This window comes from Patescibacteria group bacterium (assembly GCA_041661505.1).
Lineage (GTDB): Bacteria > Patescibacteriota > Patescibacteriia > Patescibacteriales > JBAZCA01 > JBAZCA01.
This window is the reverse complement of record JBAZUF010000002.1, coordinates 170,897-219,933: the sequence shown is the minus strand read 5'-3', so window position 1 is coordinate 219,933 and position 49,037 is coordinate 170,897. Positions and strand designations below refer to the sequence as shown.

54 protein-coding genes, 1 tRNA gene and 1 rRNA gene (1 of these 56 cut by a window edge) are annotated in these 49,037 nt (G+C 43.7%); 11 read left to right on the top strand and 45 right to left on the bottom strand.

All coding sequences use genetic code 11. From position 1 onward, the window contains the following. Positions 1-2,060, bottom strand: a 23S ribosomal RNA gene (locus tag WC715_03525); the annotation flags it as partial. Positions 2,061-2,519: 459 nt separating this feature from the next. Then, complete coding sequence (locus WC715_03520; protein ID MFA6171489.1) at positions 2,520-3,536, bottom strand: PilT/PilU family type 4a pilus ATPase; 1,017 nt, start codon at positions 3,534-3,536, stop codon at positions 2,520-2,522. 86 nt (positions 3,537-3,622) lie between these two features. Here WC715_03520 and WC715_03515 point away from each other — a divergent pair, with 86 nt between their 5' ends. After that, positions 3,623-4,078 (top strand): prepilin-type N-terminal cleavage/methylation domain-containing protein, encoded by a 456-nt coding sequence (locus WC715_03515; protein MFA6171488.1) that lies wholly within the window; start codon positions 3,623-3,625, stop codon positions 4,076-4,078. Between the two features lie 99 nt (positions 4,079-4,177). Here the strand turns inward: WC715_03515 and rnc are convergent, their stop codons facing one another. From rnc to WC715_03460, 11 genes are all read right to left on the bottom strand, one after another. Continuing rightward, positions 4,178-4,927, bottom strand: a complete 750-nt coding sequence (rnc, locus tag WC715_03510) for a ribonuclease III (protein MFA6171487.1) — start codon at positions 4,925-4,927, stop codon at positions 4,178-4,180. A 21-nt stretch (positions 4,928-4,948) separates the two neighbouring features. After that, on the bottom strand, positions 4,949-5,371 hold the full coding sequence (gene nusB / locus WC715_03505; protein MFA6171486.1) for a transcription antitermination factor NusB: 423 nt from the start codon (positions 5,369-5,371) through the stop codon (positions 4,949-4,951). Positions 5,372-5,437: 66 nt separating this feature from the next. Beyond that, positions 5,438-5,635 carry a 50S ribosomal protein L32 gene (gene rpmF / locus WC715_03500; GenBank protein MFA6171485.1) on the bottom strand — a complete coding sequence of 66 codons (198 nt, stop codon included), beginning with the start codon at positions 5,633-5,635 and terminating at the stop codon, positions 5,438-5,440. A gap of 144 nt (positions 5,636-5,779) precedes the next feature. After that, positions 5,780-6,841 (bottom strand): tRNA preQ1(34) S-adenosylmethionine ribosyltransferase-isomerase QueA, encoded by a 1,062-nt coding sequence (queA, locus tag WC715_03495; GenBank protein MFA6171484.1) that lies wholly within the window; start codon positions 6,839-6,841, stop codon positions 5,780-5,782. 32 nt (positions 6,842-6,873) lie between these two features. After that, complete coding sequence (gene ruvB, locus WC715_03490; protein ID MFA6171483.1) at positions 6,874-7,899, bottom strand: Holliday junction branch migration DNA helicase RuvB; 1,026 nt, start codon at positions 7,897-7,899, stop codon at positions 6,874-6,876. A 19-nt stretch (positions 7,900-7,918) separates the two neighbouring features. Next, the gene (locus WC715_03485; protein ID MFA6171482.1) at positions 7,919-8,743 is read right to left on the bottom strand and encodes a 3'-5' exonuclease; all 825 of its coding nucleotides are present in this window, start codon (positions 8,741-8,743) and stop codon (positions 7,919-7,921) included. Between the two features lie 53 nt (positions 8,744-8,796). Continuing rightward, positions 8,797-9,279 carry a hypothetical protein gene (locus tag WC715_03480; GenBank protein ID MFA6171481.1) on the bottom strand — a complete coding sequence of 161 codons (483 nt, stop codon included), beginning with the start codon at positions 9,277-9,279 and terminating at the stop codon, positions 8,797-8,799. 4 nt (positions 9,280-9,283) lie between these two features. Further along, positions 9,284-9,586 carry an MscL family protein gene (locus WC715_03475; protein MFA6171480.1) on the bottom strand — a complete coding sequence of 101 codons (303 nt, stop codon included), beginning with the start codon at positions 9,584-9,586 and terminating at the stop codon, positions 9,284-9,286. 21 nt (positions 9,587-9,607) lie between these two features. Continuing rightward, complete coding sequence (locus WC715_03470) at positions 9,608-10,252, bottom strand: DUF1648 domain-containing protein (protein ID MFA6171479.1); 645 nt, start codon at positions 10,250-10,252, stop codon at positions 9,608-9,610. Positions 10,253-10,272: 20 nt separating this feature from the next. Beyond that, a complete protein-coding gene (locus WC715_03465) occupies positions 10,273-11,403 on the bottom strand; it encodes a Gmad2 immunoglobulin-like domain-containing protein (protein MFA6171478.1) in 1,131 nt (376 codons plus the stop codon). 23 nt (positions 11,404-11,426) lie between these two features. After that, positions 11,427-11,783, bottom strand: a complete 357-nt coding sequence (locus tag WC715_03460; protein MFA6171477.1) for a phage holin family protein — start codon at positions 11,781-11,783, stop codon at positions 11,427-11,429. A gap of 237 nt (positions 11,784-12,020) precedes the next feature. On the opposite strand from WC715_03460, the gene WC715_03455 reads away from it, so the two are divergent. Then, positions 12,021-12,269, top strand: coding sequence for a hypothetical protein (locus tag WC715_03455; protein MFA6171476.1), 249 nt, complete (start codon positions 12,021-12,023; stop codon positions 12,267-12,269). A 47-nt stretch (positions 12,270-12,316) separates the two neighbouring features. Here WC715_03455 and WC715_03450 read toward each other — a convergent pair whose 3' ends face one another. The 5 genes from WC715_03450 to WC715_03430 all read right to left on the bottom strand — a co-directional run bounded on the left by WC715_03450 (position 12,317) and on the right by WC715_03430 (position 16,893). Beyond that, entirely contained in the window at positions 12,317-13,765 is a 1,449-nt protein-coding gene (locus WC715_03450) for a glycosyltransferase family 39 protein (protein ID MFA6171475.1), read from the bottom strand. A 6-nt stretch (positions 13,766-13,771) separates the two neighbouring features. Beyond that, the gene (locus WC715_03445; protein ID MFA6171474.1) at positions 13,772-14,779 is read right to left on the bottom strand and encodes a cation diffusion facilitator family transporter; all 1,008 of its coding nucleotides are present in this window, start codon (positions 14,777-14,779) and stop codon (positions 13,772-13,774) included. A gap of 13 nt (positions 14,780-14,792) precedes the next feature. Then, the gene (locus WC715_03440; protein ID MFA6171473.1) at positions 14,793-15,632 is read right to left on the bottom strand and encodes a hypothetical protein; all 840 of its coding nucleotides are present in this window, start codon (positions 15,630-15,632) and stop codon (positions 14,793-14,795) included. Positions 15,633-15,764: 132 nt separating this feature from the next. Then, positions 15,765-16,469 (bottom strand): DNA alkylation repair protein, encoded by a 705-nt coding sequence (locus tag WC715_03435; protein MFA6171472.1) that lies wholly within the window; start codon positions 16,467-16,469, stop codon positions 15,765-15,767. Between the two features lie 34 nt (positions 16,470-16,503). Further along, positions 16,504-16,893: a secondary thiamine-phosphate synthase enzyme YjbQ gene (locus tag WC715_03430; protein ID MFA6171471.1), complete on the bottom strand. Its 390-nt coding sequence runs from the start codon at positions 16,891-16,893 to the stop codon at positions 16,504-16,506. 419 nt (positions 16,894-17,312) lie between these two features. On the opposite strand from WC715_03430, the gene WC715_03425 reads away from it, so the two are divergent. After that, a complete protein-coding gene (locus WC715_03425) occupies positions 17,313-18,059 on the top strand; it encodes a site-specific DNA-methyltransferase (GenBank protein MFA6171470.1) in 747 nt (248 codons plus the stop codon). Here WC715_03425 and WC715_03420 read toward each other — a convergent pair. The 11 genes from WC715_03420 to WC715_03370 form a co-directional block, all read right to left on the bottom strand. Then, the gene (locus tag WC715_03420; GenBank protein MFA6171469.1) at positions 18,056-18,973 is read right to left on the bottom strand and encodes a hypothetical protein; all 918 of its coding nucleotides are present in this window, start codon (positions 18,971-18,973) and stop codon (positions 18,056-18,058) included. The genes WC715_03425 and WC715_03420 overlap by 4 nt on opposite strands. An 18-nt stretch (positions 18,974-18,991) precedes the next feature. Beyond that, the gene (locus WC715_03415) at positions 18,992-19,477 is read right to left on the bottom strand and encodes a hydrolase (protein ID MFA6171468.1); all 486 of its coding nucleotides are present in this window, start codon (positions 19,475-19,477) and stop codon (positions 18,992-18,994) included. Positions 19,478-19,529: 52 nt separating this feature from the next. Beyond that, on the bottom strand, positions 19,530-20,087 hold the full coding sequence (locus WC715_03410) for a hypothetical protein (protein MFA6171467.1): 558 nt from the start codon (positions 20,085-20,087) through the stop codon (positions 19,530-19,532). Between the two features lie 70 nt (positions 20,088-20,157). Next, positions 20,158-20,901, bottom strand: coding sequence for a hypothetical protein (locus tag WC715_03405; GenBank protein MFA6171466.1), 744 nt, complete (start codon positions 20,899-20,901; stop codon positions 20,158-20,160). Positions 20,902-20,925: 24 nt separating this feature from the next. After that, positions 20,926-21,012: transfer RNA gene (locus tag WC715_03400), tRNA-Ser, on the bottom strand. Positions 21,013-21,099: 87 nt separating this feature from the next. Beyond that, positions 21,100-21,807: a pseudouridine synthase gene (locus WC715_03395; protein ID MFA6171465.1), complete on the bottom strand. Its 708-nt coding sequence runs from the start codon at positions 21,805-21,807 to the stop codon at positions 21,100-21,102. Continuing rightward, entirely contained in the window at positions 21,808-22,128 is a 321-nt protein-coding gene (locus WC715_03390) for a hypothetical protein (GenBank protein ID MFA6171464.1), read from the bottom strand. After that, positions 22,125-23,546, bottom strand: a complete 1,422-nt coding sequence (locus tag WC715_03385; protein MFA6171463.1) for an O-antigen ligase family protein — start codon at positions 23,544-23,546, stop codon at positions 22,125-22,127. The genes WC715_03390 and WC715_03385 overlap by 4 nt, the downstream gene beginning before the upstream one ends. A gap of 10 nt (positions 23,547-23,556) precedes the next feature. Beyond that, positions 23,557-24,522 (bottom strand): EamA family transporter, encoded by a 966-nt coding sequence (locus WC715_03380; protein MFA6171462.1) that lies wholly within the window; start codon positions 24,520-24,522, stop codon positions 23,557-23,559. 36 nt (positions 24,523-24,558) lie between these two features. Next, positions 24,559-25,599 carry an agmatine deiminase family protein gene (locus WC715_03375; GenBank protein MFA6171461.1) on the bottom strand — a complete coding sequence of 347 codons (1,041 nt, stop codon included), beginning with the start codon at positions 25,597-25,599 and terminating at the stop codon, positions 24,559-24,561. A gap of 1 nt (position 25,600) precedes the next feature. After that, complete coding sequence (locus WC715_03370; protein MFA6171460.1) at positions 25,601-26,458, bottom strand: carbon-nitrogen hydrolase; 858 nt, start codon at positions 26,456-26,458, stop codon at positions 25,601-25,603. 203 nt (positions 26,459-26,661) lie between these two features. On the opposite strand from WC715_03370, the gene WC715_03365 reads away from it, so the two are divergent. Beyond that, positions 26,662-27,912 (top strand): saccharopine dehydrogenase family protein, encoded by a 1,251-nt coding sequence (locus tag WC715_03365; protein MFA6171459.1) that lies wholly within the window; start codon positions 26,662-26,664, stop codon positions 27,910-27,912. 1 nt (position 27,913) lies between these two features. Then, on the top strand, positions 27,914-29,089 hold the full coding sequence (gene nspC / locus WC715_03360; GenBank protein ID MFA6171458.1) for a carboxynorspermidine decarboxylase: 1,176 nt from the start codon (positions 27,914-27,916) through the stop codon (positions 29,087-29,089). A 66-nt stretch (positions 29,090-29,155) separates the two neighbouring features. On the opposite strand, the gene WC715_03355 is transcribed toward nspC, so the two are convergent. The 11 genes from WC715_03355 to WC715_03305 form a co-directional block, all read right to left on the bottom strand. Next, positions 29,156-30,382, bottom strand: a complete 1,227-nt coding sequence (locus WC715_03355; GenBank protein ID MFA6171457.1) for a family 1 glycosylhydrolase — start codon at positions 30,380-30,382, stop codon at positions 29,156-29,158. A 164-nt stretch (positions 30,383-30,546) separates the two neighbouring features. Beyond that, entirely contained in the window at positions 30,547-31,965 is a 1,419-nt protein-coding gene (locus WC715_03350) for a hypothetical protein (protein ID MFA6171456.1), read from the bottom strand. 214 nt (positions 31,966-32,179) lie between these two features. Then, positions 32,180-32,542 (bottom strand): YraN family protein, encoded by a 363-nt coding sequence (locus WC715_03345; protein ID MFA6171455.1) that lies wholly within the window; start codon positions 32,540-32,542, stop codon positions 32,180-32,182. Between the two features lie 11 nt (positions 32,543-32,553). Continuing rightward, the gene (locus WC715_03340) at positions 32,554-32,943 is read right to left on the bottom strand and encodes a hypothetical protein (GenBank protein MFA6171454.1); all 390 of its coding nucleotides are present in this window, start codon (positions 32,941-32,943) and stop codon (positions 32,554-32,556) included. A 106-nt stretch (positions 32,944-33,049) separates the two neighbouring features. Continuing rightward, positions 33,050-33,598, bottom strand: coding sequence for a methyltransferase domain-containing protein (locus WC715_03335; protein ID MFA6171453.1), 549 nt, complete (start codon positions 33,596-33,598; stop codon positions 33,050-33,052). A gap of 73 nt (positions 33,599-33,671) precedes the next feature. Then, the gene (locus WC715_03330; protein ID MFA6171452.1) at positions 33,672-34,298 is read right to left on the bottom strand and encodes a ribonuclease HII; all 627 of its coding nucleotides are present in this window, start codon (positions 34,296-34,298) and stop codon (positions 33,672-33,674) included. 1 nt (position 34,299) lies between these two features. Next, positions 34,300-35,208 (bottom strand): zinc dependent phospholipase C family protein, encoded by a 909-nt coding sequence (locus tag WC715_03325; protein MFA6171451.1) that lies wholly within the window; start codon positions 35,206-35,208, stop codon positions 34,300-34,302. Positions 35,209-35,246: 38 nt separating this feature from the next. Next, the gene (trmD, locus tag WC715_03320; GenBank protein ID MFA6171450.1) at positions 35,247-35,918 is read right to left on the bottom strand and encodes a tRNA (guanosine(37)-N1)-methyltransferase TrmD; all 672 of its coding nucleotides are present in this window, start codon (positions 35,916-35,918) and stop codon (positions 35,247-35,249) included. Positions 35,919-36,000: 82 nt separating this feature from the next. After that, positions 36,001-36,318: a KH domain-containing protein gene (locus WC715_03315; protein ID MFA6171449.1), complete on the bottom strand. Its 318-nt coding sequence runs from the start codon at positions 36,316-36,318 to the stop codon at positions 36,001-36,003. 188 nt (positions 36,319-36,506) lie between these two features. Then, positions 36,507-36,935: a 30S ribosomal protein S16 gene (rpsP, locus tag WC715_03310; protein MFA6171448.1), complete on the bottom strand. Its 429-nt coding sequence runs from the start codon at positions 36,933-36,935 to the stop codon at positions 36,507-36,509. 23 nt (positions 36,936-36,958) lie between these two features. After that, on the bottom strand, positions 36,959-38,182 hold the full coding sequence (locus WC715_03305; protein ID MFA6171447.1) for a hypothetical protein: 1,224 nt from the start codon (positions 38,180-38,182) through the stop codon (positions 36,959-36,961). 113 nt (positions 38,183-38,295) lie between these two features. Between WC715_03305 and WC715_03300 the strand changes: the two genes are divergently transcribed. From WC715_03300 to efp, 6 genes are all read left to right on the top strand, one after another. Continuing rightward, positions 38,296-41,415 carry a hypothetical protein gene (locus WC715_03300; protein MFA6171446.1) on the top strand — a complete coding sequence of 1,040 codons (3,120 nt, stop codon included), beginning with the start codon at positions 38,296-38,298 and terminating at the stop codon, positions 41,413-41,415. A gap of 28 nt (positions 41,416-41,443) precedes the next feature. Further along, positions 41,444-42,175, top strand: coding sequence for a thrombospondin type 3 repeat-containing protein (locus tag WC715_03295; GenBank protein MFA6171445.1), 732 nt, complete (start codon positions 41,444-41,446; stop codon positions 42,173-42,175). 256 nt (positions 42,176-42,431) lie between these two features. Continuing rightward, entirely contained in the window at positions 42,432-42,920 is a 489-nt protein-coding gene (gene rpsF / locus WC715_03290; protein MFA6171444.1) for a 30S ribosomal protein S6, read from the top strand. 110 nt (positions 42,921-43,030) lie between these two features. After that, positions 43,031-43,510 carry a single-stranded DNA-binding protein gene (locus tag WC715_03285; GenBank protein ID MFA6171443.1) on the top strand — a complete coding sequence of 160 codons (480 nt, stop codon included), beginning with the start codon at positions 43,031-43,033 and terminating at the stop codon, positions 43,508-43,510. Between the two features lie 61 nt (positions 43,511-43,571). Further along, complete coding sequence (rpsR, locus tag WC715_03280) at positions 43,572-43,793, top strand: 30S ribosomal protein S18 (protein MFA6171442.1); 222 nt, start codon at positions 43,572-43,574, stop codon at positions 43,791-43,793. Between the two features lie 63 nt (positions 43,794-43,856). Further along, the gene (efp, locus tag WC715_03275) at positions 43,857-44,414 is read left to right on the top strand and encodes an elongation factor P (protein ID MFA6171441.1); all 558 of its coding nucleotides are present in this window, start codon (positions 43,857-43,859) and stop codon (positions 44,412-44,414) included. 95 nt (positions 44,415-44,509) lie between these two features. On the opposite strand, the gene recA is transcribed toward efp, so the two are convergent. The 5 genes from recA to WC715_03250 all read right to left on the bottom strand — a co-directional run. Continuing rightward, positions 44,510-45,499 carry a recombinase RecA gene (gene recA, locus WC715_03270; GenBank protein MFA6171440.1) on the bottom strand — a complete coding sequence of 330 codons (990 nt, stop codon included), beginning with the start codon at positions 45,497-45,499 and terminating at the stop codon, positions 44,510-44,512. A 206-nt stretch (positions 45,500-45,705) separates the two neighbouring features. Further along, entirely contained in the window at positions 45,706-46,371 is a 666-nt protein-coding gene (locus WC715_03265; protein ID MFA6171439.1) for a helix-turn-helix domain-containing protein, read from the bottom strand. A gap of 45 nt (positions 46,372-46,416) precedes the next feature. Beyond that, positions 46,417-46,857: a pilin gene (locus WC715_03260; GenBank protein MFA6171438.1), complete on the bottom strand. Its 441-nt coding sequence runs from the start codon at positions 46,855-46,857 to the stop codon at positions 46,417-46,419. A gap of 55 nt (positions 46,858-46,912) precedes the next feature. After that, positions 46,913-48,322 (bottom strand): extracellular solute-binding protein, encoded by a 1,410-nt coding sequence (locus WC715_03255; protein ID MFA6171437.1) that lies wholly within the window; start codon positions 48,320-48,322, stop codon positions 46,913-46,915. Positions 48,323-48,366: 44 nt separating this feature from the next. Next, positions 48,367-49,037: the final stretch of a YifB family Mg chelatase-like AAA ATPase gene (locus tag WC715_03250; protein MFA6171436.1), read on the bottom strand. It continues 853 nt past the right edge of the window; the window shows 671 of its 1,524 coding nt (coding positions 854-1,524); its start codon lies beyond the right edge, outside the window — the gene reads right to left on this strand; it ends in the stop codon at positions 48,367-48,369.

Below are 49,037 nucleotides of genomic sequence, written 5' to 3'. Positions count from 1 at the left end.
CCCGCTAATGCGGGGCAGGCCTTATCCCGAAGTTACGGCCGCTGTTTTGCCGAGTTCCTTAACGAAGTTTCTCTCGTACACCTGAGGCTTCTCGCCTCGCTCACCTGTGTCGGTTTGCGGTACGGTTAGTTTATCGTTAGCCCTAGAAGTTTTTCTGGGCAATTCCTTCGCCTAAATTGGTTCCATCAGAGACTTCACCTTTTTACTGCCTCTTGAGATTATGATCCGGATTTGCCTGGATCATCTCTTGAAGCCCTAAACGTCTAAACCAGTAAGACGCTTAAACTACGGAGTTGCGTCCCTCCATCGGAACGATAAACTAGTGCTGGAATATTAACCAGCTCATCCATCGGCTACGCACGCACTACACGTGCCTCGTCTTAGGACCGACTAACCCTGGGTCGATTTGCGTTGCCCAGGAAACCTTAAGCTTACGGTGGGCAGGGTTTTCACCTGCCTTTTTGCTACTCATGCCAACATTCTCTCTTCCTAACGCTCCACCGGATCTCGCGATCCAGCTTCGCTGCGTTAGGAATGCTCCTCTACCACGCTCGTGTCTCGCTATCGCTCATCACTCGCTTCAATTTTCAATGATCAATTATCAATTAATTGAAAATTGTACATTGATAATTGTTAATTAGAGTGTCGAACGTTAGTGAGACACGAACGTCCGCATCTTCGGTAATATGCTTTAGCCCCGATAAATTTTCGGCGCAAGACGACTAGACTAGTGAGCTATTACGCTATCTTTAAAGGATGGCTGCTTCTAAGCCAACCTCCTAGCTGTCGGAGTCATGACACCACCTTTTACACTTAGCATATATTTAGGGACCTTAGATTGCGGTCTGGGCTGTTTCCCTTTTGACAATGGACCTTAGCGCCCACTGTCTGACTTCTGGAGTACTGCTACGGGTATTCGGAGTTTGGTTGAAAGCGGTACCTTGCGGCCCGATCTCATTCAGTGCTCTACCCCCCGTAGGTATTATCCAGAGCTAGCCCTAAAGCTATTTCGAGGAGAACCAGCTATCTCTGGGTTCGATTGCAATTTCTGCGCTAACCACAACTCATCCGAGAGTGTTGCACGGCTCACCGGTTCGGTCCTCCATTCGTCTTTCGACGAACTTCAACCTGGCCATGGTTAGGTCACCCAGTTTCGGGTCTTGTGCATACGACTATTGCACATTTTATGGTAGAGCCTCCCAAAAGAAGCTCTACGTAAAAACATGCTTGCGGGCGTTAACCCTCGCTTTCACTCAACATACACCCCATTCGGGGATTATGTACGCCGCATACACAAACTCGTTGGCTCATTCTTCAATAGGCACGCCGTCACCCACGCATTGCTGCGGGGCTCCGACTCATTGTAAGTATATGGTTTCAGGTACTATTTCACCGCCCTCACCGGGCTGCTTTTCACCTTTCCCTCACGGTACTTGTTCACTATCGATCGCAAAAAGTATTTAGTCTTGGGTCATAGTCGACCCGGCTTCCTACGGGATTTCTCGTGTCCCGCAGTACTTAAGATTAATACTGTGAAGAGGTTAATGTTTTTGCTCACCGGGCTATCACCGTCTTTGGCCGAGCTTTCCAGCTCGCTTAAGCTAACAATTACCTTTTATGACTTCACCCTCTCTTGTCCAGAAGAGAAGTAATAGTAATCTTGCAACACCAAATTAACATGTGGCTCTGGCGCCTTCTGTTTAAACCTGCACAAGTGCAGTTCTAAACTCGGTTAATAAGGTTTAGACTTCTCCCCGTTCGCTCGCCACTACTAGGGGAATCTTATTAGTTAATCAGTGACTAGAATAATCACTAATTAACTAACATTTATTCGTTTCTTTTCCTCCGGGTACTTAGATGTTTCAGTTCCCCGGGTACTCCTCCTTAAGCCTATGAATTCAGCTAAAGGATTTCCCGTCTTCAACGGGAAGGGTTGCCCCATTCGGAAATCTTCGGGTCAAAGGTTGCTTGCCACCTCACCGAAGCTTATCGCAGGCTGCTACGTCCTTCATCGTCTTTTTGCGTCAAGGCATTCACCATATACTCTTACGAGATTTTCCCACGCTTTTGTTTCTAGAGCCAAATTGCTGAAAGGCTCTAAAGCGTGAATTTTGACGAAAATATTTCTATTTTATTGGTTCTTCTTTTATTCAATTGTCAAAGTTCACAATTTCAATTCGTTCAGCCGGATTGGACTTTTCCCTATCACTCCTGGCTTTTAGCCTGCCAGATCGGCAGACTACAAGTCATGAGTCATAGTATTTTTTCTAAAGAGAGCTTTGGGACTAAAAAACCGCCTACCGGCGGCCAATAAACACCAAAAAAGGACAAGTTTATTAACCGCTTTTGAATTTAAGTCTAATGTAAAATCTACCCATAAATTAAGAGTTTTAATTGTGTTTTCAATTATACCTTATTTAAAAACCTTGTCAAGGGGGTTCGCTCATCCAGTTTTTCATTAGAATTCACGAGCCAGCCAGCACTGCCGGCCGCCGGAAAAAGAAGGCATGCAAGCTAAATTATAGGCCGCTCTGCATCACTTCTTTAGAGATAATCTTCTCCTTATAAAGGCGCTCCAAATCTCTTCTAAAGCTAATCATTCCTTCGCGAGAGCCCGTTTCTATTGATGTCGCGATTTGGGCGATCTTTCGCTCCCGGATTAAGTTGGCAACCGCCGGGGTGTTTATCAAAACTTCCCTGGCCGCCGCCCGGCCTCCTCCCTCTTTGGGAATCAGCCGCTGGGAAATCACTCCGGCCAAGATTGAAGACAGTTGAAAACGAATTTGGTTTTGCTGGTGGGCGGGGAAGATATCAATTATCCGGTCGATCGTTTGCGGGGCGTTATAGGTATGCAAGGTCGCTAAAACCAGGTGTCCGGTTTCCGCCAAGGTGATAGCGGTCGATATAGTTTCCAAATCCCTCATCTCGCCGACCATAATCACGTTCGGATCCTGCCGCAGCACATGCTTTAAGCCTTCAGTGAAATTGGCCATATCGGTTCCGAGCTGGCGCTGGACGATAATGCTTTTTTCCGAGCTGAAAACATATTCAATCGGATCTTCCAAAGTTACGATTTTCTTTGAATATTTTTTATTTATGTAATCAACCATAGCGGCCAGGCTCGTGGATTTTCCACAGCCGGTCGGGCCGACGACTAGAATTAAGCCTTGGTTTAAATTTAAGAGCTCCTCAACCACGCCGGGCATGTCCAGCTCTTTAAGCACCGGAATTTCCCGGCTGATGATCCTTGCTACCAGGGCCATATTATCCCTTTCCAAATAAACATTTACCCTAAATCTGGCGCCGTCGTCGTTTTCAAAGCCAAAGTCTAGCTCTTTATTGGCCAAAAAGTCGCTCTTTTGTTCGGCGCTCAATATCGAAAATATCAGCTGTTCCATTTCCTTGCGGCTGATTTTCTTCTCCTTTAACTCTTTTAATTCCCCGTCAATCCGGAGTATCGGCCCTTGGTTAGCGACCAGATGCACATCCGACGCTTTTTCACGAACCGCGGTTTTAAAAATCTCTTTAATAGTCATAGTCTTAGTCATCCACCATCCAAGGCTCATCTTTGACAAAAGATGGTAAATGTAATAATGTTCAAAGTTATTATTAATCTATAAATATGAAGGTGATTTCCAAATGGATTAAAAAATTAAAGAAATTTGCTAAAAATCGCAAAGGTTTTAGCTTATTCGAATTGATGGTCGCCGTCAGCATTACTTCTATGGTAGCGACGATGTCAGCCGAGCAAATGGACAGCGTCCTGCCTATGGCTCGCGATGCCCAGCGAAAGGCCAATATCCATCAAGTGGCGACCGCCTTGCATCTTTATTATAATGATCACGGCGCTTACCCGGTCTCCAGCTCCCAAGAACCGACCGCGGCTGGCTGGCTTGAGATGAAAGCGAGCCTGGAAGGAACCGATCCTCTAGAAAGCTATATGCCCGAAGTGCCGGTTGATCCGTTAAATGACGATGCACATAAGTTTGAATACTCAAGCGACGGAGAAAAATTCAGAATCGCTTACGAGACTGAAGATACGACCGACGCTTCGCCCCAGACTGTCTACGGACTCTAACTAAATTATAAAAGAATGGCGTTTAATTATCAAATGGCGGGTGCCTGCCCGCCATTTTTTGTTTTCATTTTGATTTGAAAAATTTCCGCCCTTTTCCGGCTACCAATCTTTTTTCTCCAATCCCTTCCTGGCCGCCTCAACCTGGGCCTCCTGCTTTGAAGAGCCTTTTCCCTTGGCAACCAGCTCTTCCCCTAAATATAGTCCAATCTCAAAAATTTTCGCGTGATCCGGTCCAGATTCGCCCAAAACTTTATAATGGGGCGTTATGCCGTAGAGCTCTTGGGCCTTTTCCTGGAATCTTGATTTTGGATCAAGATACAGCTCATTCTCTAAAATATGGTCCAGCTTGGAAAGAATGCGCTTTTTTATAAATTTCTCCGTCACCTTGGTTCCCTGATCGAGATAAATCGCCCCGATCAAAGCCTCGACCGCGTTGGCTAAAATATAACGCCGGGCTTTGGTATTTTTATCTTTGGCTTCGCCGCGGGAAAGGTAAAGGAAGTCTTCAATCTGCAGTTCGCCTGATATGTCGGCGAGCATCTCCGCGTTTACCAGGCTGGCCCGCCAAGCAGTCAAAATCCCTTCCGGAGTATCGGGAAAACGGTAAAACAAATTTTCGGTTACAATCAATTCCAAAACTGCGTCGCCCAAAAATTCCAGCCGCTCGTTATGGCTCAAAGAAAAATCCGGATGCTCATTTAAATATGACCGGTGGACGACCGATTGCTTCAGTAGCTCCTTGTCCTTGAATTTTACTTCAATTATTTTTTCCAGCTCTTTGAAGTCGCGCATAGCCAAAGTCGTGGCTGCATTGTTGAATTGCCGCATTGCTTTTTGCAATGTAGCCATTTGACAATACATCAGCGTTAATTATTTTTTATTTTTAAAAAGGTCGTTGTAAATTGCGCCTAATACGCCATTTACGAACCGGCCGGAAGACTCGCCGCCAAAATTTTTGGCGATTTCAATGGCTTCGTTTATCGCCACCTTTTCCGGTATATCTTTGTCAAAAATAAGTTCGTAGACCCCAATCCTTAAAATATTCCGGTCAATTGTCGTTATCTGGTCTAATGGCCAGTCTGTCGCGTATTTAATTATATACCGGTCTATTTCGTCCAAATTATCAATAACTCCTTTCAGTAATTTATGGGCAAAGCCGTTATCGTCGAAATCAGGGGCAAAGTTAAAAAAATTTTCCTTTAGGCCCTCTTCAATATTAACATCCTTTCCTCTGAAGTCCCAAAGGAAAAGAGTCTGCATAGCTATAGTTCTTGCAAGGTGCCTGTTAGACATATTCTGTCAATTAAAATTAGCCGGTTAACTTACCGCCCAACCGTTTGCCGGTGAATTAATAACCGGCTAGCTTTTCTTTTTTGGTTTGGCCGTTTTTATTTTTTTAACAGCCCTTCCCCGGTAAGTGCCGCAGAAAGAACAAGCGTGGTGGGGAAGGATAGCTTTGCCGCATTTAGCACAGCTATTGGTTTTGACTTTTTTTAAAGCGTGATGAGCCCTTCTCGACAGGGTCGAATGGCGGGTGTGCCTTTTCATCTGTACCATAAATTGCGAACCATTATAGAGTACAAAACATACTTTAGAATGGAAATGTGATAATTACATTAATTTTTGATAATTTAAGTATAAGTTAATAACTTTACGCGGTCAAGAAACGTAATAAAGGATATTGGCGGTTGCTGCCTGGCCTTAGGCAATAAGCATAGCATCGCCATAGCTAAAGAAACGGTAGTTTTTTTTGACGGCCGCCCTATAGGCCAAACCGATATCCTTCCGGCCGGCCAAGGCCGAAACGAGCATCAGAAGGGTTGACTTCGGCAAATGAAAATTTGTTATCATCCCGTCAATCGCCTTAAACTTGTAGCCGGGATAAATGAAAATATCAACCCAGCCTGCCTGACCGGCTGGCAGGCCGGAAAATTTTTCCTCCTGGGCGGAGGCAAAAGCCGCTTCCAGCGTCCGGACGCTGGTCGTCCCCACGGCGATAACTCTTCTTTTCTCCTTTCTGGCGCTTACTATGCTTTTAATAGTTTTGGCGCTTACCTCCGCCCATTCCGAATGCATTTTATGCTTTTTTACGTCCTTTGCTTTAACCGGCGCGAAAGTTCCAAGCCCGACATGCAAAGTAAGATATTCAAATTTAATCCCTTTCTTCTCCAGCTTTTTCAATAGCCCCGGAGTAAAATGGAGTCCGGCGGTTGGCGCCGCGACTGAACCCGTTTTTTTTGAATCAGCATAAATCGTCTGATAGGACATTTCATCGGTTTTCAAGTCTTTCCTTTTTATGTAGGGCGGCAAAGGCATATGGCCGATTTGCTCAACCGCCGCCTGGAACTCTTTGCCTTTTTTATTGAAGGCCGCTTCCCAGGTTCCGCCGGCATTCCGGCTTTTTATCTCGCACGAAAACCCTTTTCCGAATCGGACGCATAAGCCTTCTTTCTTCCTTGTCCCGCCCAGAAGGCATTGCCAGATTTCACCGGATTTTTCGCTCCGGATTTTCCTCAACAAAAACACCTCAATCTTCCCGCCGGTTTCTTTCCTGCCGTAGAGACGGGCTTTCATTACTTTAGAATTATTAAAAACCAAAACATCGCCCGAGCGGAGAAAGTCCGGCAGATCATAAAAATGCCGGTGAATAATTTTTCCGGTCTTCCGGCTTAAAACCAAAAGCCGCGAACAGTCTCGCGGTTTTACTGGCCTCTGGGCGATTAGCTCTTTCGGCAAGTGGTAATCAAAATCGCTTAGCTTCATAATCTATCCCCAACTATTTTATTCTTATTATTTTATACCAATTTGTTTTGGCCCTTTCTTTCGCGCCCCAGATGCCGGAAAGCCAAATCAGTCGCCACCCTCCCCCGCATTGAACGGTCGAGGAATCCCAGGCGCAAAAGATAGGGCTCATACACATCCTCAATCGTGTCCATATCTTCGCCGGTTGCGGCCGCCAAAGTATTTACTCCGACCGGACCGCCGCCGAACTTATCAATAATAATCTCCAGTATTTTCCGGTCGACGCTATCCAACCCCAGCTCGTCCACTTCCAAAAGTTCGAAAGCGCCCTGGCAGATTTCGCCGTTTACCAGCCCGTCGCCTTTGACCTCGCAAAAATCCCTGACCCGCTTTAAAAGCCGGTTAGCGACCCTTGGCGTCCGCCGCGAGCGCTGGGCGATTTGGGCGCTGGAATTCTCTCCCATATTAACGTTTAGAATCGAAGCGCTTCGGCTTATTATTTTTTCTATATCATCTAATTCGTAAAAATTTAAATGGTAAACCATGCCAAAACGGTCGCGTAAAGGAGCGGAGATCAGGCTCGTCTTAGTCGTCGCGCCGATTATCGTAAACTTCGGCAAATCAATGCGCAGAGTCCGGGCCGAAGGGCCTTTGCCGATAATGATATCCAGAGCGTAATCTTCCATGGCCGGATAAAGTATCTCCTCTATAGTCCGGTTCAGGCGGTGGATTTCATCGATAAACAAAATATCCCCTTCGCCGAGATTAGTAAGGATCGCCGCCAAATCGCCGGTCTTTTCGATGGCCGGTCCGGAGGTAATCCTGATATTGGATCCGATTTCGTTGGAAATTACGTGCGCGAGCGTAGTTTTTCCTAACCCCGGCGCGCCGTATAATAAAATATGGTCTAACGGCTCGCCCCGGCCGCGGGCCGCCTGGATGGAAATCTCCAGGTTCTTCTTAATATTTTCCTGGCCGACGTATTCATTTAAAATCGAAGGCCGCAAGGATAAATCAAGAGCGCGGTCGCCGTTTGCCTCCCGGGCGGAGATTATTCTGTCGGTTTCGTTTTTTTCCATATAATTTTAGTAAAAATATCTAAGCTTTAGCGGCTTTCTTTCTTCTCGCCTTTTTAGTCCGGATCTTCAGCGCCTCGGCGATGATGTTTTTTGTCTCGTCGGAAAAATCCGCCTCTAAAATCCATTTTAAGTATTCCTGATCTTCTTTGGCTACCTGGTTTAAAGGCCGGCCTTTATGCTTACCGAAAGCAAAATAAGCTTCGCCCCAATGCCAATAAAATTTTACGGTCGAATCAACAAAGCGGTCGCTTTTAGCTTTATGGATTTTCCTTATAAATTCCGGGCTTCTTATCTCTTCGTATTTTTTCAATTGCTTTTTGAAAATTTCCATCATGGCCTTTACTTCCCCCCTGGCTCTTGGCGTCTCAACCTCGCCTTTGCCGCAATAATATTTATGGGCGAAAGAAACGTTTCTCGGCTCCATATAATCGAAAATTACCCGCGAATCGATAATGTCGTCAAAGGTATAGTTAAAATCCATGCCCACCCTCAAAAATTCCCGCTTCAAAAGCGGCAGATCGAAATTGGTTATGCTATAGCCGCCGTAATACGATTTATTAAAAACATCCCAAATTTTTTGGGCCATTTGCTTAAAAGTAGGCCGGCCTTTAACATCCTCCTCTTTTATCCCATGGATTTGCGAGGCCTCCAGAGAAATCTTCGTCTCGGGATTAATTAATATATCCTCGGACAGAGTGATTTTTTTTCCGGGAAAAATTTTAATGTACGCCAGTTCAATTATCCGGTCTTTGGAAAAAACCGGCCCGGTCGCTTCAATATCAAAAATTACCAACGGCCGGTCCAGCTTCAAAAGTTTTTTTATTTTATCTTCGAATTTGAACATATTTTAGCGCATGGCCAATCCGTACTGCCGCGAGCAAGCTATCAAAAAAACATTTATACGAAATTATACCTTATCCAGTCGCCGACCATATGCGAGATAGCGATAACCACGACGGCGATTATCAAATGCTCGCCGACCACTTCAAGCGGATTCATTTTCTGCATCCTGGCCATCAGATAGCTGAAAAATCCGAGCATTATAATCCCCCAGGCTATAGATATGATAATGGCCGCCGAAAGGCTGAAAATTAAAAGCGGTATTAAAAAAGTCAGGGCGAATAAAAACTTAGCCAAGAAAGTTGAAACCGTCGCTTCCCAAATATGGCGGGGAGTCGAATTTGCTTCATATTCAACTGAAATGTGGATGCCCAAAGCGTCGGAAAACGCGTCGGCAATAGCAATTGTCAAAACTCCGCCGATAACCGCGAGGCGCGAACTCGTTCCGGCGTTTAAGCCGACCATCAGCCCGAGCGTCGTAATCGTCGCCGAGGTAAGCCCGAAACTAAATCCTTTTTTTATTGAACTTTTTGAAAGCATAAAATTATTTTTTGGCGGCGCCCGGAAGCTCAATCTTATCAAGCTTCATAGTTTTAAAAACCACGTAGACTATAAGGGCGACAATTAAAAAATCAATAATGTTGGAAATAAACCGGCCATACATTAATGATTGATAATGGACGGCCGACAACTCGCCCTGCCGGTTTCCTAAAAGGAGCCCGATAAAAGGCTGGATAACGTCGGAAACCAAAGAGCTAACCATTTTATTAATCGACCCTCCAAGGATAAACCCCATAGCCAGTCCGGCGATTCCCTGCTGGCGGATAAAAGTGAAAAATCCGATCATAGTTATTGCTTAAAAATTTAATTATTTTATCTCTTCTCTCCTGTAAAGAAAATACGAATAGGCGAAAAGGCCAAGCGCCGAAGCTATAATCGGTATGAGCAGCAGCCAAATTGCCTGATTGGGAAATAAAATCCCTATAAGCGATATTATCGCCGAAAGCTGAAAAAGGCGGCCTCCAAGCAAATGAGTTTTTTTCCAGACCTTTTCCGAAGAAAGCGTCCAAGGCGTCCGGATGCCGATAGTCCAGTTCATCTCGGCGTGCCGCAGCATCACTCCGACGTAGAAAAAGAGAACAAAAAAGGCCGGAATAAGCATCACCACCATATCAAAATTTGATCCCAAGTTCCAGGCCAGAGTCAATCCGTGCAAATAAAAAAAGAATAATAAAAGCAGGACGATAAAACCGTCGAAATAGCTTCTGAACTTTTGGATATTTTCTCTTCTGGGATCAATCCTGGGGATTAAAAGAAAGATTATATAAACCGCTGCGCCGATGATCGGCATTAAGAATGCGCCCCAAAATTTGGAAACATAGCCATTCACCTCCCCCTGGGCGTTCCAGTGGGAAGCGGCTTTTTCCGGCAAAGCCGGATAAAAATACCAGCTGACGATAAAAGACAAAATCACGATGAGAAGCGAAATAAATTCGCTTTTTCTAAATTTCATAAAGATGAATATAAAATTTATTAAGGCTGCAGGATGTCTTCGGTTCTCCCGTTAATCGAAATAATGACGCTTTTCACGGTAGAAAATTGTTTTAAGGTGCCGGCAATTTGCGCCCGAATCGCCGCTACCTTGCAGGAGCCGCCTACTCCCGCTTGGAGCGTATCATCAAAATCAGCCTTAGCCTCCCCATTTTCGATCGTAAGCTTTTGTAGTATAGCCCCGGAATTAAGGCTGGTAAAGTACCCCTCCTCCTTTTCCGCCGCCGTCGGACCGGCCAATAGCTCTTCTATAGCCGCCCGGCCAATCGCTTCGGTCTTAGGAATTTCCCTTTCGGCCGCGAATACCTGATTGCAGTCAGAGGCGTTGGGATCTTTTTTACTGTTTCCGAAATAAACTTTTATTTTCGCGGTTTCCACCTTTTTGAAAACTACCGGAATACTAACCAGGTCTATGACTGAACCGTCTTTGGCTGAATAGTCAAAAACCTCAATAACGCCGTTATCTGTCTTGGGTACGGAATATCTTATGGTTATTTCGAAATCTCCATACTGCCCGGCATCCGGCGCGCTGGCCATCGCGGTTTTTTCCGCCAGGATGTTGCCGGCCGAATCCTTAACGCGGTAATTAAAGGTGTTTTCAAAAACCCGGGCCTCGCCTTTGATAGTAACCGGATTTCCGATTGAGTCGCCCGGAAGGGGCAAGCTTACAATAATGTTCGGGTCAAGGATTATCCTTATGTTTGTTGCCGTTATAATATTATCGGCGCCGAGCGGCCCTTTTACCAAAACCATAAATCCTTCTCTTAAATCGCTAAAACTGACCGGCTGTCCGGCGCTATTAATTATTCCTATTTCACCTGAAATTTTAAAATCCGTTTCTTCGCCCGACTCAAGCTTAATTTTCAACTGGTCATTGGAAATCGCGGAAATAGTGCCTTGATATTCCGTATCTTGGGCAATGCCGCAACCAGTAGCCGGCACAGGCGAGCTCGGATTTCCCTGCCTCACCCATTGGTTTTCAGAGCAGACCCAGCTATCTTTTCCGCTAAAAAACCGAAAAAAGATTGCCGCGATGATTAAAATAAGAACAACCGCCAATACCGCCCAGAGCCAGGATTTTTTTGTTAATTTGGAGTTATTTTCTTCTGACATATATATAAGATACCCGCAAATAATTAGTAAGAATTTTTGTCTGCCGGCTCTGAAATCTTTTCTAGAACAAATTTAACCAGAGTGAAAACCAGGCTGAAAAGAAGCGCCCAAAAAAATCCGTTAACCGCGAAGCCCGGAACCAGCCAGGCGACAATTAACACTAAAAAGGCGTTAATAACGAAAATAAACAGCCCCAGGGTGATAAGAGTCGCCGGCAGAGTGAAGAATATGAGAACCGGCTTTAAAAACAAGTTTAGAATCGCAAGAACAACGGCCGCCACCAGGGCGGTTAAAAACCCCTGGACTGACACTCCGGGCAATATGTAGGCGGCCGCGAAAACCGCGATAGTATTGATTAAAAGGCTAGTTAATGATTTCATAAGGCAAAATTAATATAAGCATAGTAATTATAGGACAAAATTGACTAAAGATAAAGAGTATGATACTCTCAAACGAAGGTGAATATTATAGATTAGTTTTCTAATTTTTTGAGTAAAATAGAGCATATCAGAGTATTTAGAAAGCAGTTAGATAAGCTGTCGGAATAAGTTCACCAGATAACCAATCCCTATCCGCCAACTGGCGGGGGAATACTAGAAAGCGAGGTGACAATTTCAATGGCTTATCAAGATGACAACCGCCCTCAAAGGCAGATGCATGATATTTCTTCTATGAATATCACCTGCGCCGAGTGCGGTGCCCCGATTAAAGAATTGCCTTTCGAGCCTTCCCAGCGGGAAGACGGCACTTACGGAAAACTTTATTGCTACGAGTGCAATAAAACCCGGATGAAAGCCCGCGGACCGAGACGGAGTTTCGGCGGAGGCGATAGAGGCGGATTCGGCGGCGGAAGAAATCGTTTCTAATACTTTTAGCATAACGATAAAAAAATCCTCCTTTGCGGGAGGATTTTTTATTGGTTAAAAATCGGGGTGGCTTCGCCGGGACGGATCCGGTAGACCCCGACATCGCCCTTTTCAAAAATCGGCTCGTTCCTTTCCCTGAAAATTTTTGCCGGACGGTAAAGCTGGAAAAGTTTGGGATTGGCGATGAGATAAATTCCGGCGCTTTCTACGCTCTCGCCCGGATGCATATTGATTTTCCTCTGGCTGTAAAAATTCAGGGTCTCCAGCCATAAATACCCGTAAGAAAAAGCCGGTAGCGGCGCTTCGCTGGCGAGCTTCAGTCCGGCTTCTTTTTCCAGATTGGCGGTTTCGTATTCACTGGAAAAATTTTCCCGAAGCTCAATCACCTGCCAAATAGTATTGCATAACCCCAAAAATAGCAGTATTAAAATAAAATTCCTCGCCGCCTTTTTCTCCGGCTTCATCCATTCTAAAAAGTCGAAAAGCGAGGCGGCGATGAAAATGGCCATAAAGGGATAAATCGGCTCCAGATAATAAAAAAGCCGGGTTTTGGAAACGGCAAAGATGGAAAAAATAAATATAAAAGACAAGAACGAAGCCAAGGACAGCGGATTATATTCTTTCCACTTCTTCCCGTGGCGGGCGATTTGCCAGATTACGAGAGCGGCCATCACCGCCATCCAGGGTTCAACCAGAAAAAACAAATACTTGAAATAATGCCAGACGGTAATGCCCGAGCCCTGGATCGGCGCCGCCACCCGGGAAAAAAGATGATGCCCGACGTAAGTGTTCCAAAATTCAATGCCGTATTTTTTTGTTTCAATATAGTGCCAGGGAAATAGGAGCCCAAACATAAAAACGGGCCCGCCCCAAAACCAGCCGCTTTTTAAATAATCCCATTTTTTGTAAGCCAGGCTGAAAGCAAACATCGCCGGCAGGGCAAATAACCCGACAACGCTTTTTGTTAAAACTCCGGCCGCGAGCGCCGCGCCCATCGCCAAAAACCATTTTGAATTTTCCCAGCCCCGGATAAAAAAGTAAACTGAAGCGAGGACGGCCGCGGCGACCGGGACGTCAAGCCTTACTTGTCTGGCGGCAAAAGCGAATTCCCCGGACAGCGCCAAAATCGCTCCGGCCAAAAACGCGGTAAAGTAATTTTTAGTCAGGCGGAAAGCTAAAAGCCAGGTAATAATAACTGCCAGGATTCCTAGCAAAGCCGACGGCAGGCGAAGCGCCAATTCATTAAACTCGAAAACCTTTGCGCTTCCTATTGCCAGCCAAAAGTACAATGGCGGCTTGTCGATCCATCTTTGCCCCCAGAGATTAAACGAACAGTATTCCTTATTATCCATCGCCTCTTTAACCACCTGCGCGTAAGTCGCCTCATCATAATCTAAAAACGCGTTCGCGCCCAGGCGGAAAAGAAAGAAAAAGCCCGCCGCCAATATCAAACCGGCGAAAAGCAGCCTTCCTTGATTTTTGGTTAGCGTCGGCATCTTTGGTTAATTGATTTCAATATCGATGTATTTAACTTCCGGCGCCTTACTTTTTATTTTCTTTTCGATTTCATCAATTTTTCTTCCAACCAGCCGCGGAACGCGGTCGGCAAATTCAACCGAGAACTTCTTAAACTCCTCAAAATCGTCTTTTACTTTTATATACTCTTCCTTCAGCTCCCCTTTTTTGTAAATTTCATTTATTAAAACATTGCCGTTAAACTCGATTTCGCACTTTATCCGGTAAACGCCGATGTCCAAAACCGTTGATTTAAAATCAAGCACTTTTTCGATGGCCGGGTCGGCCTCTAGAAGTTTGGCAATTTTCTCCCGAAGCTCTTCGGGTATTGACCGCCCGATTAAAAAATTCCGGTTTTTGGTTATTAGAGTAATCGCCACGAGGCCTAACAATATCCCGATAATTATTGAGCCGATGCCGTCATAATAATATTGGCCGGTGGCTTTGGATAAAATAATGCTCAAAAACGCCACGGCTACCCCCAAAACCGCTACGCAGTCTTCTAAAAGCACTGATAAAGTAACTGGATCGCCGGCGTTTAAAATCTCTCTAATGCCCATCGCCCCGTGCTTGGCTTTTATTTCCCGGACGGCGATTAAAAGCGTAATTGATTCAATAATAAAGGAAACGGCCAATACTAAAATTATCAGAGGCTGGTAGTGAAAGCCCTCTTTTGTGATCAGAGAATTAATGCCGTGGTAAGTGGTCACGCCCGCGCCTAAGAAAAAAATTCCGCAGGCGGAAATTAAAGACCAAAAAAACCTTTCCCGGCCGTAGCCGTAAATATAATCTTCGTCCGGCAATTTCTTCGAACGTTTTAGCCCGATGGCTAAGAGCGCCTGGTTCCCCGTATCGGCTAAAGAGTGGATTGCCTCGGAAAACAATACGCTTGACCCGGTAGCGAAGGCGGCAAAAAATTTAATAATTGCGACAAAGCTGTTTCCGGCCAAAGCCGCAAAAACCGGCAGAGTTCCGGCTGGTTTTTTCTTTTTCATGCGATTTATTTTTTCATCGATGGCTTTTAAAATATTCCATCACTCCGGCTTCGTAGCGTTCTTTGGTATAGACAACCGGGAAATTAAGCCTCTCGCCGGATAAAATTTCTTTTTTTCCTACAAAAACGAACTCCATTTTCAAGCCCTCTTTCTTTAATTCCCTGGCCATAGCCAAGTCCGAACGGCTGTCGCCAAAAGCTATAAACTGCTTTGGCCTTATCTTTTTCTCACGAAGCCAGGAAAGCGCCCTTTGGACGCCCAGGTGCTTTCCTGCGTGCTTATTTTCTATATCCGTAGCGCTTATCGTGGGGTCTATCTTATAGCTTCTAGCCAGCCCGCGCCTTGCCAGCATCTTTTCCATCGCCCGGATCAGCTTCTTTTGCTCGGGCCTGAATTTTTTAATCTCCAGTCCGTCATTCATCTCCGCGGAAATCATAGTTTTCTTAGTGGCGTCAAAAAACATGGTTTTAGAAAATTGCCGCCTAATTAGATCTCTCACCTCATTTCCCAGCGCCGGCGGAACCGAGATGGATTTATCGATAAAAAATTTCTTTTTCCCGGCAGAATCAAACAACATCACCACTCCTCCCTTTTCCCCAACCGCCAAAAAATTGCCAAGAGGCGTTTTGTCCTTAAGCGCTTTCCCTAGCGGCTGAACTATTTTTTTATCCATAAAATCCAAAGCTCGGCCGGTATTTAATATTACCGGCTCTCCGGCCTTAAGCTTTCCAATGAGTTCGGTTATTATTTCCTTTTCAGTTACTCTCTTTTCTTCCAGATGCGTTAAGACGCCGTCCACGTCAAAAAGCCAGGCGTAATTTACTTTTTTAGACTTGTTTTTGCTGTTTTTCATAATTCTCGCCCCAGTGATTTATTAAGCTGGATCATCCGCCCGGCCAAAGCTAACTTTACAGATCTAACGGGTTTATTAATTCTTACGATAAATTTTTCACCAAATTTTATATATCTCAAAATTTTATACAAATTATTTTGCCATAGCCCGCTTTTTAAGATTAAGAGGCATCTTTTCAATGGCGTAGCGCAAGGCTGTCCGGGGCATAACTTTTTTATTTTTCAGAACATAATTAAAGACTTCCCGCTCATGCTTGCGGCTGGCTTCTTTTAGCATCCAGCCATACCCTTTTTGCACCATGTCTTCTTTATCCTGTAATAGGATATCGGCAATCTTAAAAATATCCGCTAAGAACATTCCCCTTTTCGCCGGTATTATTAAGGTTACGGCCGCGGCCCTCCGCTTCCAAAGGTTTTTTGACTTAGCCCAGACTTTTAGCTTTGAAATATAGGCCGGGTATTTTTCTATAAATTCTCCGACCGCGTGATTGCAAAAGGTATCGCACTTGGCCCAGTTATCAATATATTTATCAATCCAGCGCTCAAAAACCAAAAAGTCCGCTTTCTCGAAATTATCGTATTTATGGGCAAAGCTGGCGGCGATCCAGGCTTCTTCGGAAATGCCGGACCGGAAAAGCTCCTCACAAACCGCCTGCATTTTTTTCTTGTCCAGTTTCTTTACTTCAGTAAAATACTCTTTCCCGATTTTTGAAACAACACCCGCCCTTACCCCGTAGAACGTCACTTTTTCCTTAAAAAACCGCTGAAAAATTTCTTTAGTTTTATCGTCAGCGCTCCTTTTTAACTCCCGCCTTATTTTTATTACGATTTTGTGCATACTATTTTTTTGCTCAATCTAATGAGGCTGGCAGCTAAATTAAAGAAACAATAATCCGGCGGTCTCTTGGCCCGTTTAGTTCAATAAGCACCACCCTTTGCCAGTCGCCGAGTATCAAACCATTTTGGTTAAAGGGCAGAGTTAGAGTTGCGCCGATTAGCGCGGACATAATATGGTCTGGCGCGTGCTCGGGGTTATGCGGATGCCGGTAATTTAATTTCGGGCACATGGCCTCGAAGGCATCAAGCATATCCAAATCCGTCCCCGGATCTAAGTCCGCGACAGTTAAAGCCGCCGTAGTATGAGTAACAAATAAATTCACCAGTCCTTCTCTCTCATCTTCCTTTGCCAAAATCTCATTGACCTTGTCGGTAATATCAATTACTTCTTTTGGGGTTTTGGTTTTAATTGTTAATTTAGCCATGTATTTAATTTTCTGTGGATAAATATGGTTGATTGAATAAGGGTATCATACTATAATATAAATAAATCGTAAATCCCATGCCCAGTAATCAAATTTTTAAATCAATTTATTTTCCTGACTATAAAGAGGCTAACCAGAACTCCAAAGGACTTGTTTTGGCTTTTGGAAATCGTAATAAGGATTTATACAAAAACATAGCTAAGCTCGAAAGCAATAGGATAAGAATTCTGTTAGGGACGGATTCTTACATGGAGTTGGAAAAACGCGCGCAGGAAGAAGGATTAGCGGTTAATACATATTGCCTTTGGTATCTGCGCAAAAATCTTGGCGGGGAAGAACCGAAGGAAATAACTACTGCGGGAAAAGGGGATATCCAAAATTTTGAAAATCGCGTTATAGAAGGCGACTGTTTGAAAATAATGAATGGCATTCCTTCAAAATCAATTGATATGATTTTATGCGATCTGCCTTATGGCACAACACAAAATCATTGGGACAGTTTAATTCCTCTTGATCGAATTTGGACGCACTACGAACGAATTATAAAAGACAAGGGGGTTATTGCCTTAACCGGGCAAGGTCTTTTTACTGCCAGCTTAATGCTGTCTAACCCAAAGTTATTCAAATATAAGATTACCTGGGTTAAATCCAAACCAACTAATTTTCTAAATGCCAAAAAACAACCGTTGCGCAAGCATGAAGATATTTGTATTTTCTATAAGAACCAGCCGGACTACAATCCTCAAATGAGCAATGGCGAGCCGTACAACAAAGGTTTTAGAAAAGATCAGCTGACTGGAAGCTATGGAGACTTTAAAACTGTTGAAGTGAAAAGTAACGGGGAGAGATACCCTACTGATGTTGTATATTTCAAAACTGCCGAAAGCGAAGGAGAGGTTTATCATCCAACGCAAAAACCAGTAGAGCTTGGCCGCTATCTTATCCGAACCTTTACAAAGGAGGGCGACATAGTCCTGGATAACACCTGCGGGAGCGGCAGTTTTCTAGTTTCGGCAGCTCTAGAAGGGAGAAAATTTATTGGAATTGAAAAAAATCAAAAAACATATCTCTTTAAAAAACACAAGATTGATTACATAGAAATTTCAAAAAAACGAATAAAAAAAGCAGAATCTCAATATAAAGCCGGTAGCAATAAGCTTTTCTAAATTTTTTCAAAGAACTCTTCTTTGAATATCTCTTTAGCCTTTTGAAGCTCGGTCTCGCCGAGCTCTCCTTTTTCTTTTAACCATTTTAATAGATGAAAATACTGATTAGGATGTAGAATTGGCTTTACTATCTTATTGAGATAGGTCTCCTTCTGTATGTACAATAAGTGCTTCTCTCTAAGAACGCCGCGTCCAATCAGATCATAAGTAATTCTTATTGCGTCGACAAAGGTTAAATTCAAATCCCCCTGATGGCACCTATCTTTTTCAACATCAGCTCTCTCTATACTTAATAAATCTTCTATCTTCTCCAGGCCATTCAAGTTTCGGTTATAGAATTCTATTTCCTGCCCGCGATAGGTAAACCATGTTCTTCCTTGTTCAGTGAGCGAACCGCGCGGTAGATACACGCCCTCGCACGCAACCCGTTCTTTTGATACCCAGCCGCAAATATATAGTATCCATTTTCTCTGGCGTGCGGTCCCGGGGAGCTCCCGATTACTCGGGGTTTCCAGATGAGTCATTAAATAGATTTCTGCATCCAATTTTTCGTCGTAAATTTGCCGGGCAAAAAAATTATGTTTTGCCTCCCTTGCGATTCCGTCACTGCTTTCATATTCCTCCTTGAACGGCAATGACCCTCCCCGGCATTTTACATCAAGTTTTATCCCGGATGGCAAAAGAATATCATGCCCAAGAGGATGATCTTCGGGATTTATTTCAGGCATTCCGAATTTATTCCGTATAACGATTTCCGCAAGCGCGCCAAACCCTTGCTCCTCCTTACTCCCTCTTTCAGCGCCGGTTTTATTCTGGTTAGCGGCAATATAGCCTGCCGCTTTCTGCCTTAACTGAAAACCTAAATCATCTGTTAGTTTTATGATGATTGGCTTGGGATGATAATACTTGTACATAAATTTCAATGTGTACCTTTAATCAATCTGCGCGAAAAGCACGACGTAATTTTTCCCGTAGGCTTTGGCGCATTTCGGGCAAGTGGTGTAAGAAAAATAATTTTTCTTCACTTTTTTGCCCTTTCCTTCGACGTAAGCCTTCATTTCTTTGGCCCAGGCTCCGGCCTTTTGATAAGGCCCTTCAAAAACTTTAGTGAGAAACGTTCCCGAGATGGCGGCCATTTCGGCGTCCGGCACGTCTTTAACTACATCAATATAGATGTCGCATCCCCAAAGCGATTTTTCATCGGTCAGCATGAGCTGATGGTCCGCCTTGGCTCCGGCTTTTTCAATCAATCCCAGGTTTTTCACAACTTTTTGCCCGAAATTTAGCGGAATGTGCAAAAACTGGGCAACGTGGTCTTTTACAAAAATCTTATCCTTCCAGGTAATTTCCTTGTCCTGCCAAGGCCCCGGCTCAAACGGCTCGCAACAGCCGGTTGGTTTAATTGTTTGAGAGTCCATATTTTTTGCGGGAATGAATTATAAATATTTATTTTAAAATTATGTTAGAAGTTCAAATTAGCAGGCAAGCCACGGCGATTGAGAGTACTCCAAAGAATATGTTATGTATTTTGAAATTAAATTCATTCTTGTCTTGCTGAATCCAATTTTTTAAATCCCCAATTGATCCAACAATTCGGTAATCTTCTGGATTTACCGCTCCAACTACGGGCCATTCTTTATAGAGAATAACAAAAGGGGTTGATGGCGCGGTCCATTCAGTCATTTTACCTTTTCCTAAATCTTGCTTAAACGCAGCTGTAGCCTGACCGCGACCAATACACTTAGGCTCTCTCTCTTTTGGAAAATCAGCGCTCGAATACCTATATATTAGATGCAACAACGGCTTCCACGCTGGATCGTAAGGATAAATAATTCGATCAACGTCAGCGTAAGAAGTCTCTAGTCGTGCATAAACATCGAGCAGATAATTCGTGCCTCGCAATCTATCCCATACACCATAATGTTCTGACATGGAAAATAAAAGTGCTAATATTGACAAAACAAGTCCTATAATTTTAAGAGTTTTTTTAACGTACTTTAAATTTATAATAACCTTATTAAATTTCATACCCTATAAACTTGTTTGCTGCCCGTTTAGGACGAAGTTAAAACTTTTGCGTTGGAACAAAATACATCCCTCAACCAGAAAGTTCTCTAACAAGAATATTTAAAACCTCAATAGCAATTTTTGCTTCTTCCGGTTCAACCTTTAAATGGTTACGTATTTCAACACCTGGATGTATTAAATTGCGGTATTCTCTTATTGTATGGCTTAATTTAGCAATCTCTGACCCGATAAAATTTTCTTCAACAGCTACCTCTACCAAACTGTTCAAATCCCATTTATTTAAGTCACTTTCGTGAGGAGCCTTAGATGAAGATGTTGCTTTGGTCTGATCTTTTTTTAGTAAATCCAATAAAATTGCTTCGATTGATCCTCCGCTTAATAAAATTGTAGACTTCCAATTAGTAGATATTAAATTACGTTGTATTTCTAAGTAGTCTCTTTCTAAAATTTTCTTAATTTTTTCGTCTTCTATAAAATCAAAACTCTTTTCTGTAATTACAGGAATGCTTTCAGTGTCATCAATTTCCGATTTAATTATTCCTAAATTTCTTGCAATATTTGCTTTTATTCCATTTGGCTTGTAATGCGCATGGCCGTTTACGCTATGAAATGCAAAAAATTCATTCTTACTAAAAGGGGCTAATAAACCTGGTAAGTCCGTGTTTGCCTGGTTTATAACTTTTTCATATTCTAAAACCAAATCTCCATCTATTGCCCATGTTGGATTTTTTTTAGTCAAATCTTCTAAGACTTTATTAACTCCTTTTAACGAATTATAATATTCCCTTAATTTTCTAATCTCAAAATTTGGCATAAAATTTAAATTGAAAGTTGTATGCGGAGAGGGAGGGATTCGAACCCTCGAGACCCGTGAGGATCTGCGACTTTTCGAGAGTCGTGCCTTCAGCCGCTCGGCCACCTCTCCCCGATATAATTATTTAATTGTACTACCCGATTTTTACCCGCCGGCGAGGCGGGCAACCGCTCTCGTACCTCTCCGTGTATTCAATTTTTATGACTCCAGTTTTTTTATCTCTTCGCCGGTCAGTTTTTTCCACTCCCCTTCTTTTAAACTGCCTAACCCCAACTTCCCGATTCTTACTCTTATTAAATCCATTACCTCAAGCCCCAAAGCTTTAAACATCCGCCGGATCTGGCGTTTCTTTCCTTCGGTTAAAACTATTGAAAATTTTCCACCGCTCTGATACTTAACTCTTTTCGCCCGGACGATTCCATCGCCTTCGCCGATATCTATACCGGCGCTAAATTGGCTCACCGCTTTTTTAGTATCTATGTTCTTGCCGCTAACGATTGCAATATATTCTTTTTCTTTTTCATATCGCGGATGGGTAAGCTTATTGGCGAGCTCGCCGTCGTTAGTTAAAAGAATTAAGCCTCGGCTCGCTTTATCTAATCGCCCGACAATGAAAAGCCGCTCTTTTACCTTTACCAGACTAAATACGTTCTTTTCGCCTTTAAAGCGGGCCGCGGTCGAGGTATATCCGGCCGGCTTATTCAATTTAATATATATTTTCGCTTCTGGCAACCTTAATTCTCTGCCATCGACAAAAATCTCCGGCAGATTTTCTTCGTCAATTTTATCGCCAAGCTTAGCAACTTTTTCGTTAACAATTACTTTTCCCTGCCGGATTAGCTCTTCGGCCCTGCGCCTTGAAGAAAAGCCGGATTGGGCAATATATTTTTGGAGGATTATTTTCATTTACATGGTCTTGGCTAAAAGAAGAAGTCCGAAGGCAACGATTACCAAAAGAAACATCCAGCCAACAGTAAATCCGAGGAACTTAACGGCTTCATCTTTTTGGCCGTGAAGAAAAAGATAGGCCGGCCGCCCTAAAACAAGGATCCCGGTGACTAATGCCGAGAAAACGAAAAGCATCAAAAAGGCTACCGGCGAGAAAAAAGTGTCTGTCTTGCCAAAAATCTTTTCGGCGTTTCTCATAATAACGCTCACCAGGAGAATGTAAACCAGCACGCCGGCCGAGTGAAGAAAGCTGTGCAAAGCTAATTTAGAGTTGGTCATACTTTTTTTATATTGGCTTTCAAGTTTATAGCGCTAAGCATAAAAACAAAAAGCCAAAATATTATTGATAAATCATTTTTAAAGTAGGGGACGTCAACTAACCCGTGGACGACGATTACGGCCATAGCGCCGATTAGTCCTGAGATCGTGTAATCCCCGTCTTTCAGCCTTCTCAAACCGAGATAAAAATATTTGCCGATTATCCAGACAAATAAAAGCAATCCGGCCAGTCCGAGTTCGGACCAGAAATTTAGAAAAATGTTATGCGGATACATGTAAATTTCCGTCGGCTGCCAGACGAGCTTCCGGTATTCTTCGCTTTGCATAATTTTTCTTAAAAAATCCTTATCGCTTTCATTAAACCGGTTAAACCAGATACCTTCTTGATGATAGGATTTTATCGCCGTTTGGTAATTATCCAGTCCGGCGCCGGATAATAATCTTCCGTCCTTTAACATGTTCCAGGTTTCTTCCCATTGCTGTTTCCTTATTTCCCCGGAAACAGTTTTCAGGGTAATTTTATCAATCGCGTAATTCCGGGCCGGAGCGCAGGCCGCTATCCCAATAACCATGATTAGCGCGCCAGCCGCAACTACTAATCTTATTCTTTTTCCGCCTAAGAGAGCAAAAACGATTAGTCCGGCCGCTACCCCTAAAGCCGCGCCGGTTGATTTAGCAAAAATGATTGCCGCCCAGGAAAGGAATACGGTTAAACTGATTACCAGTAGTTTAAGTTTTCCGGTCATCCCTTCAGCTCTTAAGTTTTCTTTTTCTTTAGCCATCCATCCAAAGAGCACCAATGAAATCGGCCCTAAAAATAGCCCGACGGCATTCGGGTAGCCGAAAAACGACACCACCCGCCTCGTACTTTCCGCCGCCCACAAAGGATTATCAATAAATTGGCCGGTGAATTTTTGATAGACGGCCAGGACAGAAACGGCCAGACAGGATAATGCCAAAGGCCAGATTATTTTTTCCAGCCACTTAGAGCCTTTTTGGTTTAAAGCGTCTTTACCGATTGTGTTGAATAATAGAATAAAGAAAAGAATCGGTTCAAAAAAATAAGCCTTCCATATTCCCAAAGATTCCCGGGAAAAATACGCGATTCCCGCGGCTATAATTGACACGATCAGCAATAAAACAATCTCCAGGTCAAAAGGATACCTAACCCAGCCAATAATTTTCTTACCCTTAATCCTTTTCTTAATATTGCCAAAAACCTCCCGGTAATTTTTTATAAACCAGATAAAAAAAGCGATTAAAATCATGCCTTCGAGTAAAGTTGAAGGCAAGCCAAAGAGATTAAAGCGGATAAGGTAAGACGGCAAAGCAAAGATTATTATCATTACTCCCCGCTCCGGCTTTTGCCAGGAAAGAATAGCAAAAATTAGATAATACAGCGCCAAAAAGAATAACATAGTCCGCGGATTAGATTACCAAAATATATAAGCCAAGGCTAACCAGGCCGACCCCGATTAATTTTTGTATTAAAACTTCCTTTCCCAGCTCTTCTTTAAACACTTTCGGGAAGCGGGCGGAAATAATAACGGCAAAAAGAATGAAGAACAGGTACTGGACGCCCTGGAGCGCGTTAACCAAAGCGACGTTCCCAAGCGATATCGCCCAGTTAAGCATGATAAAGGCCAAAGCGGCCAAAAGACGCACGCCTAAAAAGAAGCTTAAATTTTTCGGGGCGGTCGTAGCTTTCCGGTGCTCGGCAATTCCCTTTCTCCAGACCGGAACGGCTAGCATAGCCAAAGCGCCGATAAAAGTTCCCATCCGCGACCAGACAAAACCGCCGACAAACGGCTGATGGAGATAAATATATTTCATTAAAACGTAAAAAGCGGCAAAGAAAAAAGCGGAAACAACGGAATTAGCAATTAGCCGCTGGGTGGGGCGGAAGCGGGCGTGAATCTCCCCCAAGACATCTCCGAAAATCATCCGTACCCGGTCAACGGCTTTTCGAAGAAGATAAAACCTGGTCCGTTTAATGGAAATTAGGACTCCTCCGGCGATAAGAATCAAAAAGCCTAAAAGCTCCTGATTGGTAAGAGTGGCCCCCAAAAAAATGCTTGAAAGAAGGAAACTAAAAACCGGCACCAATCCCCCGACAATCGGAACCACCCGCGTGGCTTCGCTTTGGTGCAGGGCCTTGTACCAAAAAACCAGGGTAAATAGAAATAAAAGGCCGGCGAAAAGATCAAGCATGAGCTCGCCAAAAGTTGGAAACCAAGGATTAAAAATAAGGAGGCACAAATTAAAGACGCTCCAAATTCCGACATAAAAAGCGTAAACGATTGACGAGTGGATTCTTTTAGAAAGTAAAAATTTATCCGCCAGGTAAACTCCCGCGTTAATAAAATAGGCGCTAACAGCGATAACAAGCCACATAAATGAATGTTTTTATTTTAAAATTACTTTTGATTTTTAGCCGGGCTGTTCGCGGGTCGCGCAGTGGATTGTGCCGCCGCCGTAAATAAGGTCAGCGCAATTAATGCCGGCTACTTTTCTGCCCGGAAAAGCCTCCCCGATAATCGCCAAAGCCACCTTATCATTATTATGGCCGAAAACCGGGACTAAGACAACTTTGTTAGCGATATAAAAATTTAAGCTGGAAACATTACAGCCTTCAACGTTTTTAACCGGCGCCAAAGGCATTTTAATTAGATTAAAGCTCCGGCCGTCTTGACCCTTGGCCTTTTCCAAAATCTCCAGGTTTTCTTTAAGATTTGCGTAATCGGCCGATGACTCATCGTCCGTCCAGGCATAAACAATGGTCGTTGGATTAACGAACCGGGCAATATTGTCGATGTGGCCGTCGGTATGATCGTTAGTTAAACCTTTTTTTAGCCAGATGATGTTGGCAACCCCTAGATAATCGCTAAAAATTTGTTCCATTTTTTCCTTAGTCATTCCCTTATTGCGGTTTTCATTTAAAGCGCATTGCTCGGTGGTTAAAAGCGTACCTTTGCCGTTTACTTCAATCGCTCCGCCTTCTAAAACAATTCCCGGCTTAAAACATGGCAGGCCCAGCTTTTCATTCATCCAAGCCGATATTTTATCGTCCTTTAAAAGTTCCGGCCAGCGGTTATAGGCATTATAGTCCCAATTGACCATGGCCATTTCCTTGGTCTTATCATTAACAATAAACGACGGCCCAAAATCCCGGAACCAGACGTCAGCGTAATCGGCGACTTGGATATTTACATTATTAAAATCCACGTTATACGCTTTTAATTTAACTATTGCCCGGTCTTTCATTTCTTCTCCGGTTACCAATAATTCAACCTTTTCGCTGTCGGTCAGATTGGAAATAATTTCACAATAAGTTTCTTCGGTCTTATCTAAAACCTCACCCGGAAAAGATTCACGGTCATAAGGCCAGGAAAGCCAAACCGAAGAATGCCGCTCCCATTCGGCCGGCATTCTATAGCCTAAATTTTTCGGCGTATCTTTTATATCAGGCATTTTATTTTTTAGAACCCAGTTTATAGGTATCTGGCCGACGATTGGTAAAAAAGCCCCATTCTTTTCGGATATGGTTATTTAAGCCAAGATCCAGTTTGGCGATTATTGTCTCGTCTTTTTTAGCACTCGCTTTTTTTATAATCTTTCCAAAAGCGTCAGCGACGAAAGACTGGCCCCAGAAATTTATCTTATCTTCCCGTCCGACCCGGTTTACGGCTACGACATTCACGCTATTCGCTATCGCATGCCCCCTTTGCACTGTTTCCCAGGCGTTATGCCAGTCGCCATAATTGTCTTTATCGCCGATTATTGTTCCGATCGCCGTCGGGTAAAATATAATTTCCGCGCCGCCTAAAGCCGCCATTCTTGCCGCTTCGGGAAACCATTGGTCATAGCAGATTAAAACCGCGAAATCAGCGTACTTGGTTTTATAAATTCTGTAGCCCTTATTCCCTTCTTTAAAGTAATTCTTTTCATAATACCTTTCATCATATGGAATATGGATCTTCCGGTAAGTATCTAATAATTTCCCTTTTTCATTAATTACCACGACCGAGTTATAATAATGCCCGTCTTTAGCTTTTTCAAAAAGAGGCAGAATTATAACGACTCCCAGCTTGCGAGCCAGTTCGCTAAAACGCTTGGTCAGCTCGCCGGGAATGGTATCCGAATATTTTTCATAAGCGGCCTTTTTCTCCTGGGGAAAATAAATCGAGCTGAATAGTTCTTGCAAGCAAATAATTTTCGCGCCCTTTTTCGCCGCTCCCTTAACCATCCTGATTGTTTTTTCCAGGTTGGCATTTTTATCGCGGGACACGGCCGTTTGAATAGCCGCGATAGTTACTATTTTTTTCTTCATAGTCGCATTTATTGGATTATTGCCTCGTTATTAATTCTATCACCTTTCAGATAATTAACAATATTAGCTAAATACCATATAATCTTCTAAAAGAAAAAGCAAGTATAAATTTGATTGACATATAAAACCTAGCATAGTAAAATTTTTATAGAAACCTTAGCTTATCTTAGATAATTTTTAAAAATTATTCTAAATAAAAATCTATGGCTAAAATTTTAGTCATCGGCTGCGGAAACGTGGGCTCGGTCGGGCTCCATAAGATGAGCCAGCAGCCGGATATTTTTTCCGAGATTCATGTTGTCAGCCGGACCGAAAAAAAAATGAAGGCGGTAAGCGATTCGATAAAAAAGAAAACTAAAGGAAAAGTAAACTTACGCCTCCACGTTGCTAATGTTAGTAGCCCTAAAACATTCTACGGCTTACTAAAAAAGATAAAGCCCGAACTGGTAATCAATTGGGGTCATCCTTACGATAACCTGGTAATGATGGACGCCTGCCTAAAATACGGCGTAAATTATATTGATACCGCCTGCTATGAGCATCCGGCCAAATACGGCTTTTCCTATAAAAAACAACTGGCTAAAAACGCGGCCTTTAAAAAGAAAGGGCTTTTAGCTATCACCGGCATGGGCTTTGACCCCGGAGTGTCTAACATCTTTAGTGCTTATGCCCGGGATTATTTATTCGATAAAATCCATACGGTTGACATATTGGACTGTAACGGCGGATCCAAAGACAAAAAAATAAAATTCGCCCCGAATTTTGATCCGGAAATCAATTTACGCGAGCTGATTCTGCCGGTTGAGTTTTGGGAAAACGGAAAATGGAAAACTCGCGGACGGCTGATTGACGAAGAAGCGGCCTTTTTCGAGTTCGACTTTCCCCAAGCCGGCAAATTTACTCCCTATCTCATGTACCACGAAGAAATGGAAACTCTGGTTAATCATCTTCCGGACTTAAAGCGCATTCGGTTTTGGATGACTTTTTCCCCGGCTTACCTGACATACTTGCGCGTGCTTTATAATGTCGGCCTGACCCGGATTGATCCGGTTAAATATGATAAATGCGAGGTAGTGCCGGTCAAATTTTTAAAGGCCATTCTGCCAAAAGGCGAAGATTTTAATAAAAGCTACAAAGGCAAGACCAATATCGGCAATATCATCTCCGGCGTAAAAAACGCGAAAAAGAAAGTGGTTTACATATATAATGTCTGCGACCATCAAAAAGCCTTTCGCGAAACCGGAGGAAACGCCATTGGCTATACGACTGCTGTCCCGACCGTGACCGCCGCCCAGATGGTTCTAACCGGCAAGTGGTCCGGCGCTGGTGTTGTTACCCCGGAAGATAAAATGCTTGATTCCAAAGTATTCTTAAAAGAGCTGGGTAAAAACGGCTTGCCGTGGGTCGTTAAAGAATTAAAAGACCTGCCGGCCCCGTTAAAGAAAAATTATTAATATGGCTGATATTTTCTGGGCTAAGCCCGAAGATTGGAAAAATCTAAAAGTAAAAAGTTTGCCAACGCCCTGCTATTTGGTGGATTTTAAATTACTGAAAAAAAACCTGGAAATATTAAATGAGGTACAGGAGGCAACCGGCGCGAAAATCTTAATGGCCTTTAAGGGCTTTGCTATGTGGAGCACTTTCCCTTTAGCGAGGAAATATTTGAAAGGCATAGCGGCCAGTTCTCAAAACGAAGCCCGGCTCGGAGCTGAAGAATTTAGGAAAGAAGTGCATACCTTTTCACCCGCCTTTAAGGAAGATGAATTCGCGGAAATAATGAAATATAGTAACCACATTATTTTTAACTCCTTTGAAGAGTGGAAGCGTTTCCGGCCCGCGCTTAAAAAATCCCGGAAAAAAATTTCCGTTGGCTTAAGAGTTAATCCCGAGCACCGGGAAGTAAAAGTTAGCCTTTATGACCCAAGCGCCCCTTATTCCCGGCTAGGAATTACCAAGAAAAATTTTAAGGCTAAAGAACTCCAAGGCGTCTCGGGGCTGCATTTCCACGCCTTATGCGAGCTAAACGCCGATTCGCTCGAACGGACTCTAATGGCTTTTGAAAGAAAATTCGGCGAGTTTTTGCCAAAGATGAAATGGGTCAATTTCGGCGGCGGGCATCATATCACCCGGCCGGACTACAACCGGAAACTGCTGGTCGAAATTATTACCCGGTTTAAGAAAAAATACCCGCACCTGGAGGTTTATTTAGAGCCTGGCGAAGCCATTGCCTTAAATACCGGAGTATTAGTCGCCCGGGTATTGGACATTGTCCATAACGAAAAACGCATAGCCATATTAGATACTTCCGCCGCCGCCCATATGCCGGACACCTTGGAAATGCCCTACCGGCCGGAAATCGCCGGGGCTAGGCCCGCCGGAAAATACCGCTATACCTATCGGTTAGGAGGTATATCCTGCCTTGCCGGGGACGTAATCGGCGACTATTCTTTCCCGAAAAAATTAAACCGCGGGGATAAGCTCATTTTCCTCGACATGGCCCACTACACCATGGTAAAAAATAATACTTTTAACGGCATCAATCTCCCGTCCATTCTAATTAAAGACTTGAAGGGAAAAATAAAAAGTATAAAAAAATTCGGCTACGAGGATTACAAAAACCGCTTATCCTAAATAGCAATTCCACTAAAAAATCCTCCGGCTATGGAGGATTTTTCATTTGAGCAATAATAAAGCCTGCTATTCATCAATCGTAAGTGAATTATTCTTACAAATTTCTCCATAAACTCTGGCGCTCGGACGGGGCGTTCTTTTAAAAGTTTTCCGATCCACCGCGTGTAAGCCGAATTTCATGGCGTAGCCGTCGGCCCATTCAAAATTATCTAAAAGCGACCAATAAAAATAACCGCGGACGTCCGCGCCTTTGGAAATCGCCTGTTGCACATATTTTAGATGGTTTATAATAAAATCTTTTCTTAGTTCATCTTTAGCGTCTGCTACTCCATTTTCCAAAATATAAATCGGCTTCCTATATTTTTTATAACCCATGATGACGTGATAAATCCCTTCCGGGTAAATCTCCCAGCCGAAGTCCGACACTAACTTATTCTCGTTCCGAATAAACGGCGGAATACAGCTTAAGCGGATATGGTGGTAATAATTAACTCCGATAAATTCAAAACTTCCTTTAATTTTATCTAGAAACCACTCGTTTCTGAAGTAAGCGGCAATCTTTACTGCCAATTTTTCAATTAAATTCCATTTATGGGCCGGCTCAAAATAGCCGGTTACGTTAGTTACGCCCACCTGGGCGCCGGGGCAATTATTATGGATAACCTTATAGGCTTTGTTGTGAGCGGCCGCTAAATTATTAGCCGCCTTCCAGGCGCCAAAAAAATCACTTTTCCTATGCGGAGGAAATTTGCCGTCAATATATCCATGCCCGGCATGTATCATCGGCTCGTTTAAAGTCACCCAGAAATCAACATATTCGCCGAGTTCCCGGGACATAATATCAGCGTACTCGGAAAAATATTTAATATTATTTTTATTCGCCCATCCGCCTTGCTCCGCGATCCACAAAGGAAAAGGCCAATGCCATAAAGTAAAATTAACTTTTAACCCCCTTTTTTTTAAAGCTAGTAGCACCTTTCTGTAATGCTCCACCTCATTCATATCAATCTTTCCTTTTTCCGGCATAATCCGCGCCCAGTCCGCGCCCAGCCGGTGGGCGTTATTATTCATAGCCAAAGCCAAATCAAAATCCTCTTCGTATCTATTATACGAATCGCAGGCCATTCCACTGATAAAATCATCCGGGTTTTTCCCGGCCTTTTTTAATTCATAAATCCGCTTTGGAGATTTTTCCCACTGGCTCCAGTCGTTAGTATTCCCGCCTTCAATTTGGTGCGGAGACGTTGAAGCGCCCCATAAAAACCCCTTTGGAAATTTTAGTTCTTTTGCCATATACTTTTTCAAATAGTCTCCAAACTTAACGATTCCTTTATTAACTAAATTATCGCACATTTGCCGTAAAAACAAAATCCCGCGAAATGCGGGATTTTGTTAAAAAGGGGCCCGTCTGGCCTGATTGATCAATAAATATTTCAGGCAAACGGCAAATTTTTGTTTTAAATATTTTTATGCGGGCCGAATATGTCGTAGGGATTTTCGGATCTTTTGTCCGGTTCCGGCAACTGGCTTTCAGCCAGTCCGGCTTCCCGCTCTTTTCTTTCTTTGGCCAGTTCCCGGTTTACCCAGGCAATCCAGCCGATTACTCCAACGAGGAATACGAGAAATATGATTAGATTAAGGCTAATCTTGCTTTGTATCGTTGTCCAAATAGTTGAAGAGCTAACTTTCTCTGAAACCTGGCCCTTATCCTGATTTAAGATATTGCTTAAATTGCTTTCTTTAGGGCTGGCCACGGGTTTTTCAGTCTCTTCTTTTGGCGTGCTAGTCGCGGCCGACAGGGTGTTTGTTGGCGTACTGCTGATTTTCGCAGTGCCATCTATCTTTCCGGTTGAAGTTGTCCGCGGATAGGTATAATAAATTGAATTTGACCGAATGCTTTCTTTTCCTCTTGTATCGGTTGCCGTGGTATAAATCCTATGAGTTGTCTTTTTAGAGAGGTTCATTGACGGCTGGTAGGCAAAATTGGCTGTTCCCGAAGAATCGTTTTCTACTTCGAAGCGGCCATCCAGCTTCTTGTCAATGTAAACATTGACGCTGGAATTATTCTTGGCGACTCCGGCAATAAAAGGGCGGGTGGAAACAGTCTTCGCGTTTACGACAGCTTTGATCAAGGTCGGCGCCGGCATCGGATATTCGATGGTAAATGACATCGCTTCCGAAGCCAGGCTTTCCTCGCCATCCGTATTTTCGGCGATTGCCTGAACCTTATGCTCTCCTCGGCTAAGTTTTTTGGCGGGCTGGTAGTAAAAAGCGCCCGTGCCCGAAGAATGGGTAATTACTTTAGTCTTTCCATCAAGGTTTCCGTCTATATAGACTAAAACCCTGGTCCCGGATTGGGTTAAACCGGCAATTTTTTCTTTTTGGTTTGAAGTTACGGTATTTTCATTGGGCCGGATTAAAGTCGGCGCGGATATTGCGGCTGACTCTATGCTGGCCGCTTCTGTATTTTCCTCGGAAACAGTCGTTTCGTACGAATAATCAGAAGGCGGGACAATGAAACTCACGGACTGCGAAGGCGCTGACAAGACCCGAGAGAAATTATCCCGGGCGATAGCCATAACGCTGTGGGAGCCTTCGGTTAAGCTTTCAGTTGCCTGGAAATAAAAATTATCTCTTTGGCCATAAGCTGAAATGCTTCCTTCCCCGACATAACTTCCGTCCACGTAGATTAAAACTTCGGTTTCCGGATCGGTGGTTCCGGTGATCATTGGTTTAACTAAAGTATTTTCCACACCCCTATTTACTTCAGAAATAGCCGGCGGATTTATAGTAGCGGCGTGTAATTTTAAGGAAGAGAACGCAAAGCCGGTCAAACTTAGTATTGCGATTATGAGGAATCTTTTAAAGTAAGTCATATATTCTAAGTTCCCCCCTTTAACGGCTTTAATAATAAGTTCGACCTTTAAGATTTGTTTTTATTTTTCAATGAACATGGAACAATGCTTTAAAAGAGCTGGCTTAAAAAGAGCGCGGACTAATCTTGCATTATGTTATCTTAACCGAGCAGTAATAATTGTCAATCCTTTTTCTCCCAAAAATGCCGTCCGCCTGGTACTATTAGGAAACAAACTAGACAATATCGCAAAAATGTTTTATTTTAACGGTTTTTGTCTCTTTGTTCACGTCTAAAGAGAGGAAGTCGAGGCGCACCTTATCGAATTTACGGCCTTTATACGCCCGCAAATAGTGGCCGGCCGCTTTCTTCATCCGGCTGATTTTTCTTCCCTCTATTGCCATAACCGCCCCTCCCAGCCCGCCTGAAGTCCGGGTTTTCACTTCAATAAAAACTAAAATATCGCCTTGCAGGGCGATAATATCGATTTCTTTATAGCTTAATTTCAAATTGTTCTCAATAATCCGGTAGCCTTTGCCTGATAAGTAGCGGCGGGCTACTTCTTCTCCAAACCGGCCGACTCGCAAGTTATAGTGCATAGCCCGAAAATTTATGGGACATATTTCCTAAATTCGCGGTCTTTTTCGATCTGTAGCCTTTTTTGCGGAATGGCGGCGGAATGCCTAAAGATAAAATAAGCCCAGGCGAGAATGCCCGCTCCCCAGAGCAAAAACCAAAACCGGCTGGAAAAAAACGGAATAGCCTCGAAAGTAAAGAAAAGCAAAAAAAGGCTGATAATAAAATTGGCTAAAGCCAGGTTTGACAATTTTCCCATTACCGAGAAATAGGCATTTTTCCGGTTCTTCCTTTTAAAATATGCTAATCCAATTACGGCCAAAAATAAAGCCGCGGCAAAGGCGATAAGGGCGTTTTGCATAAGTGGCGCAAGCGGCCCCGGGTTAAGCATTATCCAATATTTATAGCTCGTCAAATTTCCCATAGTTTTAGGAAATATTATATCAAGTTTTATTTTTAGTCAATATCGCAATTTTCATTTCCGGCTTCTTCCGGAAAAGCAAAACATTCGCTCTTCCCCGGCCCAGGGTCTAAAGCTTATCAAAAATAATTCCGTAATGATAGTCTCCGGCTTCGAACTCTTCTTCGATCTTTAATCCAAGCTTAGCCGATCCATTTTTTAACAAATCCTTTTCCACCCGATTTTCAATCGACGGGCCGAAAGGCAGAGCCGAGTTTTTCCACTCAACTACGATGAGCTTACCTCCTTTTTTTATCAAACGGACTGCCTCCCTTACTATTTCCATCCGTTTCTTTGACTGGTATAACGTATTAATAAGCATAGCCACGTCCAGTTTTCCGGAATCGATTTTAGTCGCGCCGAATATTTCCAAATCGCTCCAAACGGTTTGGATGTTTTGGAGGTTTTCGAGCTTGGCGCGCTTTTCAATCGACTGTAAAATTGTTTTCATTATATCCACCGCGTAAACCGTCCCCTTTTTCCCTACTATTCTTGCCGATGGAAATACAAAATGCCCCGATGCTCCGCAGCCTAAATCGGCGACCTGCATCCCTTCTTTGATTTGGGCGCGGGCGAGTATGAATTTTGCGTCTAAAAGCGCGTTTCCCCCTGTTATCATATATGTTTTAGCAGCGAATATTTTTTTACGTAAAAACCTTTTGCTATTTAATTATATCCCAATAAGCTTTTCTCTACAACCGGCTCCAATTAGATACGGGCGAAAAGCTTTTCCGGTGGATAGGCGAAGGGCCGTGGAGCTTGATCATTTCTTCGTGCAGACGCGTCCCGTAGCCTTTGTGCCGGTCAAACCCATATTGGGGAAAATGCTCATGCCATTTACGCATTAGCCGATCGCGGGTCACTTTGGCGATTATCCCGGCGGCGGCGATTACGAAGATTTTATTGTCCCCGCCGATAACGGCTTCCTGCCGGATAGGACAATCCGGAAGCCGGAATTTTCCGTCAATAAAAACGTAGTCCGGCTCTACGAGCATGTTTTCCAGGGCCGCCTGCATGGAAAGAAAGCTGGCCTGAAAAATATTTACCTTGTCGATCATTTTTTCCGGGCAAAATCCAATGCCAATATCGATTTCTTCATTCATCAAGAGATCATATATCCTCTCTCGCGTCTTTTCAGCCAATAATTTTGAATCTCTGATTTTTTTTAATTCCTTGTCCTTAAAAACATGTCCGGGATCCAGGGCTACGCAAGCCGAAACCACCGGCCCGGCTAAAGGCCCCCGTCCAACTTCGTCAATTCCGGCTACGCACTTATAGCCCAGGCTGAAAATTCGTTTTTCCGCCTTTTTACGATGCATTTTATTCCTTAAAATATTTAATTTTAGAGGTCGGGCAGTTTATTCTCCCGGTTTCCAGGCTCTCGCCCGGCACTTTTTCTAAAAGCTCTTCTTTTCCGGCTTGGCCGCGGAAATATTTGAAGCTGGCGTTTATCATAACCAGAGCTTTGGCTTCAGCCGATCCCAAAAGCTCCGCTACCGAAGTTTTTTTGTTCACTCCGGAGATAATATCCCGGTAAACAATTTCACCGGAAGGGATTAATTTTTTTTCATTTTCCAAATTACTATAGCAAAGCGCCAAGTCTTCTTTTTTTATATAAAGGCCTGATTTTACCAACAGCTTCAGTAAATAATAAGCTGGCCGGCTTCTAGTTAAAAAATTTACCAGCCGGTGCTTATTGGCCAGAATAAAAAATTTATTAAAGGGCAGTCCGAATCTTTTCCGGATAATTTTAGGGTAAGCCAGCTTGCCGAACAGCCGGATTTTAACAAGCTGGCTGAAAAAATAACGGCCGTTTATATCTTCATCCAATTCGGTTTCCCATTGCCGGTGCAAATAATTGGCCCGGCCAAGAACCTTCGGGTCTTCGGAAAAAATATCACCCGTGAGATAAACCACTACCGGATGAAATACCTCGTCCAAAGCGCAATGAGTTAAATAGCCGATAGCAAAGGCTAAATTTTTATGGCTTCTTTTTTCTTTGGCTAACTCAAGAATTTCGATAACAATTTTATTGGCGGGCTCGCCGTCCTTGCCGTGGAGCGCGGCCGAGACCTTCCAGTCCTTTTTTGAACCGTAAAAGAAAATATCGGGCGCGACTGACCCAAGATAATAATAATCTTTGTATTTTCTTATTATTTCCGCGAGCTCCGGGTTAAATTTGGCTTTTACTTCATGGGCAAAAAATAAATGAGTATTTTCTTTGGGCATATTTTTTTAACTGGGGAATTTTCTTTTGAATCCGGAGGTTATTTTTTAATTTTGCTTTTCTTCTTTCTCCACTCTTCAATATTAGCGTGGTTGCCGGAAAGAAGCACCTGGGGCACTTTCATTTTCTTTCTTTTCCAGGTTAGTATTTCGGGCCGGGTGTAATGAGGATATTCTAAAGCGCCTTCTTTTCCGTGCGATTCAAAAGACAAGCTTTCTTTATTGCCTAAAACTCCGGGCAAGAGCCGGGCCACAGAATCCGCGATTATCATCGCCGGAATTTCCCCGCCAGTCAAAACGTAATCGCCGATCGAAATTTCCTCATCAGCTAAAAATTCCGCCACCCGCTCGTCAATGCCTTCATAACGGCCGCAGATCATAATAACATGCTTGTATTTTTTTAATTTTTCCGCCGCCGCCTGATTATATTTTCTTCCTTTGGCGGAAAATAAAATTGTTCTGGCTTTTCCTTTCCCCCTAATCTTTTTTTTAATTTCTTCTACAGCCTTAAAAATCGGCTCAGCGCGCATTACCATCCCGGCGCCGCCGCCATAAGGCGAGTCGTCAACCGTGCGGTGCCGGTCAGCGGTCCAGTCCCGCAAGTTATAAATTTTAATCTTGATTTTTTCCTTGTCCTTCGCCCGGCGGATAATTGATTCGTTAAAATAGCTCTCAAAAATGCCGGGAAAAATTGTTATTATATGGAATGTCATATTAATATAATACACTATAATAAACAAAAAACCACCCCGCAGATGCGGGGCGGTCTTTTGCTTATTTTGACTTTTTTGTTGATTAGATTTTTAAATCGTCAACCGAAGAAGTATCAAACGGCTCTCTTTCCATCCTCGGCCTTCTTTCGCGGCCTTCCGGTTCATTGATTTTCAGATTCACCCGCGCGTTGTTTTTAGCGCCAACGATTTTTAGCAAGGTGCGGATTGACTTCGCGGTTTGTCCCATTTTTCCGATCACATAACCCATGTCGTTCGGGTTGATGGTGAGGGTCAAAAGAACGCCTCTTTCGTCGATGTTTCTCTCCACTTTTACGTCGTTTGGATTACCGACGATTGACTTCACAACAAATTCTAAGAAGTCCTTGTCTTGATCTGCCATAGTGTTTCGTGCTTCTTTCAAGCTGACTTATCGATTGATTATCAGCTAAAAAGATATTACTTAATAAATCCACCCATTTTCCGGATGGCCTGACGGCTATTTAAAGAATATCAGGTACTATACTATTATACCAATTTTTATTTATTTGTCAATATACTGAACAAAATTTACTCTATTATTAGCTAAAACTATTCATTTGGCCCTTCGCCGGAAGACTCACTGGCCTTGTCTGGCGCTTCTTCTTTTATCTCGCCGGAAACCTCTTGGGGCGCTTCTGTTTTCTCTTCTTTTACTTCGCTTTTGGCGGCTTCTTTCTTTTCCTCCGCTTTTTCCGGCGCCGCTTCGGTATTTTTCGGATCTTTGGAAGCTTTAACCTTCTTTCCTTCAATAACTTTTTTCTCGACTAGTAAATTATTGACGCTCGGCGTCATCTGGGCTCCCTTGGAAATCCAATGCTTTATCCGGTCTTCTTTAACCTGCAGGGCTTTAGTGCGGGGATTATAATCTCCTAAAATCTCTAAAGCTTCGCCAAAGGGGTCCCGGCCTTTTTCCGTGATAATCAGCCGGTAATGAGGCTGGTTTTTCTTTCCAATTCTTGATAATTTGATTGCTAACATAAGCAGTTATTTATGATCGACAGCTATCGGTCTTTCTTTTGTTTCAAATTAGAAATTAAGCTGGTTTTTATATTAACTAAAGAGTTAAAAAAAGTCAATGGCAAAGAAAATTTATTTGTCTGGATTTCTTTCAAAGCAAACACTTTTACGAAAAGCTTTTCCTCGGGAGTGTTGTACAAGACATACAATCTATCCCCCATAAATTCCATGGTCATGTGGTTATCTATCATTTTGCCGCCGTTTATTTTAATCGCCCTTATTCGGCTAAAGTTATTTTTAGCATCGTATATTTCCAAAACGCCTTCGTGGAGATTGTTGCCGGTTTTTCCGATGAAATTATTATAAAGGACATATAATTTTCCGTCTTTATATTTCGCCGATGATACATAGCTAGAGTATTTTTTCCCGTTGGTCAGCTCAATTTTATCCCCTTTTGCCTCCCTTAAGTCCTTTTGCAGGGGAATGGCTACAATCTTAGAAATAGCTTCCGGGTCGCCGGGCGGACGGTTATTAAATACGCCGGTAATCATATAGATTTCACCTTCTATCTCAACTAACGAATTCACTGAAAGGGCATTTTGGCCGATTGCCGGCGCCAAGTCCAGCGAATAACTATCAATTAAATTAAAGCTATTATCAAACACGCGCACTTTGTAAACCGGGGATTGGAAAGTCCTGGTCATCACATAATATTTCCCGCTGTAATAAAACGGCAGCGGGTCATCCACTTGTTCCGAGCCAGATTCGGGGAATTTATTAATTTCCGGACTGGCCAAAACTCCCTGGGCAATTTTATCTTTTGTATCTATTAATTCTAATGTCCGGCCATCTGCGCCGTATCTGGCAAGATTTAAATAATTTTTATCCGGGCCGGAATAGACCGCTTCAAAGGAGTACCAGATGTTGTTCTTGCCATCAACGGCCATTCGGGCATCGGTCGGGTTTGAGCCATCCTGACCGGAATATATTTCGCCCAAATATTGGGTATTAAGCCTGCTGTCAACTTTAATCATGCCAAGAGATCTTTTTGGTTCTGTTTGCAAAAAATTGATGTAAAAACTGTCTCCGGCCTTAATTACATCGGGTCTCACGCCGTTCATATTGCCGGGAGTGATGTCTTTTTCGTAAAAAGCAATATCATCGCCGGCATCATTAGAAGCTGGAATAAAGCTGTCTTTAAAAATGATCAGCGCAAAAATAACCGATCCGGCAATTAGCATAAATACAATAGCTTTAACTGATTTCATGCTTATCGATTAATTTAATAAACTGAAGGCATCTGATCGGGTATACTCCACCGCTAATCTTTATGGTATAATATGATCAACTATTAAGCAAACGTCAAACTCTTCAATTTCCCATGTTCCAACATAAAAAAGCCGGAAAATATTTAGTGTTGATTTTTTGCCTGGCTAGCGCTGTTTTCGCGCTCTCTTGGACGCTGGGCCAACCCACTCTTGCCGACTCTTCGGACGCTATAGCGCTCCGGACTGTTCCCAATCCCGAGCATTATTCTCCTTTGCGCTGGTATCTTACCAATATAAAGAGCCAGGGCTCCCCCCAGTCGCTGGAAGTCGACGGGTATGAAGCCATCCGCGACGGCCGGACGGTTTACGTTAATGCCGCCAATCTCTCCGAAAATGTTTTGTACACCAACATCTACATTATCTCCTACAACCAGGACGCCGAGCCGTCCACTACCGACATTTTAGGAAAAATACTGAAGAGCTGGAAGTTTAATATCAATTTGAAAGACGAGGTCGGCCTATGCAAAAAAAACTCTAGCCAGGTCTGCTTAACCAATGATGAATGCCCTTCGGGCGATATCTGCCAGAGCTTGAAAGCCCGGGTAATCCGGGATACAAGAAGGCTCTCGGATGTGGTGGAACTAAAAATCTACTTGAATAAATACAAAAATAAAAACGGCAATTATCCAACTCTAACAGCCGGAACCTATCTTCCCAACAAGACGATTTCGGTTTGGCCGAGCTGGAAAGATAACTTTGCCAAAGAACTGGGGATCACCCCCGTGCCAACTGACCCGGAAAATAAGCTGGGGCCTTGCGTAGATAATTATCATGACATCGATCCGAACCACGTAAACAATGACGCCCGGTTTGAGGCTGGCACCTGCTGGGACGAAAAGACTAAACAATTTGCCGATTCGGACGTAACCAACTCAATCCTTGATCTTCCGGTTGACAGCCATGTCTATGTCTATAGCGGAACGGCTAATGGGATTAGCTACACGCTTTGCGGCGTAATGGAGTCAGGCTATGTAACCAGCATATCCCAAGGGGCCTGCGTTGGTTCGGCGCCTGCCGGGACGCCTATCGGCTGGAACGAAGAATTAGACAACCACGAGCCCTACATTAACGCCACTCTTCCCGACAGCCATCCAGATAGCGCTTATCAGGGAACAATTTTTGCCACTGACCAAGATAAGGACAAGCTAAGCTGGGTCAGCTTTGAAAAAATCGGAGACTGGTCCAGCTGGACCAACGCGCCTTCGGCATTAACCAGAACCTCTGATCCCAACAAAAAACAATTTTCCAATCCCGAAAATCTTTCGCATGCCGGTTTGGTCGGGGAATATCAATTCAAAGTAACAGTAAATGACGGCCGGGGAAAAGACAATAGTATTAGTTCCAAAACCTTCACTATCACCGTCGCTAACAACAAGCCGGTAATCAAAACCCCGCTTGTCTGCGCCGAAACCGCGTACATAAACGACAGCTATGCGGAGTGCGTAATCAAGGCTTTTGACAAAGACAAGGATAATCTGACTTTCCATATTACCGGCGATCTGCCGGAGGGCATGAGCTATGCGGTCCAAAACGGGGAAAATAACAGTAAAGAAGTGAAGATTTCCGGAACGCCAACTGAAATAGGGGCGTCAACTATAAGTTTTCAGGCCGAAGATGATCATGAAGAGGTGAGCGACGTGGTTAGTCTTAGCATAAATGTGACTCTGAAGGAATGCTTTTCAAAAGTCATTGATCTTGACGCAACAGGCGCAACAAACGACGCCATGGTTTACGATACCAATTCCAATGCGGGGTCAGCCGTCGATACGGACGGCGGAACCTACTTAAAATTGGGAAAGGTCATGCCCACTCCCTATATCTGGATAGCAAATGATATGGCCGATCAAGTTACTAAAATGAGAACTTACCCGGGGTATAAGCGCAACTGTAAAAGGAAGGACGGAAAGGTTGAATGCTACTGGGACAAAAGCGTGCCTCAAGAAGACCGGGGAATAATTGGGACGTACAACGTCGGGGATTATCCCTCAAGGACCGCGATAAACGCCGAAACCGGGGACATGTGGATTGCCAATAGAGGAGATCTAACAACAAACACAGGCAGCAGTATTATGAAATTAGATATCAACGGCAAGATAAAAAAAACCTGCCATACCGGCATTCACTTGGCAAGGGGAGTGGCCATTGAACTAAACGGCGACGTCTGGGTTGCTAATTATAACGATGGAAATATCGTAAAAATTCCTGGAGACGATACCGCCTGCCCAACCCTGTTTACCGAGGGGGAAAATAAGGTAACCGTTGGAGGCAACCCCTATGGGCTCGCGATAGACAGCGACAATAATATCTGGGTTTCCAACCCAGGCCTGGGAAAAATCCAAAAAGTCAATACAAAAACCAAGGTACTGGACGCGTCATCGTCGGACGTCCCAACGACGTACGGAATCACCGTTGATTCGGGTAATAATGTTTGGACTGGAAATTCATATAACCACAGCCTTTGTTATTGGAAAAACGGCCAAGAGGAGGCCGAATGCGTAGATTATGCTTCTTCAGAAGATCCTAATGGAAATAAAGCTGATTTTTCTCTTGACATCAATAAAATATATACTACCGGAGTATCGGTCGACGTCAATGATGAAAATATTTGGGCTTCAAGCTGGACGGATAATGTTTTTATCAAAGCCGATAAAAATGGAAAGCTTCTGCATGCCTGGCCAAGCGAAGGCAAAGACGCCCGGGGAATTTGCGGCGATTCTTACGGCCAGATGTGGGTGGCTAACTACGACAGTATCCCTGGAGATGGCAGTATTATTAAAGTCGTTAACTTAAACGGCGGAGATGTAGAAGGTACGGCCGGTCCGTGGAACTTAGGAAAGACCTCCTATACCTATAGCGATATGACCGGATTAAACCGCGCCATGCTTTTGCGGTCAGGATATTGGACCAGCCAGAAGATGGACAAGGGGACCGGCTACGTGCGCTGGGGCACCCTTTATTGGCAGGAAAAAATTGAATACCCGGAAAAAGAGAGCCTGGCTATAAAAGTTGCGTCATTCAATGCCGGGGAGACAATAAGCTGGCTTACGGCCGACGAATGGAACTCACAGCCGGAAAAAAGAAAAAGCCGCTACTCCCAAATTAAGATAGAAATGAAATCCCAGGTTACAGGCAATACCCCGGTTTTATGGGATTTAAAATTTCAATGCGATTAATAGCCGGCCCAGTACCGCAAAAAAAATTATGAATATAAACAGGAAAGTTAAAATTATCCTTCTAATCTCGATTTTATTAATCGCCGGGGTTGGAGCCGTCTGGATTTTTAGGTCTAAAATCGCGGGCAATAATACAAAATCGAATAATAATATCAATGAAAACATTAGCGCTTATCAAAAAATAAACGATTCCATAAAAATGCAGGATGAAAAAATCTGCCTTAGCCTTAAAGAAAGCGACGACAAGGATAAATGCCTCTACCAATTGTCAAACAAATTAAGCGATGAAAAATACTGTGATAAGATTACCAACGCGGAAATGAAAGCCAAATGCCTTGATCGGAAAAATTTTGAGTCAATAGTCGCCGACCCAAAATCAGAGTCAGCTGACTGCTTAAAACTTTCGGATCCATTATGGCGCCAAGCTTGTTTAAGCAAGTTCTTCTCGAATAATTTTGACGCGAAAAAATGCGAGGACTTTAACGGGGATATTTATGATTTGTGCCGGACGCTTGTACTAAAAAATTTAGCCTATCAGGAAGGTAAAATAGAACTCTGCCAAGGCCTGGAGAGCGACTATCAAAAAGATTGCGAAAACATCGTTAAAAATAAACCTAAAGATAGCGATAACGACGGGTTGCTTGATACCGATGAGCGTTCTTACGGAACCGATCCCTTCGCGCCTGATACTGATAAAGACGGAAAAAAAGACGGGGAGGAAATGTTCAAACTCCATACCGATCCCGTAGAAAAAGACTAGCCTTAAATCCTACCCATTATCGCCCTTTAAGGCCAGTCTAAGGCAAGAGGTCTTGATTTATCGGCCAAGTCATGCTAATGTATTAAAAATTAATCACTTATTATCTTTCCCACGTCCCGCGCACGCGAGGACATCCCGCCTAAACGGCGGGATAAAGGTATTCAATATTTGCCCCTAAGAGCAAAGAATGCCTTTGGGGTTTTTTAAATTGCGGGCTCGCCCGCACCCCGCTTCGGCGGGATAAACGTAAGCAACTATGTCAAAAGTAAAATCATCCGCAATTCCCAAGTATGAGCTTTTGTACCTTATCCCCAATAAATATTCAGAGGATGAGGTTCCGGCCATTATAGAAAAGGTGAGTAAAATTATCACCGACCACGAAGGCAAAGTCGAACAGACTGAAGATTGGGGCAAGAAGAAACTGGCCTACCCGATCAAAGGCTATGTTTACGGCTACTATCACTTAACCCGCATGAGCCTGCCGGGAAGTAAAATTAATGAAATCGACCAGCTAATCCAGCGCGCGCCGGAAGTTTTGAGGCATATCATAATTAAAGACGAAGGAAGAGTCGAAAAGAAAGTCCGAACGAGAGTAAAAGAAGCCGGCGAGACCGCGATGATTGGAGAAAAGGAGAAAGCCCTGGCCGAAGAGAAAGAAACAAAAAAAGACGCCGCCAAAGTCGACTTGAAGGATTTGGACGATAAGCTGGACAAGATTCTGGAAGGCGGCGATTTGCTTAAATAAAACCGGTGGTATAAAATTAAAAGAAGATTGATTATTAATTTTAGCCTAAAAAGGCAAAAAATGCGAGCTTTGCTCGCACCCCGCCAGGGCGGGGTAAATGCGAAGCATTTATGACTCTAAACAAAGTAATGATCATCGGGCATGTTGTCCGGGATCCGGAAATGAGAACTACCCCGAACGGCGCCAATGTCGCCAATTTCTCCGTCGCCACTAATTTAGTCTGGACTGACGCGTCGGGCCAAAGGCAGGATAAATCAGAATTTCACAACGTAGTGGCCTGGAGAAGGCTCGCGGAAATTTGCGGCCAGTATCTGAAAAAAGGAGCCAAGGTTTATATCGAAGGAAGGCTGCAAACCCGGGATTGGGTCGGACAAGACGGCCAAAAAAGATACCGGACCGAAATTGTCGCCGATAATATGATTTTACTTGACCGCCCGAATGCTCGGCCGGCCGCTCCAGGCGGATATAGCGCCCCGCAACAAGCAACTCCTGGCTACGGCGAACCGATGGCTCCCCAGGCTGGCGCGGGATTCCAGACCGAGGAAGCAACCGAAGACGAAATCAAAGTTGAAGATATCCCTTTTTACTAAAATAAAAACGGCCGATTTCGCGTCCCCATAAAGAATTCGCTGTTTTGGATTACCAATAAATATGGCTACTACAATCAAAAAAGAAAAACGGTGTTATTTTTGCGAAAACAACATCACTCAAATCGATTACAAGGATACCCAGACCATGAAGAAATTCATGAATTATTACTCAAAAATACTCCCAAGAAGAAGGACGGGTATTTGTTCCGCGCATCAGCGAAAACTCTCTTTAGCGGTCAAGCGGGCAAGGATTATGGCTCTGATACCATTCACCGCCAGATAATATTTCCGCCGTCTCTTAAACTTGAAACGGAGAGGCCGTATTTTGTAACTATTTTAAACCAATATGTTAAGCATGAACGAAATAAAAACCGGTAGTCTGGTCCGCATCGCCGGAGAGCCTTACGCCGTAATAAGAACCGACCATCATAAAATGGGCCGGGGAGGCGCGGTTTTAAAAATCAAAGTCCGCAACCTGATTTCGGGCAATATCCTTGATAAAACCATCCAAGGGAACGATAAGATGGAAGAGGCGGCAACCGAGAAAAAGAAAGTTAATTACCTCTACAAGGACGAGAATGAAGCTTATTTCATGGATAATGAGACTTTTGAGCAATTCCCCCTTGATTTAGAAACTCTGGGCGATAAAGTTTCTTTCCTAAAAGAAGGGACTGACGTTGACGCGCTCTATTTTGAAGGCAAGCCGGCGGCCATAGATCTCCCGATAAAAATCACCCTAAAAGTTACCTCTGCCCCTCCGGGCGTTAAGGGCAATTCAGCCGGCACGGTTACTAAAAAAGTAACTTTGGAAACCGGAACAGAATTAAATGTTCCGATGTTTATAAAAGAAGGCGACGAGATTATTATAAACACGGACTCGGGCGAATACGTTGAGCGGGCTTAAACCAAAATCTCTTAATCCATCCATCAAATCCCGATCCATATATCCATCAAAAAAATTCCCAAAGTTGGGAATTTTTTATTTAAGGTCAAAATTTACTATGCTTCCTTCGCCTCTTCATTTTTAACCGCCGCCCAGATTTTAGCCCGGATTTCTTTCATTAATTTCTTGTCTTCTTTTAGCGTCCGCTTGGCGTTTTCCCGGCCCACTCCCAGTTTAATGTCGCCGTAAGAGTAGGAATTGCCGGACTTATTGACCACTTTATGAGCCACTCCGGTATCCAGTAAGTCGCCGGACAGAGATATGCCTTCATTATACATAATATCAAATTCGGTAGTCCGAAAAGGCGCGGCCACTTTATTTTTTACCACCTTGCATTTCACCCGCGAACCGATAATCCGGTCGCCCTGCTTAATTTGAGCCGCCCGGCGCACCTCTATCCGGACCGAAGAATAGAATTTCAAAGCCATTCCGCCGGTCGTAGTTTCCGGATTGCCGAAAAAGACGCCGATTTTCATCCGGATCTGGTTGATAAAAATAACAATAGTCTTGCTCTTGGAAATCGCGCCGGTTAGTTTCCGAAGCGCCTGGCTCATGAGCCGGGCATGAAGACCCATATGACTGTCGCCGACATCTCCCTCAATTTCCTTTTGCGGAACTAAAGCGGCGACTGAATCAACGACTATTACATCAACCGCGTTAGATCGGACCAAGGTCTCAACTATTTCCAGAGCCTGTTCGCCTGTATCAGGTTGCGATATGAGTAAATCCTTAATATTAATGCCGATTTTGGTGGCATAATCCGGGTCTAACGCGTGTTCCGCGTCAACAAAAGCAGCAATACCGCCCAATTTTTGGACTTCAGCGACAATGTGCTGGGCTAGAGTGGTTTTACCCGAAGCTTCCGGCCCGAAAATTTCTACTACCCGGCCGCGAGGCACGCCGCCGACGCCCAAAGCGATGTCTAGAGAAAGACAGCCGGTCGGAACGGCTTCTACCTGGGCGGCTTTGACTTCGCCAAAGCGCATGATTGATCCGTCGCCAAAACGCTCTTTGATTTGGTCAATAGCGGTTAAAGCGGCTTTCATTTTTTCGTCCTTTTCTTTGTCAGTAATGCCTTTATCTCCTGAAGAATTAACAGAGGCGGTGATACCGGACTCCCGCTCCGCTTCCTTAACCTTAGTTTTTTTTTCTTCGCTCATATAAATAAACTTATTTATTAATTTCCTAATAAAAAAGAGGTATGCCAACCTCCTTAAATTCATAAAAATTCTATCATACCCTAAAAGATTAATCAATTGCTTTTCACCAGTATCTGCTTAACGATTTTCTTTTCCGGGCCGAACTTTTTCTTAGCGGTGATAGTAATAGTGTTTATGCCTTCGCGAAGGTTGATAAGCTGGGAAAAACTCCCGCTCCCGTCCAAAAGCACCATATTATCATTGATGGTAACTTGCGTTTCCGGATCGGTTGATCCAATTATATTCAATTCCCTAACTGAAGTTTTTAAGTCTCCGGACGGATTATTAATAACCAGATTCGGCGGCGATACTACATTGCTATACCGGCTTTGAAGGTAAAAAAGGCAAACCGCGACCACTCCGGCGATAAATATCCCTTTTAAGATATTAGGAATAACGATGGTTTTGGTCTTGGCTACCTGGCAGGAAAAAATATCTTTTTTTTCTTTTTCAGCCTGGGACTCGTTAAAATTTTCCAAAAGATCCCTTGAATCATAACCTAGAAAATCAGCGTATTCTTTTACGAAGTTTCTTCGGTAAACGCCGGCGGGCAGCTCTTCCAGTTTTCCTTCCTCAATGGCTTTTAAATATTTCATTCCGATGCGGGATTTTTTTGACGCTTCGGCAAGCGTAAGCCCGGATGACGCGCGCGCCGCCCTAAATTCATGCGCCAGGGCATCGGAGTCAATCAATATTTTTGTTGATTTAAAACTTACCATTAAATTACTGATGCTAAAAATTTAATCCGCGTTTAATAAAAAGCTCTAATCCGTAGAGGACGAGCTTGAGTCTAAGGTTTTAGTTGTATTCCAGCTATCCTTATACTTATAGCCGACCGTAGTCAGGATAAAATTGATTATCATATAGCTCGTAAATACTATTACAATCCCGATAACGGCGTTTTTGATAATCTCGGTTCCCTTTTTTACCCGTTCCGGATTGCCGCCGGAAAGTAACCACATGATACCGCCATAAACGAAAAATAACAATGCCAAGGATCCGACCAAGCCGAATATGATATTCGCCGCGTTAGTCCCGATCCGGACAAAGTCGTTTAATGAACAGTTGTACGAGGTAGCGGTGCCTGAACTTGTTACAGTTTTGGCGCAACTAAGATCATCGACCAAAGACGCGGCAAAACAGTATTGAACCGCGGAAAAAAACATTATTACTGACAGTAAAATTATCAGCTTTTTTTTCATCATATGGCTTCGCGGCTCCCCCCTTATTAACAGGGCGTAATAGCGCTCGCGTTAAAAATTATTGCGGCGGATTTATCGTCTGCTGGACTTTGCTGGCGGCTAGACTAATGAGGCTTTCGATTTTATCCTTGCCCAAAACAACGCTGTCAATCATATCGGAAATTATTTCTTCGGCCGCTAACGGATCTTTTCCCCGGTACCAGCTCTTGGCCGTTAGTACCTGCGCGGCAAAAACGCCGATTTCTTTATCCTCTTTATATCCGTCAATCAGGGCGCGCAAAGCCGGCGGCTTCTTAGTTTTATCAAGATAAGTCTTAGCATTTTCTTCCCGGACCGCGAACTGGACAAAGTCCCAAGCTTCATTTTTATACTGGCTTTTTTTGGAAACCGCCTCAATCCAATAATTGGCAAAGTTAACCCTCTGGCCGCTGCCTTCAATTTGGGGCAAGGGAGCGATTCCCAGCTTTAATTTGGGCGCCTGGGATTTTATTGTCGGCAAATGATAAGAGTATCCAAGCATCATAGCCAGCCGGCCGGACAAAAAGAGCTCCAAGGAGTTAGGCATATCTTTGTTCCAGGAATAAACTTCCTTAGCTGGCGAGGAAAAATCTGTGTAGAACCTCAAAGCTTCAATGCCGGGGTTATATCTTTCTTTGGAAAACGCCGCCGGCACCCGGTCAAAGGTGACGCCCCCGCCGTCGTCAAGCATTTGAGCGCCGTTTTGCATCATCAAGACTGAAAGAATATCGCTCGTACGCTCGATATTTTTACCGCCGCCTAACGCGATGCCGGATTGGATTATTTGGCCGTTAATATCCTGCTTGGTTAATTTCTTCACGTCTTCCTGGAATTCCTTATTCCAAAAAGCCGGAGGGTTGGCAATGCCGGCATTGTTTAAAAGATCCCGGTTATAATAGAGCGCCAGGTTATCGACTGAAAGCGGCAAGCCGTAAACGAGTTCGTTTAATTTTCCGGTTTGTTCGTCTTTGGCTTTTACCACCGCGTCATCATAAACCTGATCTACAAACCTTTCTTTTATTTCTTTTAAGGTAAGGCTTTTAGCCGTCCGGAGTTCGGGGATGACCTCTTTTTTTAAAGTGCCTTTCTCGACCGGATAAACCATGGTAATTTTTTCCGGCATGGGTTCTATTTTCGACTGGTATTTTCCGACCCAGGTATTGTTAATTGAGAAAATATCCGGTCCGCGGTCTTCGGCCATGGCTTCCAACAATTCTTTTTCATATTCGACGGATCTTAACTTCCGGTATTTTATGGTTATGTAGGGATGGACGGTGTTGTAATTTTTAATGATGTCGGCAAATGAATCTTCCCCGTCGAAAACCCGCCAATATTCGAGAGTAATCGGCTTCATCGCGTTTTCGGTTTGGGAACCGATAAGTTTACAGCCAAAGCCGGCAGTCAGAAGAAACGTAAAAATTAAAAGAAGGGGGGTTATCTTTTTTGCCATAAATATGAGATTAATTTTCCTATACTATTATATCATTACTAGAGCTAATAATCCAACTTCGGCCGGTATTGCAAGGCTTCAGCCAGATGAGGAAGAGTTATATCCTTTACACCGGCCAAATCGGCGATGGTGCGGGATAATTTTAAAACGCGAAAATAGGAGCGGGCGGAAAGGTGAAGCTGGTCGACGGCGCTACGCAAAAGATTTTTCGAAGGCCCGTCGACTTGGCAAAATTGCCGAACCGCGTCTGAACTCATCTCCGAGTTGGCAATAAAAGAAAGCTCTTGAAACCTTTTTCTTTGGACTATCCGCGCCGCTTCCACTCTCTTTTTTATCGCTTCCGAGGATTCGCCGTAGCTTTCAGCGGTTAGCTTTTCAAATTTTATGCGCGGCACTTCAATGTGCATATCAATCCGATCCAGGATTGGTCCGGAAATTCCCCTTTTATAAGATAAAATTTGGGCCGCCGAACAGGCGCAATCCCTTTCTTTATCGCCCAAGAAGCCGCACGGGCAAGGATTCATAGCCGCAACCAGGATAAATTTAGCCGGGAAGCTTAAATTGCCGGCCGCCCGGCTTACGTGGATTACGCCGTCTTCCAATGGCTGGCGCAAATTTTCCAGCACTTGCCGGGGAAATTCGCCGAACTCATCCAAAAATAGAACTCCCCGATGGGCCAAAGAAATTTCACCCGGCTTAGGCCAGGCGCCGCCGC

Excerpts from the sequence above, each read along its gene's own strand:
- WC715_03520 (MFA6171489.1), bottom strand. The coding sequence starts at position 3,536 with ATGACTATTAAAGAGATTTTTAAAACCGCGGTTCGTGAAAAAGCGTCG.
- WC715_03515 (MFA6171488.1), top strand. The coding sequence starts at position 3,623 with ATGAAGGTGATTTCCAAATGGATTAAAAAATTAAAGAAATTTGCTAAA.
- rnc (MFA6171487.1), bottom strand. The coding sequence starts at position 4,927 with ATGGCTACATTGCAAAAAGCAATGCGGCAATTCAACAATGCAGCCACG.
- nusB (MFA6171486.1), bottom strand. The coding sequence starts at position 5,371 with ATGTCTAACAGGCACCTTGCAAGAACTATAGCTATGCAGACTCTTTTC.
- rpmF (MFA6171485.1), bottom strand. The coding sequence starts at position 5,635 with ATGGTACAGATGAAAAGGCACACCCGCCATTCGACCCTGTCGAGAAGG.
- queA (MFA6171484.1), bottom strand. The coding sequence starts at position 6,841 with ATGAAGCTAAGCGATTTTGATTACCACTTGCCGAAAGAGCTAATCGCC.
- ruvB (MFA6171483.1), bottom strand. The coding sequence starts at position 7,899 with ATGGAAAAAAACGAAACCGACAGAATAATCTCCGCCCGGGAGGCAAAC.
- WC715_03485 (MFA6171482.1), bottom strand. The coding sequence starts at position 8,743 with ATGTTCAAATTCGAAGATAAAATAAAAAAACTTTTGAAGCTGGACCGG.
- WC715_03480 (MFA6171481.1), bottom strand. The coding sequence starts at position 9,279 with ATGCTTTCAAAAAGTTCAATAAAAAAAGGATTTAGTTTCGGGCTTACC.
- WC715_03475 (MFA6171480.1), bottom strand. The coding sequence starts at position 9,586 with ATGATCGGATTTTTCACTTTTATCCGCCAGCAGGGAATCGCCGGACTG.
- WC715_03470 (MFA6171479.1), bottom strand. The coding sequence starts at position 10,252 with ATGAAATTTAGAAAAAGCGAATTTATTTCGCTTCTCATCGTGATTTTG.
- WC715_03465 (MFA6171478.1), bottom strand. The coding sequence starts at position 11,403 with ATGTCAGAAGAAAATAACTCCAAATTAACAAAAAAATCCTGGCTCTGG.
- WC715_03460 (MFA6171477.1), bottom strand. The coding sequence starts at position 11,783 with ATGAAATCATTAACTAGCCTTTTAATCAATACTATCGCGGTTTTCGCG.
- WC715_03455 (MFA6171476.1), top strand. The coding sequence starts at position 12,021 with ATGGCTTATCAAGATGACAACCGCCCTCAAAGGCAGATGCATGATATT.
- WC715_03450 (MFA6171475.1), bottom strand. The coding sequence starts at position 13,765 with ATGCCGACGCTAACCAAAAATCAAGGAAGGCTGCTTTTCGCCGGTTTG.
- WC715_03445 (MFA6171474.1), bottom strand. The coding sequence starts at position 14,779 with ATGAAAAAGAAAAAACCAGCCGGAACTCTGCCGGTTTTTGCGGCTTTG.
- WC715_03440 (MFA6171473.1), bottom strand. The coding sequence starts at position 15,632 with ATGAAAAACAGCAAAAACAAGTCTAAAAAAGTAAATTACGCCTGGCTT.
- WC715_03435 (MFA6171472.1), bottom strand. The coding sequence starts at position 16,469 with ATGCACAAAATCGTAATAAAAATAAGGCGGGAGTTAAAAAGGAGCGCT.
- WC715_03430 (MFA6171471.1), bottom strand. The coding sequence starts at position 16,893 with ATGGCTAAATTAACAATTAAAACCAAAACCCCAAAAGAAGTAATTGAT.
- WC715_03425 (MFA6171470.1), top strand. The coding sequence starts at position 17,313 with ATGAATGGCATTCCTTCAAAATCAATTGATATGATTTTATGCGATCTG.
- WC715_03420 (MFA6171469.1), bottom strand. The coding sequence starts at position 18,973 with ATGTACAAGTATTATCATCCCAAGCCAATCATCATAAAACTAACAGAT.
- WC715_03415 (MFA6171468.1), bottom strand. The coding sequence starts at position 19,477 with ATGGACTCTCAAACAATTAAACCAACCGGCTGTTGCGAGCCGTTTGAG.
- WC715_03410 (MFA6171467.1), bottom strand. The coding sequence starts at position 20,087 with ATGAAATTTAATAAGGTTATTATAAATTTAAAGTACGTTAAAAAAACT.
- WC715_03405 (MFA6171466.1), bottom strand. The coding sequence starts at position 20,901 with ATGCCAAATTTTGAGATTAGAAAATTAAGGGAATATTATAATTCGTTA.
- WC715_03395 (MFA6171465.1), bottom strand. The coding sequence starts at position 21,807 with ATGAAAATAATCCTCCAAAAATATATTGCCCAATCCGGCTTTTCTTCA.
- WC715_03390 (MFA6171464.1), bottom strand. The coding sequence starts at position 22,128 with ATGACCAACTCTAAATTAGCTTTGCACAGCTTTCTTCACTCGGCCGGC.
- WC715_03385 (MFA6171463.1), bottom strand. The coding sequence starts at position 23,546 with ATGTTATTCTTTTTGGCGCTGTATTATCTAATTTTTGCTATTCTTTCC.
- WC715_03380 (MFA6171462.1), bottom strand. The coding sequence starts at position 24,522 with ATGTGGCTTGTTATCGCTGTTAGCGCCTATTTTATTAACGCGGGAGTT.
- WC715_03375 (MFA6171461.1), bottom strand. The coding sequence starts at position 25,599 with ATGCCTGATATAAAAGATACGCCGAAAAATTTAGGCTATAGAATGCCG.
- WC715_03370 (MFA6171460.1), bottom strand. The coding sequence starts at position 26,458 with ATGAAGAAAAAAATAGTAACTATCGCGGCTATTCAAACGGCCGTGTCC.
- WC715_03365 (MFA6171459.1), top strand. The coding sequence starts at position 26,662 with ATGGCTAAAATTTTAGTCATCGGCTGCGGAAACGTGGGCTCGGTCGGG.
- nspC (MFA6171458.1), top strand. The coding sequence starts at position 27,914 with ATGGCTGATATTTTCTGGGCTAAGCCCGAAGATTGGAAAAATCTAAAA.
- WC715_03355 (MFA6171457.1), bottom strand. The coding sequence starts at position 30,382 with ATGGCAAAAGAACTAAAATTTCCAAAGGGGTTTTTATGGGGCGCTTCA.
- WC715_03350 (MFA6171456.1), bottom strand. The coding sequence starts at position 31,965 with ATGACTTACTTTAAAAGATTCCTCATAATCGCAATACTAAGTTTGACC.
- WC715_03345 (MFA6171455.1), bottom strand. The coding sequence starts at position 32,542 with ATGCACTATAACTTGCGAGTCGGCCGGTTTGGAGAAGAAGTAGCCCGC.
- WC715_03340 (MFA6171454.1), bottom strand. The coding sequence starts at position 32,943 with ATGGGAAATTTGACGAGCTATAAATATTGGATAATGCTTAACCCGGGG.
- WC715_03335 (MFA6171453.1), bottom strand. The coding sequence starts at position 33,598 with ATGATAACAGGGGGAAACGCGCTTTTAGACGCAAAATTCATACTCGCC.
- WC715_03330 (MFA6171452.1), bottom strand. The coding sequence starts at position 34,298 with ATGCATCGTAAAAAGGCGGAAAAACGAATTTTCAGCCTGGGCTATAAG.
- WC715_03325 (MFA6171451.1), bottom strand. The coding sequence starts at position 35,208 with ATGCCCAAAGAAAATACTCATTTATTTTTTGCCCATGAAGTAAAAGCC.
- trmD (MFA6171450.1), bottom strand. The coding sequence starts at position 35,918 with ATGACATTCCATATAATAACAATTTTTCCCGGCATTTTTGAGAGCTAT.
- WC715_03315 (MFA6171449.1), bottom strand. The coding sequence starts at position 36,318 with ATGGCAGATCAAGACAAGGACTTCTTAGAATTTGTTGTGAAGTCAATC.
- rpsP (MFA6171448.1), bottom strand. The coding sequence starts at position 36,935 with ATGTTAGCAATCAAATTATCAAGAATTGGAAAGAAAAACCAGCCTCAT.
- WC715_03305 (MFA6171447.1), bottom strand. The coding sequence starts at position 38,182 with ATGAAATCAGTTAAAGCTATTGTATTTATGCTAATTGCCGGATCGGTT.
- WC715_03300 (MFA6171446.1), top strand. The coding sequence starts at position 38,296 with ATGTTCCAACATAAAAAAGCCGGAAAATATTTAGTGTTGATTTTTTGC.
- WC715_03295 (MFA6171445.1), top strand. The coding sequence starts at position 41,444 with ATGAATATAAACAGGAAAGTTAAAATTATCCTTCTAATCTCGATTTTA.
- rpsF (MFA6171444.1), top strand. The coding sequence starts at position 42,432 with ATGTCAAAAGTAAAATCATCCGCAATTCCCAAGTATGAGCTTTTGTAC.
- WC715_03285 (MFA6171443.1), top strand. The coding sequence starts at position 43,031 with ATGACTCTAAACAAAGTAATGATCATCGGGCATGTTGTCCGGGATCCG.
- rpsR (MFA6171442.1), top strand. The coding sequence starts at position 43,572 with ATGGCTACTACAATCAAAAAAGAAAAACGGTGTTATTTTTGCGAAAAC.
- efp (MFA6171441.1), top strand. The coding sequence starts at position 43,857 with ATGTTAAGCATGAACGAAATAAAAACCGGTAGTCTGGTCCGCATCGCC.
- recA (MFA6171440.1), bottom strand. The coding sequence starts at position 45,499 with ATGAAAGCCGCTTTAACCGCTATTGACCAAATCAAAGAGCGTTTTGGC.
- WC715_03265 (MFA6171439.1), bottom strand. The coding sequence starts at position 46,371 with ATGGTAAGTTTTAAATCAACAAAAATATTGATTGACTCCGATGCCCTG.
- WC715_03260 (MFA6171438.1), bottom strand. The coding sequence starts at position 46,857 with ATGATGAAAAAAAAGCTGATAATTTTACTGTCAGTAATAATGTTTTTT.
- WC715_03255 (MFA6171437.1), bottom strand. The coding sequence starts at position 48,322 with ATGGCAAAAAAGATAACCCCCCTTCTTTTAATTTTTACGTTTCTTCTG.